Origin of the sequence: Bacillus sp. JJ783, from assembly GCF_036963225.1 — a bacterium.
In the GTDB taxonomy this organism is placed as follows: domain Bacteria; phylum Bacillota; class Bacilli; order Bacillales; family Bacillaceae_G; genus Bacillus_A; species Bacillus_A cereus_U.
Window position 1 is genome coordinate 1 of record NZ_JBALMG010000017.1, and the last position, 45,852, is coordinate 45,852.

Below are 45,852 nucleotides of genomic sequence, written 5' to 3' on the forward strand. Positions count from 1 at the left end.
AGGGGATAATATCATAAAATAGACCCTATTAAATAAATAACACTCATTATTTTTAATATCTTTATAGAAAGATACGAAGTTTGTTCTTTCTCCACTTGTGATAATTCGGTTTCCCCGCTCGCAATTCCTTTTTGAAGACAATCTTCACACAAAAATTCTTCATTTATTTTTTTGCCACCATGTATTGTACCCGTTATTTCTTTACACCTTGAACATTTTCGATTTATCATTTTGATATCACTCCAATCAACTATGATTATCTTAATATAATTCGGAATTTACCTTATTATCCCTTTTATGTATTTTATAGAGAAAGGTCGTGTTTTATGATTTCGAAACTCACATTCGGTTCTAAAATAACTACTGTTCAGTATGTATTGTGGCCGAGCTGTTATGCGGTTATTTTTGATCCAACTACTTCAAACATAGCTATCATTCAAAATGGAGAACGTTACTTTTTACCAGGTGGCGGTATGGAAGGTAATGAAACAAAAGAAGAATGTTTGCATCGTGAATTACTCGAGGAATTAGGATGGACAATTGAAATTAAGCAGTATATCGGTAATGCAGCGCGATATTTTTATGCGGAAAAGGAAGATACATATTATTTAAACGATGGATTCTTTTACATTGCGAACATGGTACATAAACAAACTGAAACCTCTGAAGAAGATCATGTTTTAAAGTGGTTACCTCCACTACTTGCTATAGAACATTTACTTCACGATCATCAAAAATGGGCTGTTGAACAAGCGCTTTTATCGCATAAACAAAAAGGATCTCCTTCTATTTGAAAGAGATCCTTTTCACTATTAACTTGCTTTTTTTAAATTGAAAGCTGGCTTCTTCACTCCGCCTTTTTTTACAACATATAATCCGATGAAGATAATAAACCCGCCAACTAATTGCATCATGTTGATTTGCTCTCCAATTGTTACAGCCGCAAAAATAACTGCGAAAAGTGGAACAAGATACATGTATACCATTACTTTCGTTGAGCCAATTTTGCTAATACCGACATACCACATCGCAAGTCCGAAGATTGTCGCAAAGACGATCGAATATGCTAGTGATCCCCAGCTTGGCATATCTACTGGCCATGTTAACGTATTTACATTGAATAAACAATATATAACGAGTGGTACAATTCCAATTAAAGTAGACCATGATGTGACTCTCATTGCGGAGTATTTTGTAATAAGAGGTTGCGCTAAAATTGGATACCATCCCCACGCAATTGCTGCGACTAATCCAATTAAATTTCCGAGCCACGCATACTCATAAGTTGCTCCTCCTGAATGCCCTGTTAATAAAACGAATGCTGCACCAACAAAGGCTACTATTGAACCAATTTGTACTTTCATCGAAAAACGTTCTTGTTTGTGCAATACTGCTAATATCCCTGTAAATATAGGTGACATCGCAATTAATAATGAGGCGTTCGTTGCTGAAGTATATTTCACAGATAGCATAAACATCGTTTGGTACATTGTCGTTCCAACGATACCGACTGCTAATAATCGTAACCAATCTTTTCTTTCAATACGTAATGAGCGTTCCATAATAAATGTAATAAGTAATAATACCGGTGATGCTACTAAAAAACGTAAACTATTAAATTGAATGGATGACATAAATGCCACGCCATACTTTCCAATTGTATAATTTGCTCCCCATACTAATGCAACTGATACTAGGAGCCACTCCATTTGCCATCGTTTCATCCGAATCTCCCCTTCCCTATTTAGCATAGTAAAATTGGCTGGATAAAACACCGTCCAATTGGCTGTTTTTTTACCCAGCCAATTTGCTATACTTGATGTAGTGAAAAGATACGGAGGCGTTTTTTATGGAATGGAAGCTAGATAATGACAGTAAAATCCCTATTTATCAGCAAGTTGTTGACTTTATTGAAAAACGTATTACATATGGAGAACTTCCTCCAGGAAGCTTCCTCCCTTCAGAACGGAAATTAGCTACGCAGTTAAATGTAAACAGAAGCACAGTAACGACTGCTTATAATGAACTTCGTGCTATGGGAATTGTAGAAAGTACGACTGGTAAAGGTACACGTGTAAGTACACATATGTGGGGCGTTTCTCCAACATTAACGCCGAACTGGAGAAATTTCGTAGAAGGTGGTACGTTTTTACCAAACTTACCGCTACTTCGCCATATTCGGGCAGAAGTGCAACAAAATGAAAATATTATAGATTTCGCAAATGGAGAGCTCGGTTGTAATCTTTATCCTCACGATCAACTACAAACGATTTTACGTGAACAACCGTTAACGCATTCATTAAGTTACGATCATCCACAAGGCTATCTCCCGCTAAGACAAGCGGTCGTAAACTATATGAAGGAATATTTAAAAGTTGAGGCGACTGAACAATCCATTATGATTACATCCGGCGCTCAACAAGCACTGCACCTTATCGTGCAATGTTTATTAAATCCCGGTGATGCCGTCGCTTTTGAAAGTCCATCGCACTGTTATTCCCTGCCATTATTCCAATCAGCAGGTATTCGTATTTTCCCATTACCTGTCGATGAACACGGCATTAATCCAGACGATGTACAAGAGCTATATAGAAAGCACCGCATTAAAATGATTTTTTTAAATCCAAATTTCCAAAACCCTACGGGAACAATGCTGCATCCAAACCGTAGAAAAAAACTGTTATCACTTTGCGCAGACTTACGAATCGCGATCGTTGAAGATGACCCGTCCAGTTTACTTACGTTAGAAAATAAACAACCTTGCCCTACTTTAAAATCGATTGATGAAAACGGAACAGTCATTTATGTTCATTCCTTATCAAAAATGATTGCGCCAGGGTTACGAGTTGGTTGGCTTGTCGCCCCGCAGTCTGTAGTCGAGCGATTATCAGACGCGCGTCACCAAATGGAATTAGGAATGAGTATATTCCCGCAGTGGCTTATGCAGCAATTTTTCGAAACTGTACCATTTCAGTCTCATATAGTTCCTTTACGAAAACAACTAGCAGAAAAAAGAGACATTATCGTCCGTGCCCTAAACGAACAACTTCACGATAAAATCTCTTTTTCCAATCCGACCGGTGGTATATACATATGGGGGAAATTAAACGAACCAATAAACGAGAAACAACTCATTATGCAAAGCTTAAAACAAGAAATCGCCTTTATGCCAGGTAGTATTTTCGGCGCGAAAGATGGTTATATACGTTTGTCTTATGGAAAAGTAAATATTGATCAAATTGAGGAAGGTATTTCTCGTTTGCGTGAGGCTATTTTGGTTTGTGAAAAATAACATGAGGTAAAGAGATCTCGTTTGACAAAAGATAAATCTACCATTATTATCAACACGAACCTATTTATAGGAGTGATAAAAATGAAAATTTACATTGATGCAGATGCTTGTCCTGTAAAAGATATTATTATCTTTGAAGCTACGAATGCAGAAATTCCTGTTACCCTCGTTACTAGCTTCTCTCATTATTCTAATGCCCAGCAGCCAAAAGGTGTGGAAACAATTTATGTTGATTCCGGAGCAGATGCTGCGGATTACCGGATTATGCAATTAGCAAAAAAAGAAGATTTAATCGTAACGCAAGATTACGGTCTTGCTTCGCTCGCTTTAGCAAAAGGCTGTATCGTTCTACACCATAAAGGCTATAAGTATACGAATGAAAACATTGACCAACTATTACAAACACGTTATTTAAGTGCAATGGTTCGAAAAAGCGGCAAGCGTACAAAGGGGCCAAAACCATTTACAGCAGAAGATAGAGAGAAATTTAGAGAGCTGTTTAAAAAAGAGATTTCACTCTAGAAATGAACATTCTATTTGTAGGGAAAACTTAGCAAAGAAAAGAAGAGAATATCCAAATGAACATTCTCTTCTTGAGGTTTACCCGTTTTAAAATGAAGGTAAATTATCTAAGTTATTCTCTTTCATACCATCAGGTTCACTACGTATAATATCCCTGCCATACTTATGAAATACATCCACATGAGCTAGCTTCCCTGATTTAGCTTCATCAAGAGCAGTAATATAATCTAATTCTCTGCCACTACTTGTTTTAAAAGCAATTAAATCACCTTCATCATTTTTACGAACTGCAACTATTTGTTCTGCTCCTGAATCGACTTTCTGGGCTACTTCCAATTGAGCTTGCTCTTCTCCTTGATGTAAGTAATCATTATAAACTTTTTGAAAGTCTTTTTCGTCCATAAAACTCACCTCCAACACATTTTTTAGTATGGTTGGGAGCTATTGGTTTTATGTACTTTTTTATTAACTTAAAAAGACTACACTACTCCAAATAAATAACCCAGATTATACTTTTTTGCCTAATACAAATTTATTTTACAATCCTTTACCTCTCAATTTAAGCTAAATTTAAGTGTTAATATTTTCCTAATAATATTATAATTTATTATATCGAAAAGAAATATGGAATGGAGAATGATAATGTTGAATATAGATGTTAATCGTTTAACTGATATTTGTTTAAATTATCAGCAATCTAGATTTTATGTTACTAGAATCCCCCAAGATTTCTTATCAATTGCCCAAAAACGTTTTTCTATACCTACAGATGATCAAATTATCGCTTTTTTAAGTTGTAATTTGTTTGGATCAGGAAAATATGGTGTTTACTTTACAAGTTCGGGTTTATACTGGAAAAATTGGCTGTTAGGTAAAGGAAATATAAAATGGGATCAATTAAATAAAGTGCAACAAATTGAAATTGATAAAGATAGCTTTTTATCTTTTAATGCACAAAAAAGCTTTAATATTAACGGAAGTGATTATCCTCCGCTGTTATTTAAAGAATTACTTATAACTCTTACAAATTCATTCCAAAATTCAAAGCAAAATGATATACATCCAGTTGTAAAAACTGATGAGATAAAATCAATCTGTAATTTGTTTGAGACATATGATGAATTATTAGAACCTGATAATGGGTTGTTTATAGACACTCATATTTCAGACAAAAAGTTAAAGGTCATTTTGTCACGATATATTATTTCAAAAGAAGAAGAAATCATTGCTTTTTTAGATACATCTGTCCTTGGTAATTTGAGTAAAGGATCCGATGGAGTATTAATTTGTCAATCAGGTATATATTTTAGAGAAACTTTTGTACACTTGTATTTTCCATGGCATGTCTTTAGGAATATCCCTATTACTTTGGTTTCAAACGAGTTAGAAATCGGAAAAGGAAACATATTTCACCTTCAACATGCTAGAATGCCTAGTCAAGAGATTCTATTATTCATCAAGAATTTAAAACAGCATGTTAATACTTTATATGAAGAAAATCCGCAACTACATATGTAATAAACTAGTTATTACATATAATTTTTTACATAGTTAAGTCTAAAATTCCAATTCAACTAAAAAACGATCATTTTTGTAGGGAACCCACAGCAATGATCGTTTTTTAAATCTTATTCTTTGCTAAAATACTCATTTATGATGGAATCGGGTGATGAACCCCACGCTCTAATTCGAAGACATTTTTTAATACCTACGCAATTTCTTCAAAGTCTCCAATATATCATCTGTAAAGGCCATACTACCCTCTGTCTCTAAAACTCTGAAATATAAACTTCTTAAGAAAGCTCTAATATTTTGTACTAAAATATCATGCTGGGGATGCGGAATGTCTTCAACAATTGCTATACTATGTAGCCAGTTGCTCCATTCTTCTTCAGTTAAAAGATTTTGGTTCCGTAACGACTTAATTGGCGTTACTAATCTCTCATCCTCAAAGTGTATGTATACGTAGTCATTTAAACGAACCTTCTGACGAACAGCAGCTAGTATTGCATATGAAAACTCACGATTTTGGATTGTACGCGCTAAAGCATCTAGTGCATCAGCCGCATGTGCCGTAGAATGTGCCCAGCCTTTTCCTTCTACGTAACCCCTTACATCTTCTTCTAAATATACATATTCCAGCACTTGTTCCGCCACACTGTACAGTTGTTCTTCAGATAACAATGTTTCTCTTTCATGAACAGATAAAATAAGTGGTGGAATTAATACGGAGAACGCACGTTTAAAAACAGAGTCTGTTCCCTTTTCACCAATTTTATAAAATAAATAATCAGGACTAATCGCTTGTAACATTAATCCTCGTAATTCTTTTTGTCGAAATACATCATTTGTAATCCACGTGTGAAGCGTACTATAAATCAGTTCATCACGTAATTCAGCATCAGGTGATCCGATATAATCTAGCATCCACTGTGCATATGGATATGCGTCTACATCTTCTGGTACAGCATAATTATTATTTTTAATTTGTTGTAGTTCTTGTTTTAATTCTTGTACTTCTGTCATTATATTTCCTATCCCCTTTTTACGTTTTTTAATTGCCTTATCCCCTGTTATTCACTTCATAAAATTACTCTCATTATACAAGAATTATAACAACAAATATAATGCTATACATATATTTCTGATTTTGTATTACTTTCTTTCCTGAAATACAACTTCCGGATTCTCAAAATCACTATTCTGAAATACAACATCCGCACACTCTTTCGGATTATGCTCGTCTATATACATCTTACAAGCTGCATGATACCTGTTCAAAAACATCTTCTCTGCTTCTTCATAACTCCCAAAAGCTTCTGTTTCTCGCTTCGCACCACATTTTCTCGCAATCTCAAAATCTGTATCTACAAAAATTTTATAGTCAAATAGATGTGCAATGTCTTTTTTCAATAAAAATGTTCCATCTACTATTAGCACCATATTTGGTGAGGTCACTAGCAGCTCATTATGTACAGAGACATCCGTTATTAAGTTATGAGAAATCGTTTCATACTGTAAATTCCCGCTAGGTCCTAAAGGCTTTAATAATCTTTCTTTGAAAGCTGTATAATCGTGTGCATCTTCGTAATACCCTCTTGCTGATTCTTTACCTTGTGTATAGCGAATTGCTCTCGGGTTATGAAAATCATCAATGCTTGCACGTGTTACTGGTACTCCGCACTGTTTCAATTCCTCCGCTAGTTCATTTGCAAATGTTGTCTTTCCTGAGGCTGTAATACCACTCACTCCAACTCTTATTGGATGAGTTAAGTTTAACGTTAAAATATGATCAGCAATTTCTTTCAGTTTTTTTTTACGATGCACGATAATCCCCCTTAATCACTCTAATAAAACACTATAATTTTATTATGTAAACAATAAATAGTTCATGTATCATTTAAAACAATTAGTTTCCACTATTTTATCTTACTTTAATTTTCAGAATAAACAAAATGAATATTGATTCTTCTCATTCAGTAAGTTATATTTAAATCGATAAAAAATAATTTATCGATAAAATTTAGTTTTTTATACTTATTATATAAAAGGAGGTTTTACAATGAAATATGAAATGATACTTGAATCAAGTGAACAAATTCATGCTCTTTCTCATCCTTTAAGACAACGCATTCTATCAATCTTATCATCTAGAGAATTAACGAATAAGCAGATTTCTGAAGCGTTAGGTGAAACAGCTCCGAAAGTACATTTTCATGTTAAGGAACTGCTTAATGCTGGGATTATCAAGCTAACAAAGGAAGAAATACATGGTTCAATTGTGGAAAAGAAATATGCAGCTTCAGCACGCTCTTTCCGTTTATCTTCATCACTAGAGTTATCTAAAGTAGATGAACATAAACTGTACGAATCCACATTTCATGAAACGTATCGAAATCTTATAGAAAGTATCGATTATTATGAAGGCGCTTTATCTAATTCACAAATTTTCCAACAACAAGTTTTGTTAACAAGCGAAGAAGTCAACTCTATTCATCACCATTTATCAGCAATTCATGAAATATTAAATAGATCACAAACAGAAAAGAAAAAAGCTGCCGAACATCCATCACCTTTTTCTCTTAGTTATTTCTTTCACCCTACCCCTCCGGTTAGTCAATCTAGTAATCTGAAGGATGAATCATGAAAAGTTCAGTTAAGCATTCTCTTTTTGCTAATAGAAACTTTTCTCTGTTTTTCTTTGGTCAATCGTTATCTACAATTGGTGATGGATTTCAACAAATCGCCATCATTTACTTAATATTTGATATGGGGGGAAGAGGCAGTGAAATGGCCTTTTCCCAATTATCATTGTTCCTTCCTCGTATTATCATTTTGCTATTGGCTGGCGTCGTTGTAGATCGTCTGAATGCAAAACAAATTATTTGGATTACAGATTTATTCCGTTTCGCTATCATATCCATTTTAGTACTATTGTTATCTTTCGATTCTTTAACTTTCCTTTTACTTTATATACTCCTTTCTTTATCAGGATTGGCTAGTGGATTCTTTTATCCTGCATTTAACTCCATTGTCCCTTCACTTGTAGAAGTAGCAGAATTAGAACGAGCAAATGCCTGGGTACAGTCTATTTCACAAACTGCTATTTTTATAGGTCCACCTTTAGCTGGAGTAGTAATTAGTAATTTTGGCGTTACAACTGGTTTTATTATTAACGGATTGTCTTATTTAATTGCTTGCTTAACAGGAATATTAATAAAGAATAAAGAAAATATAGTGGATAAAATGAAAGAATCGCATATTATAAAAGACTTTTTAGATGGTTTCCAACAAGTTTGGAACGCGAAATGGTTAAGAACTATATTGGTAGTTAATTTATTAGGTGGGCTAGCTGTAGTAGGTCCATTACAAATCATTTTACCCCTGTATTCGAAAGAAGTTTTGAAAATTGGTACTTCTCAAATGGGTATTGTTATGGCTGCTTTCGGAATAGGATCAGTACTAGGTATGATGATGATTTCAAAGTTAAAGACCAAATATAAAACACTTCGGATGTTTTATATTCTTGAAATCTTCCAAGGAATCATTCTTTGTTTTGTAGCTATCCCATCACTCATTATTGTCGTTTTTGCTATAGGCATAGTTGGCATATTAAATGGCATCGCTAGTATTATTATGATTTCAAAAATACAATCCAATGTCCCCTTAAATAACCTTGGCAGAACGATGAGCTTTGTTTCTTTAGCATCATTTGGAGCAGTACCTATTTCACAGTTGTTATCTGGCTGGCTATCCGGATTTATTCCTCTCAACGTTGTTTTTATTTTCTCATCTGGTTTATTGCTTATTAGTGGATTGTTTGGAGTAATTGTTTCTAAAAGAAATTCAACCGACAAAGCAAAGAGATTATATGATAATGAAACTATTGAAGGGTAAATTGCAGATTACATATAAAAACTAGAGAATGGCTATCCTCTAGTTTTTATATGTATGATATTCCTTACTTCCCCTTAAACCCTCGATATAAAGCAGTCCGTAACTCTTGCTTGTATTCCTCAATTTCTGGCATATCCAGCTCTTCTGCTAATCGAATTGCTAATTCAATATCATACGGTACACGTACGAGTTGAATGGAAAAGCTCGCTGCTTCTTTTTCATTGTAAATTCCTTCAAAAATTAAATAGGAAGCTTGTGTAATTTCAAGAGGGTTTCCTACACTACCAGCATTACATAACGTTTTCCCTCTGAAATTTTGAACGAACGCTTGGTGAACGTCACCGTAGCAAACGACATCTGGTTTTCTTTCCCCTTCTATATTCTCTGTCAACTCACTATTTTCGAACATACTAACACGCTCTTCTCTTGAAGCGTGTGGTTGAATTCTTTCATACAAACTTCTCGGTGAAGCGTGGAACATACGAATGAGTTTCCCGCTCATATAAAACTCGATGGAAAATGGTAAACTCCTTAAATATTCATTTTGTTCTTCTGACAGTTGTTTTTGATGCCATTTTAACGCTTCAAATTCAGTTGGCTTTGTAATGAAATCATCCCAGTTCCCCATTACAACTCCTTCACATTCTTTACGAATGATTTCAATCACTTCGCTAGAATGGGGACCTTTTCCTACTAAATCTCCAAGACAAATAATGCGTTCGATTCCTCTTAATTTAATATCTTGCAGTACTGATTCTAAAGCCGGAATATTACCATGAATATCTGAAATTATCGCTATTTTATCCAAATGAACCCCTCCGTTATTTATTGTTTATTATATCCATATGATATGATTGATACCATTTCGGAATATAGGATAAAAAATGATTATGGTCTTCTAAAATTCGGTTTAATCCCTCCTTCATATCATCTACTAAATGCGGTGCGCTTCGGTTCGTCCACACAATATCCGCCGGGAATGTCATCGCTGCATACAATGAGTACAGTTTCCAAAAATAGAGCGACGGTTCACCTTCGCAATAACCGTGAACTTGTCCAACCGCAAAGGGTTTGCTTATTCTTGTAGTAAAAATCGCTACATTATAAAAATCGTGTATTGGATCGCCAAAATCATATCCACCAAAATCGATAACGATAAATTCATTATTATGAATCATACTATTTGCTGGATGGAAGTCATCGTGTAAAAAGGTGATTGGACGATTTTTCAATAAATTCTTATGATTTTCTACAAAGGTTAATACGGGCTTCAAATCCAGAAAGTTCACCTCATAACCTGCTAATGCTTCTATATATCTTTCGTACTTATTCCATCTAATTGTTTCCCATTTATTACTTGCACTTTCTCTTTCAATTGAGTGAATCCTCTTTAGTACTTTTCCTGCTTTTCTTCCTGCATTATACTGTTCTTCCGCCGATAGCTTACTTAAGCCCTCTTCACCATTTACACCTCGGGTCCATTCAAATACTTGAACACATTTATTTAATTCCTCAAGTTTTATGAAATGAATTAACTTCGGCGTTGGAATATGTAATGACTCTAATTGTTTCATATACGTATATTCTTCTTGTTTTCGTTCAAAGTTAACAGCATCACATACTTTTATAAAATACGTTACTCTGTTTTCTAATTCCACTTTATATTTCTCTTCATGTGAAAACCCTTTTGAAATAACTGTACATTTTACAATTCGAGGCCACCCTAGTTTTCTCTCTATCTCTCTTAACATTTCTTCCACAAAACTCACCTCTATTAATATACGTACATACTACCTAACACTTCATACTCTCGTTTATTTTCCCCTTTAAATTCCACTGCAAATGGATTTTCACCATTCTTATTCAAATGTTCTAGCACTAGACCTCCCCCTACTGGTTCACAAAACTGCACACTAATACCACCAAACAATACACTTTGACACTCCGCATTCCATTCTTCATTTTTCATGACTGAGCTTGCAGTTAGCTCCATTACTTCTTCCCATTTCCGCACTGTTTCTCGAACATTTTTCACTGCGTAATGAATCGTTTCAATTTGTTGTACTTTGTTTTTATGTTCAGTGATTGTTCCTATGTTACGTAAATCGGTTCTTCTTTCTTCGTCCGTTTCATTCCATTGTATAAAGAAAGGTAATTTCGGTCCGTTCTCTTCTTGCTTTACAAATAACATTTTCCATTCTAAAAGACGGCCATCTTTCCTCATACGTTTTCCTTCAAATGGTCCTATCGTATGTAAGCCGTGCTTGTTAAGCTTAACTGCTAGTTCTTCAATTTCATCTGTTCGAATTGCGATTTGTAGCATCCCTTCTCCATTTTGCAATTTAACAACCGTTTCCTGTACTAATGGATTTTCTGCTTCTTTCGCTTTTTCTTCATGCTTAACTGCTAAAAATTCTATATATGATAAATCAAAGTAACATAAACTATTCCAAGTCCCCCAGTTTGTATGCTCACCGCCTAACGCAGTATGAAAACCTAGTGCCTGCATTTGTTTTGTCGCCTCCTCAGGCGTACAATGAACTGCGTGAACGAGATGATCAAATGTTAACATTTTCTTTCTCCCCTTTCTCTCCATCCTTTTATTGTATATTTTCTTTTTATTTCATTCAATTCAAAAAAATTTAAAACCTAGTTGATTTATACGATTAATATGTATTATAATAAAACAAATTTAAATATTGCTGATTGGAAAAACCAAAGGCACTTTTCTCATACGGGAAAAGTGCCTTTTTATTTATTATTACAGGGGGATTATTTATGCAGAAATTAATTATCTTTGCTATTATCGGATTTTTTGCTCAATTGATTGATGGAGCACTTGGAATGGCGTACGGGGTAACGTCTTCCTCTTTATTATTAATGTTTGGTATCGCACCGGCTGTTGCATCTGCATCGGTTCATTTAGCTGAAGTCGTTACAACTGCGGCTTCTGGTGCATCTCACATCCGATTTGGAAACGTTGATAAATATACAGTTTCCAGGCTTACATTACCTGGAGCAATTGGTGCATTTGTTGGAGCATGTTTTTTAAGTAATTTACCTGGCGATGTAATTAAACCGTACATTTCCTTATTTTTATTTACTTTAGGAGTTTATATTTTATTACGATTCATCATTCAAAAACAAATTGTTTCTTCAAATAAGCGTATGTCTGCTAAACAACTTGTGCCGCTCGGTCTGTTCGCAGGATTCGTTGATTCAACTGGCGGTGGTGGCTGGGGACCTATTACGACACCTGTTCTTCTTGCAAAAGGAAATGATGCTAGAAAAGTTATTGGATCTGTAGATACGAGCGAATTTCCTGTTTCACTCGCTGCAACAATCGGCTTTTTCATCTCACTTGGTTGGGAACAAATAAGCTGGGTTTGGGTATTCGCCCTAATGCTCGGTGGTATTGTTGCCGCACCAATCGCCGCATGGTTAGTACGCATCGTTCCTTCGCATTTACTTGGCGTACTCGTTGGCGGACTTATTATCTTTACGAATATACGTACATTACTTACATCATTTAAAGTTGATCCAACTATTATTACACTTTCTTATGTTGCAGTTGGTCTTATCATTATTATCTCTATTTTCATTTCTGTCCGTAACCATTCGAAACATTCAACAATTGGATACCCGGCAAATCAAAAACAAATGCTACCATGATTAAGTAAAATACCGCCCGATTTACTTCGAGCGGTATTCTTTATTTTTCAATCTTCCAATTTATCATTGTTTCAGTACTATTTACTCTTTTCATATGTAATTTCTCTAATACACGAATAGAGCTATCGTTATCAAGGTGTGTCTCTGCTATAATTGTTTCTACTTCTCCTGTCTGAAAAGCCCACTTTATTAATTCATCTACAGATTCTGTAGCATAACCTTTATTCCAATATTTCTCAATAAATCCGTAACCAATTTCTACTGTATGATTCTCGTTCGGTCTCCCTTTAAATCCTATATCACCTAGAACAACATCATCTTCTTTCCGAATAACATACCACGCGCCCCACGGTAATAAAGCCGCATCTTGTTTCACATTTTCTATATGCCCTAAAATATGCGGACCACTATTGTATCCTTGATTATTCGCAATTTGAACCCATTCTTCCGTACACGGGATAATATGTAATCTTTCCGTTTCTAATTTCATAACGACGTCCCCTTTTCAATTAAACAATACTTCAATTTTACTATAAATATATAGAATATTCATTCTTTTTCGTATACACATATATTTATTCTTTGAAACAAAATAAAAAACTAATCCCCTTTAATAGTTATGTCGAATTATATTTTCTGAATTTTCTTTTAACTTTAAAGGATTTTTCATTATTTTTTGCGAAACTTTTGTATAACAACTTTTTATTTGTTAATTGTTACATAACAGTAGGTTCGGGTGGAGTTTTGCAAGCGTTTCCTATACAATAACCGATATTTTTTGACTTTTCCCAACAAAATCCCTTGCAATATATTCAGAAAGTCATTACAATTGCCATATATTAAAAATCTTAGCAATATATAAATCCTCATCAATCCGATGAGGTAGAGGTTGCAACTTTTAAGAGTAGAACGGCCGAGACACAGAGAATGTCACCGACTCCGTTTGAAAGGAAATGTTGCCGAAGTTTATATTTCATCTCTGGAAATATGAGCTGGGGCTGTCTCCGAAAGGAACAGAACTGTCACGTTTACAAAATTACCGTGTAGACGTGGGGTGCTATCTTAACGGAAGGGTATGATGGGGTGGTTATTTGTGAAACGTTCCGCCTAATTCTTTTGGCGGTTTTTTGTATTTTTCTCCCCCGCTCCTTCCTATCTTACAAGAAAAGGAGTGTTGAACATGAATAGCGCAACGAATCAAGCTACCTCTAAAACGCAAACTACACAAGGACAAGGTGAATTAAAACGTGGATTAAAATCTCGTCACCTTACGATGATTTCTCTCGGTGGTACAATCGGTACCGGACTATTTCTTGCTAGCGGTGGTGTTATCCATTCCGCTGGACCTGGCGGTGCATTAATCGCATACGCTGCAATTGGAATTATGGTTTATTTCTTAATGACAAGCTTAGCAGAACTCGCGGCTTACATGCCTGTTACTGGATCTTTTAGTACTTATGCAACAAAATTTGTTGATCCATCACTTGGTTTTGCACTTGGATGGAACTATTGGTATAACTGGGCGATTACGATTGCAGCTGAACTAGCGGCCGTAACATTAATTATGAAATTTTGGTTCCCAGATACCCCTTCTCTTATTTGGAGTGGACTTTGTTTAGCTATTATTTTTCTCTTAAACTATTTATCTGTTAAAGGTTTTGGTGAATCTGAATATTGGTTCGCACTTATTAAAGTAGTTACTATTATTATCTTTTTAATTGTCGGTTTTATGATGATTTTTGGAATTATGGGCGGCGAATCTGTCGGCTTTAAAAACTTCACTGTTGCAGATGCACCATTTAATGGCGGCATCATGGCAATTATCGGTGTATTTATGGCTGCTGGTTTCTCATTCCAAGGAACTGAATTATTAGGAGTAGCTGCTGGTGAAACTGCTGATCCAGAACGCAATATTCCAAAAGCAATTCGTTCTATCTTTTGGCGTATTTTATTATTCTACATTTTAGCAATTCTCGTTATCGGTTTATTAATTCCTTATACGACTGAAAGCCTTGCAGCGAGTGATGTTACAGTAAGTCCATTTACACTTGTATTTGAAAAAGCGGGCGTTGCCTTCGCTGCTTCTGTTATGAACGCTGTTATTTTAACTGCAGTTCTATCTGCTGGTAACTCTGGAATGTATGCATCAACTCGTATGCTTTGGGATTTAGCTCGCCAAGGAAAAGCACCAAAGTTCTTAGGCAAATTAGATAGCCGCGGTGTACCTGTTAACGCATTAATCGCAACATCAGTAGTTGGTAGCGTCGCTTTCATCGCTTCTTTATTCGGTGACGGTGTTGTATACATTTGGTTATTAAATGCTTCTGGGATGTCAGGATTTATTGCTTGGGTAGGGATTGCTATTAGTCATTACCGTTTCCGTAAAGCTTATATTGCACAAGGGAAAGATTTAAAAGATTTACCATATCAAGCGAAATGGTTCCCGTTCGGTCCAATCTTTGCATTTACACTTTGTGTTATCGTTATTTTAGGTCAAAACTACGGAGCATTTACGGGGGCAGCTATCGACTGGAACGGTGTACTTGTTTCTTACATCGGTTTACCACTCTTCTTAGTACTATGGTTAGGTTATAAATTTATTAAGAAAACGAAAGTCATTCCACTTGATAAATGTGAACTGAAATAGAATAAAATATAGTAAAACGAGCAAACAAATTTGTTTGCTCGTTTTTTCATTACAATTCATCTCCCTTCCCTATTGCCACTGTTTTTGCAATAATAGAGGAAATATAAATAAAGGTTGGGATTACATGAACATTCGTATTACTGATGAAGCAATAGCAGCTATACATAGACTAGAACGTGAAGACAAAAAGATTATTCGCATTAGAGGTACAATGACAAACTCTTGTAGTATTTTTGTTGATGTTGATTTAACTTGGGATACATATAATACGGATGATGTTGTATATGAAGATGAACAGCTTATTGTACAAATGGACTCATTCACGAAAGACTACACTGGTGATACATTAAAACTTGATTATAAAACGACTGGTTTTAGTATTACGACTCCTAGTGAGACGTTGGTGTATGGATTGTCGATTAAAAAATAAAAATTGTTTTTATCTGACCAATGAGGTGAAAAAATGGGTAAATACGTTCCATTAAAATTTTTATTCAATAAAGAATTAGCAGAAAAAATGGCTGATTCTATTTGTAAACACGAGCCTAATTTCTCTAAAAAAAACTTTGTAGATTCTGTAACATGTAAAGTTGAAAATTTAGAGTTAAAGCAACGTGTCGAAGTAATAGCAGATGAATTACACAATGCATTACAAAAAGATTTTAATGAAGCAATACATATATTACTGAAAACATTAGGACCAGAAAATACAACAGAAGTAGGCACATTTACAAAGGGTTATATGTATATGCCTATCGCAAAATACGTTGAAAAATATGGACTTAACGATTTTGACTCCTCATTCAATGCAATGTATGAAATAACAAAAAGAAATACTGCTGAATATGCCATTCGTCCTTATCTTGAAAAATACCATGAAGAAACCTTGGACATATTGCAACAGTGGTTACGTGACGAAAACAGCCACATTAGGAGATTAGTTTCAGAAGGTACTAGACCAAGACTTCCTTGGGCAAAAAAAATAGGAGCTCTGAAAGGTGACTTCAGAAATAATTTAAAGCTTCTTGAGCCATTAATGAATGACCCTTCTAAGTATGTTCAAAAATCTGTAGCCAATCACATTAATGATATTGCGAAAGAAAATAACGAACTCGTTCTTCAATGGTTGCAACAATTACTCGATAAACAGCATCCTGTTAACCCTTGGATTATGAAACATGGATTAAGAACGATGATAAAAAATGGCACTTTACCAAAAGATTTTTGTTTTTAAGTATTTTAAACAAAAACGCTTATGCTTCAAAAATGAAGTATAAGCGTTTTTTCTCTTTAAAACATTATCCCTGCCTTAAAATATTTTGAAACATTTCTGGCTTACGTTGTTCAAAGCTCTCTATTAATTCTTTTCCAAATATCGTTATACTCTCCTCCCACGGATGCCCTAAATAGCCCCACTTAAAGTCCTTCTGAATAAAGAAATAATAATCTCCATTTGGAAAAATCGGGATTGTCCACTCATCAAATTCATTTCTATCGAACTTTAAATGTGGATTCACCCAATAACACTCATGTTGCCAATCAAGTGCCATTATATATTCATTCGATACCGTATTCTCTTTAAAAACTAGTAATGCTTTTTCTTCCAGATCGTCATATACATTTAAATCTACCGATTCTCCAAAGTAATGAGAAATATCATATGTCACAAAAGGACTTGGCACCTTAAATGATGGGAATATAGAAATACTTGGTGAAAACTCAAAATCACTATATACCCTATCCCATATTTGATCGCTCTCTTTGTCTGTAAACTTCATCCAATTTTTCATTAAACAACTGCCTTCCCTTATAATTTCAAAGGATTTCCTCTTGGTTATCTCGAATATATAAATAACCATTCTCGCAAGGAGCGAATTTGTATGAATCTATTTGAACATGAAACGTAAAACCGCTTCATTTTAATAAGAGGTCCTCCCTTTTTTCTCATCATATCACTCATTTTTAAAAATAGGAGGACATAATTATGAAACGTGATCCATTATTTTTAACTTTTTTAGAAAGTGCTAATACAAATTTTAGTGGCTGGGATTTTTCTTTCATTTCAGAAACTGGCCGAATGAAGAGCGAGCCTTTATCATGGTCATATGGCAGTACTGCTTTCCAGCTTATGCAACGTGCAAAATCTATGCTAGATATGGGTACTGGCGGCGGAGAGTTTTTATCTATGTTACAACCGTTCCCGTCAACTATTTATGCGACTGAGGGCTATGCTCCGAATGTCCCAATTGCACGAAAGAAATTAGAACCTTTAGGAGTTATAGTCGTAGAAGTGACTGATGATACTGCTTTACCATTTCAAGATGGTCAGTTTGATTTAATTGTGAATCAACATGAATCCTATTCTGCTTCTGAAGTGAAAAGAAGTCTTTCCATCAATGGAACATTTCTTACACAACAAGTCGGTGGTCTTGATTGTGCGGAACTTAATGAGCAGTTTGGCACACCGCTGAATAGCGAATTTTCAAGTTGGTCACTCAAAACGGCATGTAGTGAATTAGAACAAAATGGATTTACTATTTTAGAAGCGAAAGAAGAATTCCCTCTTCAGCGTTTTTATGATGTCGGTGCTGTTGTCTATTACTTACAAGCAATTCCGTGGCAAATTCCTGATTTCACAGTAGAAAGCTATAATGAGGAATTGTATCGCATACATGAAATCATCTTGCAAAAAGGATATTTTGATGTGAAGCAACATCGTTTTATTATAAAAGCGAATTATGTAGAGTAAAACTTGAATTAGAATTCCTTGCAAAAAAGCCAAATTCTTTATTGGAATTTGGCTTTTTCTTAGTATTTTAACGCATCTTATCCTATTGAGAAATGAGATGTTTTTCATATCGTTTTTTCGTATCATCTTCTGCCAAAACAGCAGTTGTGTACTCAATAATATTCCGATTATCATACGTAAATATATGATCTAAATTGTTGTCCTCTTTTAATAATATCGGTAAATATCTTTGCAAATTGCTAACTACACCTCTATTATCACCATCTAATATCCAATCAATTGACTTCCATTCTAATATACCTTCATCAGTGCTTACTGGCGTATCAATATGTATTTCATCTCGTAAATCAGCAAGGAATACATACATTCCCTCACTATCCTGAGACTCGTCTTTATCTTTAAAGATAACATTCCCTTTATAAGTTGCACTTTGCAGCTCTATACCCGTTTCCTCAAACGTTTCTCTAATTACTCCTTCGTATGGAGTTTCATTATCCTCGATTTTCCCTCCAACGCCATTCCACATTCCCATTGTTGGCTTTTTGTTTCTATTTAAAAGGAGTATGTTATCCCCTTTTCTAATGAAGCATATTGTGTACTTATACATATCATCATACCCCTTTCTATTTCCTAACCGTTAACTTACTATAAAAGCGCTAATTATCATCCTCTTTATAGGAGCACCTGCGGATTAAAAGTTACTTCTAATTCATTGATTGTTTTTGAGGAAAATAAATAAAAATACTAAACTAGTCTAGTATTTTCATTTTTGAAAAAGGATAATATATAAATTCCACCTTGCCAATAACGTTATCTTCTTCAATATAACCTAAACCATTTCGACTATCCTTACTATGTTCACGGTTGTCTCCCATTACAAATAACTTATTTGGCGGAATCTTTGTCTTTTGAAAGTTGTAAAACACTTGTGTATTGTTATATAAATCTTTATTTATATAAGGTTCCTCTTGCTTTTTGTCATTTACGTATACCGTTCCATTCGTTATGTTAATTACGTCACCAGGAAGTCCTATTACGCGTTTCACATAATATTTCGACTCATCCTCTTCCTTAATAATGACGATTTCTCCGTGCTGTAAGCTAGAAAAATGTACAGCGGCTTTATTTACAAATACGTAGTCTTCTTCCTGTAAAGTTGGCTGCATTGATTTTCCTTCCACTTTACATAAAGTGAAAGACTGGTACGTTACTACTAGGACAAATATAAATAGTATGTACTTTCCCCAACCTCTCTTAATCTTCTCTTTCATATCCATTCCCACCTTATCAAAACACTTTTCAACTCAAAAATATATCACTGCACCTGTTCATTTGCGCAGTGATATACTACAATTTGAATTTTTTACTGTGCCTTATTCGGCTGTTGTGCTACTGGGACTGGACTTACACCCGATCTCTGCGTTTTCAAATCAAAATATGCATCCAAAATTTCTTTACCAATTGCAGAATTAATACCTGATTTATCATTATTCACCCATGGCACAACAACAGAAAAAGCGACTTCCGGATCAGCATCATATGGCGCATACCCGGCGAGAGTTAAATTATAACATTTTTTTCGATAGTTGTTTTCATCTCTGCCAATATCACTTTCTCCACCGTACACTGTTTCTGCTGTTCCTGTTTTTCCAGCCGGTTTATAAGGTAATCCTTTAAAAGTTCCAGTACCTGTCCCATCAGTCTCCTGGAAAACTCTTCTAAATCCTTCTTTCACATGATTTATATATGACAGATCCATATCCACTCGGTTTAACACGACTGGTTCCATCGAGTGAATAACTTTTCCGACTTCCTCTGGTCTATTTGGTTGCTCTCTAATTTCTTGTACAATTTGTGGTTTCATTCGGTAACCACCATTTGCAATCGTTGACATATATTGAGCAAGCTGCAGCGGCGTATATGTGTCATATTGTCCAATCGCATAATCAAGTAAAAAACCAGGTATATTATCAGTTCTACCCATTTGACCAATCGATTCATTTGGCAGGTCAATACCAGTTGGCACACCTAAACCAAATTGTCTAAAGTAATAGCGCATTTTATTAAACGCTTCTTGTTTAATATCTAGCGGATTGTTTGGTACATAATCAATCCCCGCAATCTTTAACGCCGTATTAAACATGTAGACATTGGATGAAACTTGCAATGCTCTTAAATCATCAATATCTCCAAAGTCTTTCCAAGATTTCTTCGGCTTCAAACTTCCTTTAAAGTACATTGGTGCATCAAAGAAATGCGTATATGGCTTAATCGCTCCTGTTTGATATCCCGCTAACAACGTAGCTCCTTTCACCGTCGATCCTAACTCATAAGAGCTTATCATCGTTCCTAATGCATAGTCTTCTATTTGCATTCCGCCGTCTTTATTTACAATTTTTTTTCCTGCTAATGATAGAATTTGACCATTTTTCGGATTCATCATAACCACGAATGCACGATCCATCATCGGTTCAGAAGAATGAAATGCCCTTAAATTCCTTTCAAGACTTTCCTCCACTTTCTTCTGTAAATCCATATCAACTGTTAACATTAAATTATTTCCACTTTTTCCTTTTGTCACTTTTTCAGTTCGAATAATATTTCCAGCTTTATCAGTAATATTTTTAGACTGTTCTTTCGTTCCATGTAACATATCTTCGTATTGTTTTTCGATGTAACTCTTACCAATACGATCATTTCTGTTATAATCTCGTACTAAATAATAGTCTAATTGCTCCCTTGGTAATCCCTCATTCTCAGTAGAAACACTACCAAGTACAGAACGTAGTATTTTATCATTTGGATATTCTCGCTCCCAATCCACAGTCGTATCTACGCCTGGCAAGATTGATAATCTTTCACTCACTACTGCATATTCATTTTGACTTACATCTTTTTTGACGATTTGTGGCGTCATTTTATATCCCGCATTCATTTTGCTTTTAATTGCTAGTACTTCTATATCCTCTTTCGAAAGCTCGTTTAATTCTTCTTGTGTAATTCTTTCTCGTCTCAACTCTTCTACTTTCTTATCTAAGTCTTTCCCTTCTATTTCCTGCTTCCTAAATTTACTCTCATCTTCTTTCGTTACTTTTGTTGCTGCGCGTTTTTCATTTAACTGCATCCAAAAGTCTTTTTTATCTGTCTCTGTTAACTTGTCCATATCTTCTTGCGGCATTTCAATTAGCTTCGCTAAATTTCTTGCCACTATTAAAACCTCTTTTGAGTCCACTCCTTTCATCTTCGTATATGTAACAGTTCGTAACGGTTTATTATTTACAATAACTTTCCCTTCCCGATCAAACATCTTCCCTCTCGGAACTGGAGTACTCACCGTTACATCTTCCTTTTTATTCACTTCATTTCGATACGTTTCTCCGTCAATGATTTGTACTTTACCTAATTGAATAATAATAGCTGAAAATAAAAGAAACACGATAAAAAATAGTACATTTAACCGAAACGGAATATGAGTCTTTTTCTTTTTCGACTGTTTCTGCTTCTCCTTTTTCTGTCTCATTTTGCTCCCTCGCTTCATTCTATTAACATTTCTCTACATAAAACATACGTTCACTACAGTGCAATCAAATACATCATTATGTATCAAATTTAATTTTATGATATATATAGAATTTTATATTAATTACAAAAGAAATAAAAGATTTAATTTTCAGTTTTTGTATTTTATATCCTATTTATTACCATTCCCCTTAATACGCAATAACATGAATGATATTCAAAAAGAAAGAGATTATAAAACTGGTTTTTCATACCATTCGTTTACATTTCTTTGTATACTAAAGAAATGAATCAATAAAAGACATTACGAAGGAGCAAATGAAAATGCCTGATTCGTTTACAATACATACTAATACGTCACATTGTTTAAACTTTATGATTTATATTCAAAATATTTATCTCAATCAAAAAGAGAACAAAGGGAATGTACGGTTTCCTTACATAGCAAGAAAATTAAATTTCTCTAATGATTTTGAAGCAAATTTCACAGAATTATGGCATACACTTCGCAAACAAATTGCTAATGGGAGCTATGATTTACAGATTTCCCATGAGGAGAATCATATATTTTATGAGAAGCTTTTTGACATCCATTTATGTAATGAAGAATCATTCAAAGAATTGATATGTAGTTTTAAAGTATGGTGGACTAGCATAGCAGGTCAGCTTTCACTAGAACATTCTGTAAGTGAGTATAGTGAGCAACTTTATAATGACTTAGTTTTATATCTTAAGCAAAATCAAATAGAACCTTTACACCAGCTACATATTAGCTTACTTTATGATGATTGTGTATTCGTTAAAGAAAATATTACTTCTTACTCTGCCATTTTACCTACCAAACACTTTTTTATAAATTATAGAGATGTGGTTACTACATTATCGACATGTTTTCAGGTGACTTAAAACAGCGATTCCTCAAATAAAAAACTGAGGTGGTCTCAATACACCTCAGTTTTTTTACGAAAAGATCAATTTATTTAATTGAAGATAATCCTTCAACAAATTCACCAATCTTTTCTTGAAACACATAATCAAAGTTATATTCCTGTCCTGTTAATTCTTCATTTACTAAAATCGTTGTTGCTGCTATTTCCCTCTTTGCGATTTCTGGGAATGACGCGACAGGCTGTACTTTGAGTGATGTTCCCATTACGAGAAGTACATCTGTTTCATATAAACGTTTGATCGCATTTTGATATTGCGGCAGTGTATCTCCGTATAAAACAACATCTGGATTTAAAATAAAATTACATTTTTCACAACGCGGCACTTCATGATCAATCATATATTGTAAATCATATCCCGTTTTACACTTCGGACAATGCGCTGTTTGAAGCGTTCCATGTAAATCAATTACATGTTTACTACCACCTACTTGATGTAAACCATCAATATTTTGCGTTAAAATCGTTATGTCTTTCCCTTGTTCTTCTAGTTCCGCTAAAAAGCGATGCCCACGATTTGGTTTATATTGATGAAACGTATTAATTTGAAAGATTTCTTTATAATGCTTCCAAAACTCTTTCGGATTTCTATTATAATAGCCTCTCGATAAATACATCTCTACATTCGCATCAGCATATAATCCATTTGCTGAACGAAAATCAGGGATTCCACTTTCCGTACTTGCACCAGCACCTGTCAACACTGTAATTTTCTTCGCCTTTTCTAATATTGAACGTACTTCTTCAAATTGCTGCACAAAAATCACCTCTATGTATTTTCCTATACTTATTATACCAGTTGTTTACAGTAGGTGTTGTACAATTCGGTTTACTTACTACGTTGCATTATCTAAACCCAAACCAATTTAATGGTGTAAGAAAGTTATCTTGGGATCAACCATCCTACACTATCACTTCTCATATTGCAAAGGATGGTAGAGAGTTTATTCATCCGCAAAAAAATAGAAGGTTAACCGTTCGAGAATGCTTAAGATTAATGAGTGTTCCAGATACATACGTTATTCCGCCTCATATACCATTAAATCAACAATATACACTTATTTTAGTAATGGCGTAGCATTCTTAGTAGCTAAAGCACTCTCACAATCAATTCTGGATTGTTTAGAGGTAGATTCAGTGAAAGGTGTGTCTAATGAGCAAATGACGATTTTTCAATTCATTTAGAAAGCAGCCCGAAGGCTGCTTTTCTTCATCGATGTGCTTAGATAGTTATGGACTACTGGGAGCCTCTTAAGTTATACTTGTATAATATAAAAAATTAATAAGGGGTAATATTAACATTATGAAAGAAAAAAACGAACTTGTTCAAAATATTCCTCAAACAGGATTTTTTGGGCATCCAAAAGGATTATTCTCTTTATTCTTCACTGAGTTTTGGGAAAGGTTTTCTCATTATGGAATGAGAGCTATTTTACTGTATTATATGTACTATTCGGTCGCAAAAGGTGGATTAGGAATTGATCAATCTACCGCAACCTCGATAATGGCAATTTACGGTTCCTTACTGTTCATGTCTAGTATTATCGGTGGATGGATATCGGATCGTTTATTTGGTCCAAGTAAAACCGTATTCTTTGGTGGCGTTTTAATTATGATTGGCCATCTTATTTTAGCTTTACCGGGTAGTAAAAGTGCGTTATTTATCTCTATGGTCTTCTTAGTTCTAGGAACAGGGTTGTTAAAGCCTAACATATCGAACATCGTAGGAAGTTTATACAGTGAAACAGATGCGCGTCGTGACTCAGGGTTCAGTATATTCTACATGGGTATTAACTTAGGTGCCTTACTTGCACCTTTAGTTGTCGGAACATTAGGTCAGCAATATAATTTCCACCTTGGTTTTGGAGTTGCGGCAATTGGTATGGCAATTGGGTTAGGGGTATTTGTTGGAACAAAACAGAAAAACCTTGGTCTAGTCGGTACACAAGTACCTAATCCATTATCAGATTCGGAAAGAAAAAAGACTATCAAGTATTTCAGTGTCGGTCTGGTTGTATTAACATTGCTAGGTGTGGTTACAATTCCAACTGGGTTGTTAACTATAAATCGTTTTACATTCTTGATTAGTATCTTAGGGATTGTTATTCCAGCCTATTATTTCATTTATATGTATCGTAGTCCTAAAACAACAAAAGTAGAGCAATCTCGTCTTCTTGCGTATATACCACTCTTTATTGCAGCTACAATATTTTGGTCTATACAAGAACAAGGTGCTATTATCTTAGCGACATACGCGGATCAACGAACTCAATTACAGTTCAATGGAATTACATTGCATTCCGCTTGGTTCCAATCATTAAGTCCAATCTTTATCGTAACGCTTGCCCCGATTTTTGCATGGGTTTGGATAAAGTTAGGCAAGAAGCAGCCTTCAACGGCAAAAAAATTCGCTATTGGATTGCTATTTGCAGGTTTCTCATTCTTAGTTATGATTATTCCGGCTTTAATCAACGGTACTCACTCTTTAGTGAATCCTATGTGGTTAGTCCTTAGCTTCTTTTTAATTGTAATTGGAGAAGTTTGTTTATCTCCTTCAGGGTTATCAATAACGACGAAGCTGGCTCCAGCTGCTTTCTCTTCGCAAACCATGAGCTTATGGTTCTTATCAACTGCGTCTGCGCAAGCAATAAATGCCCAAGTTGTTAAACTGTATAATCCTGCAACAGAAGCAATTTACTTTGGTGTTATTGGTGCTATCTCCATTTTAGTTAGCATCCTGCTGTTTGCATTATCATCAAAAATCCAAAATTTCATGAAGGGACTTCAATAACGGTCTCTTATTGAAATGAACAAATACAAGTTTCTATGTGAAGAGTAGCCAAACGGGTTACTCTTTTTTGTATAACCATAGCAATCTCCACACAAACGCAATATAATGTATGCTGGAGCAATGATATTTCTAGGAAAACAAAACATACCTAATAGACTAATGCAACTTTGTAAGAGAGCTGACTATTTATCTAAAGAGGAGCTTCTTAAACATAAAGACTGCGTCATCGATTTACTCGATGAACGGGAAATTTGCGAATAAAAGACCAAAAACTCCAACTCATTCATGGTTTAAAATACTGATGAGCTGGAGTTTTCTCATTGCTATATATACAAATAAAATAAAGATTACTAAAGGGATATATGTGAAAAAACTATTTCTTTTGGAGGATTTCAATAAAAGAAATAGTTTTTTGGTTGTTGCAGTAAATGAAGTCATGTAGAGGGCTACTAAAATACTATATATCCAAATTATTATAATAATTTCATCTGAGTTGGAATCCCTTTACTTTGTATGTCTTTGAGTTTATCAGAACTTAACTTTTTATCCATTCATATAGACGAAAATTCTACATCATTAAGAAACTATTTAAAAAGTTTCCTTTTATTTGGAACAATTCCATATTTGTTAGAATACTCCCATTGCAACCTTTTCCTTTATATTCTATGCTGCATCTTCAATTACAAAATACAAACACACAAAGAGGGCTGCATCAGCCCTCTTTAATTAACATGCTTTTTACTTAATGCGTCGCACCGCCGCACGCTACAATATCTACTTCCACTTCCGTCGTTACCTCAATTGCCAATTCAATCCCTTTACTAATAGTAGAAAGTGACATACTCGGTTGACCTGGATAGTTACTAGCTTGTTCTGGTAAAAACGGAATATGAACAAATCCGCCTTTTATTTTTTGATCATGCTTCCGCAGTTCATGCATGAGACCATAGAATAAGTGATTACAAACGAATGTACCTGCCGTTTGTGAAACGGAAGCTGGTATGCCTTCCTCGCGAAGTTTTTTTACAATTGCTTTCATCGGTAATGTCGACCAATATGCAATCGGTCCTTCTTCTACAACCGGTACATCCACTGGCTGATTTCCTTCATTATCAGCAATTCTTGCATCATCAACATTAATTGCTATTCGCTCTATCGTAACATCTGGTCTGCCCCCAGCTTGTCCAATACATATAATAATGTCAGGCGACAACTCTTCTATATACTCTTTTAATACGCTTATCGATTTATGAAATACTGTTGGAACTTGTTTACTTATAATCTTGTATTCTCCAATTGTTTTTTCATGTAAACTTTTTGCGACTTCCCAAGCTGGGTTGATGCTTTCTCCTCCAAACGGATCAAATCCTGTTAATAATACTGTTTTCATAGTTTCACTCTCCTAATTAGAAACGATATACAAGGCCGTACATGATAAACATATTGATAATGAAAATGGAAAGAGCAATTGGTACTTGCGCCTTAATAACAGCATTCTTATCTTTCAATTCTAAAAGCATCGCTGGAACAATATTAAAGTTTGCCGCCATTGGCGTAATAAGCGTTCCGCAATATCCAGCAAACATACCGAGTGCTGCCATAATTGCTGGGTTCCCGCCGTGCATTTGAACAATTAAAGGCAAGCCAATTCCGCCAGTAATAACCGCAAACGCAGCGAAAGCATTTCCCATTACAACTGTGAATAGCATCATTCCTAAACAGTACGCCATAACAGCAACGAATGGATACTCTGTTGGTAACACTTGTCCGACTAAATCAGAAACGACCTGGCCAACGCCAGATTTTGCGAAAATACCGCCAAGCGCTGCTAACATTTGTGGTAAAATAACAGCCCAGCCGACAGCCTGTAGTAGTCTGCTTCCTTCTTGAACAGGCGTTGTTATTTTCGCTTTTGTAATACGCATCGCTGCAACGAATGCGAGTAGTGCTCCTAATGCTAATGCAACTAACGTTACTTTATCAGGATCAACAAGAGAGACATTTCCCCATTTGATTTTCCCTAATGTCAGTGTACCGATAATTGTAAAAATAGGTATTAACAGTGCAGGCATAAAAATTTTATTCTTTAATTTCTCAGCATGTTTCACACGTTCTTGCACTGGTACTTCTTTCTCCTCGGATTTTGTTACTTTATTTAATGAAGCTAACACGACCATAGCGAGTACGATACAGCCAACGTAAAACGAAGGTATTACATTTCCAAATAAAAATGTAACTGCAAACAATGCCCAAAATAAGCTAGAACCGAATCGGTTTGGATGTTCACGATCAAATGCAATACGAACAGCGATAAATGCAACGATTATTCCTAATATATAATAAATTGTATCCATTGTTATGATGTTCATCTTATATAGCCTCCTTCTCTTGTTTTTCTTCTGCCTTCATTGTTTTCTCTATATACTTATCAAACCTTCTAAACCTAATCCAGCTCACAATAAGGGCAGATATCGCAGTTGGAATACCCCAAAGCGCCATATCCCATACACCGACATGCATACCTACTGAATCGAAGAACCCTTTCATTAATAAAATGGCACCAGTTGCGATGAAAATATCCTCTCCGAAAAACCAAGCTGTATTTTCCGCAGCTGCTGCGTTTGCTTTAATCTTTTCTCTCAATTTTTCAGGGAGTTTACCGTACCTTCCTTGCGCAGCTCCTTCTGCCATTGGCGCAACTAGCGGTCTCACTGTTTGCGCATGACCACCGATATTAAGTCCAAGTGCTGCTGATGATTCTCTTATCGTAAAATATGACATTAATACTCTTCCAGTTGTTGCTCCTTTTGATTTCGTTATAAGTGCTTCTGCTCTTTCTTTTAAACCGTAACGCTCTAAAATTCCGATTACCGGTAAAGTTAATATGATTGGCATAGACATATATCTGTTTTCTATGAAAAATTTACCGAACATGCTAATCACATCATAAAAGCTTAAGCCTGAAACCATACCAGTAACAATACCCGCAACCATTACTACTAACAGTGTATTTAATCTAAATAAAAACCCAACTGCAACAAGTAGTATCCCAATTAATTTAATCATTTCCAGCACTTCCCCTCATTTATTATTTCGGTGCACTTATAGAAACACCGTTAAGTTCGAATGTTCTGTATATTTTTTTCGCAAATTGTACTGCTTTCTCTCCGTCCCCGTGTAAACATATCGTTTGCGCCTGAACTGCTACTTTCTCTCCATTAACCGATTCTACATACCCTTCCTTCACCATTTGAAGTACTTGTTTTATTGCTTCCTCTTCATTTTTTATAAGAGCATTTTCTTCTGTACGGCTCGTTAAAGTTCCATCCTGCTTATACGTGCGATCAGCAAAAGCTTCTTGTACGAGAGTTATATTATATTTTTCTGTTGCCCTTATAAACGCCTCACTATTCGCTAATCCGTAAAGTAATAATCCAGGGTTAATATGATAAATTGCTTTTGCGATTGCATCCGCAATTTCCGAATCAGTTGCCGCCATATTATATAACGCACCGTGCGGTTTTACATGTTGCATCTTCCCACCGGCAGCTTTAACAAATCCTTCTAATGCGCCAATTTGATATAAAACATAATCGTATACTTCACTTGCTGAAACGTGCATGTTCCTTCTCCCAAATCCAATTAAATCAGGAAATCCAGGGTGTGCTCCTATTGCTACGTTATGCTGCAGAGCTTTTTCAACCGTTTGCCTCATAACAGCCGGATCACCCGCATGAAAACCACAAGCAACATTTATAGAGGAAACGAACGGAAGAATTTCATCATCATTCCCCATTTTATAAGCTCCAAAACTTTCTCCTAAATCACAGTTTAAATCAATTGTAGTCACGATGTTTTCCTCCTAATCTCAGCTTCGTAAAGCGATGAATTTCTTTAATAGACTCATACTTATTTCCTGATCTATATATAAGTGTGCAGCTTCTTCCATAGTTATTTTTTCAAAAGTTACATAGTCTCCTGGTTTCAGCTGCGCTAGAAGAGGTAAATCTACTGAAACTACATTTCCAATTCTCGGATAACCACCTGTCGTTTGTCTATCCGCCATTAATATAATAGGCTGTCCACCATTCGGTACTTGAATTGTTCCGAATGTAACTGGGCTCGATAAAATTTCTATCTCTTCAACTCTATTTAAAACATCTCCGTCAAGCCTATATCCCATGCGATCCGCATAATTGGATACTTTATACTCTTTCGAAAAAAACGACTTTATACTTTCTTCTGTAAATTGATCATATTCAAAGTCTGTTATGACGCGAAGAATAGGCTGCTTCTTATATTTTGGTAAAGTATTGTTACAAATTGCCCACTTCGTTTTTATACGCTCTTCTTCTTGTAAATTCCGAATGAAACGACTCCCAACTTCTGCCCCTGTACCAATTTGAAAATAATCTCCTTTTTTCAGCATTCTCCCTTCAATACCGCCAAGAGCAGCACGTATGTAAGTACTTTTACTTCCCATCGTACGATCAATATTTATACCACCCGCAAAAGTCACATACGCCCTGCAACCGCTTTTCGCTTTTCCGAGACAAAGCATGCTTCCTTCTTCAGCTAATATGGGACGCCATAATGGAATGCGTTCTCCATTTAACAACGGTTCCATATCTGCTCCACCAATCGCGAGCAAAGTCGTTTTCTTGATTAACAATTTAGGTCCCATTATTGTAATTTCGAGTCCAGCCTCATTCTCCTCATTACCTACTAACATATTAATCATCCTGAGCGCATTTTTATCCATAGCCCCGCCAACAGGTACACCGTATTGTTGATAATGAGATCGTCCTAAATCTTGGACTGTTGTAAACATTCCTGCATGCAAAACCTCTACATCCATTCTTTAGCCCCCTCAAGCGATACGTACTCTTCCTTTGTTATTGGTATAAATCGTAAATACATACCACTTTGAATATATGTTGGTGTTTCTTCTTTTGGATTAAATAGAGAAATAGGTGTTCGACCGATAATATTCCAGCCTCCTGGTGTTTCAAGCGGATAAATACCTGTTTGATTTCCGCCAATACCTACTGAACCAGGAGCAATTTGTAACCGCGGCGTTTCTTTTCTAGGTGTTTCTAGTTCTTTCGGTAATCCGCCTAAATACGGGAACCCAGGTGTAAAACCTAACATATACACGAAATATGTTGTTTCACTATGTATTCGAATAACATCCTCTACTTGTAATCCTTGATAATATGCAACCTCTTCTAAATCAGGTCCATATTCTCCCCCGTAACACACCGGTATAGAAATATGTTTCACATCTCGGTTCACTTCTTCTTTATAAGAATCACACAGCTCCTGTATATACTGGCAAACGTGATCATATGGCCTTTCACTTCTCTCGTTTTGCTTCCATACTTCGTACAAATTGTAGTACACCGCTAATGAAGTAAACGATGGAACGCATTCAACCATTCCTGCAAACGGATGCCGCCTCAGCGCTTGAAATAATCGTTGTACTTTTTCGTATATATCCATCCCAATTTCTTCACCAAATGTAACAATAATTGCTTGATCCCCTAACGCAGAAAATTTCATCCCACTCCCTCTTTCTATACCCAAAAGCCGAGTTCTTTCGAAATGCGGTATGCTGTTTCTTTCACTTTCGCAGTAAAATATGAAATGTTACTTTCGCTATACTCAATTGCTAATCCCGAAATACTAATGCCAGCTACAACCGTTCCATCACTTGCAAAAATTGGTGCAGCTATAGCTGCTGTATGATTTTCTAATTCAGAGTAGCTAATTGTGTACCCTTCTTTTTTCGCCATATGTAATACTTCTAACAAATGCTCCTTATTCACGATTGTTCCATCCGCAAACTGCTTTAAATCTGTTTCCTCTACGTACTTTCTTTTCTCTTCCTCAGAAAAATACGATAGTAAAATTCTCGGACATGCACCCGCATACAGTGGAGCCCTTCTTCCAACCGCCGTATAAACACGTACCGGCTGAGCTCCTTCCATCTTCTCAACATAAATTGCGTCATTACCATCTTGAATAATCAAATTTACTGCTTGTCCTAAACTATCTCTAAGCTCTTTCATATAAGGTATTGCAATATTTCTTACGGATAACCTTTGTGAAACAAGTTGACCAAATCGTAAAAAAACGACTCCGAGACGATACTTTCCCTTTTCTGTTTTTTGTAAAAAGTCCATTTCTTCTAACGAGCCAATTAAACGATAAACAGATGTTTTCGGCATATTCGTAAGCTGAACCATCTCTGTTAAACTTAGCTCCTCATGCTCATAAAACAACTCTAAAATATCCATTGTCTTAACTGCCGTTTTATTTATACTCATCCTATCTCCTTCTCGTTCCGAATTTCGGAACTTAAATTCCGTTTTTCGAAACAAACCTATAATTTAAAATTATAAAATATTCTTTCAATTCTATCAATATATTTTTCACAAACAAAAAAGTATGGAAGAATATTTCTCCCATACTTTTGCTTTACTTTATAACGCTCTCACTTGTTTCAATGGCCAGAAAACAGCTTGTCCTTTTCCGACAATTTCATCTTCTGAAATAAACCCAAACATACGACCGTCTTTAGATACTTCACGATTATCTCCTAAAACAAACACTTGGCCTTCTGGCACTTTCGTTTTCCCTGTGATTTGTTCTAACGTAAAATCAGGAGTTAATACACGACCAGACGCCTTTTCTTTAAATTCTTTTAAATACGGTTCTTCCATCGCTTTTCCGTTTACATATAAAACATCATCTTTATACTCAACTGTATCACCTGGTAAACCAATTACTCGTTTTACTAAATCGTACCCTTCTTTTCCGTGGAAGACGATAACGTCAAAACGATCTAACCCGCTTATACTATAACCAATCTTATTAACGAGAACTCGCTCATTATTTTCTAAAGTTGGCATCATCGACTCACCTTGTACTAATGACGGCGTAAATAGCACCCCTCGAACGATAAAGGCAATCGTAAGTGTAATACCTATCGTTTTAATCCATGAGATCAATTCTTTCATCGTATTTGTCTTCATCGTTTCTCCTCTTTCTTAAATACTTACTTTATTATTTCAACTAACTCTTGTACTAACTTTAGGTCAATTTCAGAAAAACATGACTTACCTTCTCTAACCGCTGTACCTACATGCGCCTGCTTAATTCCAGTTTCATCTAGTAATTGTTTTACATTCTCTTTCGTTACTCCGCTTCCGACAACAAGCTGTATATTCCCTTCACTTTCCTTTTGCATCTCTCTGAGCGCCGGAATATTATCTACTACATTTCCTTGTCCACCTGAAGTTAACACGTGAGTAACTTTATTGAATTTCTTCAAAGCTTTCATCGCTTCTACTGGATTTTCTGTATCATCTATCGCACGGTGATACGTGACATTTATTCCATCTACAACAGATAATAAATCTGCTAATTTCTCTTCATCAACTTCATTTTGTTCATTTAACACACCTAATACAACACCAGCAGCTCCAAGATTTTGAGCAACTACAATATCTTCTTTCATCATTTCAATTTCTTCTTCCGTATATGTAAAAGACTTCGCATGCGGACGAATCATAACATGAACTGGTATTTGCACTGCTTCTACTGCTTTTTTTATAAAAGCATAACTCGGTGTTAAACCACCTTCTGTATACGATGAAATGAGTTCAATTCGATTTCCACCAGCATTTTCAATTCGCTTCACATCTTCTAAACAAGTTGCAATAACCTCTAGCATGAGATAACCTCTTTTCGTACTTTTTTCTTATTATACAGTAGGTGAAATAAGAAAAATAGCATTCCACTATAAAACTATAAAAAGAAGAATGAAAAGAAAGATTTTTTAATTGATAAATCGAGAATTCCCTCTTCTTGAACAATGACATAATACATGGAATTATATCAACGATTTTTTAAATATATCTATCACAACTCTAAATATGTCAACGATTCACCGACAACGAAAAGTCTGTTCCAGAACGGAACAGACTTTATATTTCTTTATTACGACCGAAACGCCGCATCCGCGAGCATAGACAGTGTTGCATCATCCATCGGCGGATTGTGTAATCCTGCTCTGACGTTTAAATAATAGTGGTGAAGCGGATTTTTTTCTGATAAACTTTTTGCTCCTACGATACGCATTGCTTTATCTACAATAGATATCGCCGCATTTGTTACTGCGTATTTCACTGCCGCTAGTTCTGCTTGCAATGATAGTTTATCTTCTGCTTCATCGTACTTTTTCGCAATTTGATATAAAAAGACGCGAGCTTGCATAAGCTCAAGTTCTAATTCTCCAACTAATCTTCTAACATTCGGTAATAAACTAATAGAATGATTTAAACTATTTGGCTTGTATGATTCCGCAAACTGAACCGCATAATTTCTTGCTGATTGTGCAATTCCTAAATAACATGCTGGTATATGTAGCAACCAGCCAATACCCTTAGCTTTAACCTTTGAACCCTTTATATCAGTGAAAAAGCGATCTGGTATCTCTACATTTTGTAAAACGAGATCGTGGCTTGCAGTTCCTCGCATAGCAATACTATCCCACGTCTCTTCAATTGATACGCCTAACGTATTCTTTGGAATGACAAACTCACCGATTTCTTCCCGGCCTTCAATACTTGCTGAAATAATGAAATAATCTAGCACTGGTGCCATAGTCGTAAAAGTTTTTCTTCCATTTATAATCCACTTATCACCTTTTTTGACAGCTAACGTCTCTGGTTTCCCGCCGCGCGTAGGACTACCTGTATTCCGCTCTGTCGCTGCTCGATTAAAGAGTGCGCCATTACGCACTTCTTCACAAAACCAAGTGAACATTTCCTCATTCCAAGAGCGATTTTCAGCTAATTCCTTTACAATGCCCAGGTGCCATCCAATTGATAATGCGGTAGCACCGCAACCTTCTGCTATTTTCTCTTGAAATAAAACGAAGTCATATAAAGAAATCGCATTGCCTCCCAATTCTTTTGGCAACGTTAATTTCGTATATCCGATATCTTTCAAATTATTAATATTTTCATACGGAAATGATCCTAATTCACTTAGTTGATGCTCCCTTTCCATGAACTTCGGAATCAATTTATTTATTTTCTCAATAACTAAAGATTGTTCTTCTGTTTCAACAAATGAGAGTGCCATACATAATCTCCTTTATGTTCGATTCATAAACCGTTCATTTTGTCATTATGATTATATGAAGTTACTTCTCTATTGTTTCACTATTCCGATAAAAATACAATGCTTTTGAACAATAAGAAAAGTTCCTATAAAAGGATAGGTTCTTTTCTTACATTAATCCCCTTTCAATGCCTTTAAAGGCAAAGAGGTTACATATCCAATATACGAGCATAATTCTTTAAAAAAGAATGGGATCTCTGTATCTAACGTTTTATACGCTGACGTTGGAGTTGGTGATGCATACGCTTCAATTTTAATGTGTTTTGCAATTTTCATTGCACGTTTCATATGAAGTGGATCACTCACGATCGTATATGTGTGTATTCCGTTCTCTATTCCAACTTGCTTTGCATTCTTTAAATTCTCTTCTGTGAAAAGAGATTTTGTTTCAATTAAAATATCCTCATCTTTTACACCATGTTTCAGTGCATACACTCTAGCAGTACGTGCTTCCTCAAGCTCTGCCTCAAACTTTGTACCACCTGTGAAAATAATCTTTTTAATATTACCGTTCTTATATAAAGAAATTGCATGATTAATTCTTTCTTTAAATACAGGAGATGGTTTTCCGTTCCATGAAGCTGCTCCCAGCACGATACCAGCATCTGTCTTCACATCATCATCTGTTTTAAAGCGATAACTCCAAATATCGTAAGCTGCATAACTTACATATAAAATAATAGAACAAATCATAAGCAAGAATACTTGCAAGATTCTTCTTTTCTTACTTTTCTTATTTTCTTTCATTTATAACTGCCTCCGTACATCATCCATACTTCTATATAAAAACGTATATATCAAATCATTTTGTTTGAATTTGTTTAAAAGAAGGAATTTTTCTTGTTATATATATGTATTAAAGGGTTTTCATTTAAAATTGAGGATTATCAATTCATTTTTCGTTTGCGGTTTTCATTACATTTGTGTAATTCATAAGTTTATTACCATACAACTACATTGTAACGAATTTTTTATCATAATGGAATGATGAAACAAAAGTAAATAAAAGAAGTAACCGTTTTGTAAGAAAAAAGGTATATTTTTCATCTTGACGATTAATACACCTTTCTTAATATGAATTATCGTTTTTCTTTATAAGACTCTAATTTTTCTAATAACCGTTCTTTTACAGCTGGCCATTCACTTGCAATAACACTGTATACAACTGCATCTCTAACATGTCCACTCGGCAATTTTCTTTCGTTTCTAAGTACACCCTCTTTTACTGCGCCGAGTCTTTCAATTGCTCTTTGTGCTTTTTCATTTCGGGCATCCGTCTTAATTTGTACTCTCCGCATATACAATTTTCCAAAATCATATTGTAATAGTAGGATTATCAAGACCTAAATCAAAAAAACACTTGAAATATCACGCTTCTAACATATTATATATGACTAATATGTTAGGAGCGTTTATTTTTGGTAATGAGTTTTGAAACTGAATTTGAATAGTATTTTTCTCTATCCGGATAGAAATAAGTAAAATACCATAAACGGTCGTTTTTGTTACGGTGGTTAACTTAGTGCAAATAGGGTCAACATATTTGCTCAATAATGAGTTAATCTTATGCTATGATACACCCTTGTTCATAGTTTCTCTCTTCTCTTTTTGTAAAACTAGCACTTGAGGTATAAAAACTCCAATCAAAATACCCAAAACCCCAAACCATTGTAAAAGCGATACTTTTTCATGTACAAGTGTTATAGAAGCAATGATAGCTACTGGTAGTTCGGCTGCCCCTAAAATTGTTCCAAGACCTGTACCGACTTTTGGTACACCCAGCGAGAAACAAATAACCGGTATAACTACCCCAAATAAACCTAGGAAAAAAGTATATTTCCATAAACCTGCTTGTAATGTACCATCTATTAAAAAATTAGGATGATATATGAAACAAACAAGGAGTGTAGCACCTGTTGTCATGAGAAAACTTTTAGAATAGGTTGGTACAGTTGTAGCTACACGTCCGCTTGCAAATATATATAAGGCAAAAACTATAGCTGCTAGTAATCCATAAATAATTCCTTTTACAGATAAATGTTGTCCTAAGCCTTCAAGCATACCACTAGCAAACAAAGTTCCTATAAACAGAACTAGAATCGATAATAGTTTTTCACGGCTTGGGAAAGTTTTACTAACAACAGCTTCAATAAGCACACCAATCCATGTGGATTGAAATAATAAGATAACAGCGATTGATGCTGGTAATTCTTTTACTGAATACCCATAAAAAATACTCGTTACGCTCATAGTTGTCCCAACAACTAACAATAGAAATATATTTTTTCTTGATACTTTATGACGGGAAAATAAGAGAACAAGTACTAGTAGTCCCAACCATCCAAATACATATTGTCCACCTAATAATTCATCAAAAGAAAATCCATTTAAAAATCCAACTTTTAGAATAGATGAAAGGACACCATAGCTACAGGCACCTAATAACACTAATAATGAAAACTTTAGTTTTTCCAAAAAATTCCTCCTCTGAAAATAAAAAACGCCCGTTGTCTATACATAGACAACGGGCGAATGAAACAGAGTTAAACTCTACAAAATTCCGCCGCTCACATACATGTGTGTGAGTTTGCGAATAAAATTCTAATTAAGATTCTATACATAAAACTTAAAATAGTCAACGACTAATATATATAAGAGTCGTCTTTTATGTTCATCAGAATAAATAGACGAGAATTACTAGGTACAAAAAAGTTATAACTGATCATAAATAACCCATTAGACGGTAAAAAAGACCAACCAATGGTAAAATCCCGATTTGAGCACAGTTATAACCAAATGGGTAAAAAAGCTTTAAGTATCTATTACCTCTCATAATCATCCACAATCACTTGAATCACACGATAAGATTCTTCGGCTACTTTCTCATTACTATCCCTATTCGCATCATATGTAATTAACGCCTTCCAAAGCGCCCATCCTCTCGCTCTATTCCACGTTTCTTCATCCATACGTAGTACTTTTTTAAATATCTTTCTACTATTCTTATCAAAAAATGTCCATGCCATCGCTGCATCACAAGCAGGATCTCCTACTCCTAAAATACCAAAATCAATTACGGCACAAAGCTTTCCATCTTTAACAAGTAAGTTACCCGGCGCTACATCTCCATGAACCCAAACTGGTTTGCGGTTCCATGTTGACCGAAGTGCTAAATCCCAAAGGTGCTTTAATAATGTCTCATCAAAAACATCCTTATTATTTACAATGGCCACTCTCGCTTCTTCATCGTATACAGATATAAGCCCGCCACGGTAAAAATTATGCGCTCCAGCTACTGGTCCGTTACTCGTATCAATTGATTGTAACTCTATTAAAAATGAGCCTAAGTCCGCCGCAAATTCATCTAAGTCACGAACATTTTCTTTCGTAACTGTTTCTCCCTCTATCCACTTATTAATAGACCAGGACCACGGATACTCTTCAGACGGATTTCCTTTTGCAATTGGTGCAGAAATTGGTAAAGAAAGTTCCTTACTTAATATAGGAAGCCAACTGTTTTCTTTCTCTACTTGCGGTGCATATGCTACATCACTTGGTAATCTGACACTCATCTAATCTCCTAAATGAAACGTTCTATTATCGTGTCCGCTAAGCTTTACAGGTTTCACTTCTAAATGTGCCCATTTAGGAAATTGCTCTTGTATTAACTTTTTAACTAAATCAGCAGTAATATGATTCATTTACTTCCCCCTTTATATACCTATCACACGGATAAACGAGTTCTTCCATCATTTTCATCTGTAACATATTCAACATAAAACCCTTGATCAATTGCGTTTTCATACATCAATTTAATTGCTTTTTGATCTTTCGCGTAAATTGTGACGTATGTACAATCCGCAACTAGTAAAACTAATTCACACTTACTCTCTTTAAATTCTTCATATGTTTCAATATCTACTACTTCTTCTCCTTTTGGATACGCTTTTAAATCTGCAAAAATAACATAATATATGTTGCCTTTAAATAATCTTTTCAAATCTGATCCTTCCACTATAGTTGGTTCTTCTGGAAATAATGCTTCATCCAATCCACCATGTGCTACTAAGTATGACTCCTCACTCCCCACCCACCAATCAAATGAAGAAATATCAATCGGCTTTAACACTTTCCAAAGTAGATTATCATATTCATTTGGAATATCTACTATAATTCCTCTTTTCATTTGTTTGCTCCTTTCTTGTGTATTGTCGTTTTTGTTTTATACATTATATAACAGAATTAACTACTACATCTTAAATATCTCTTCTATGTTACCTAGCTTATATCTCAACATGAAAAAATCGCTCCACTACTAGTGAAACGGTTTTTCCTCTACTATTTTTTAAGCATTTACTTCCGTTTTATGTTCCTTTCCTACACTACGCTTTAAAGCTGTTCCAAGTACGATAACCATACTTACTACACCAATCCAAACGAGCACAGTAAGTAGCGTATTCCAAGCTAATCCTTTTCCTAAGAAGAATATTTCTCTTAGACTTTCTATCATGAATCGCATCGGTAACCAAGAGTAAATCCAGTCTTGATAAAATGGCGACATCATTTCAGGCGCTAGCGCCAATAGCGGTGCACCAAAGAAAAGTAACAGTGCAAATATACCTATTCCCTTTAATCCCATTAATGAAAGAACAGCCGAAATCATTAAGAAGAAACTAAATGATGTAATGGATAAAAATAAAGCTGTATCCATGAAATTTGGGATATTTAATCCTACCATTCCGTCTGCGATCCACGTCAGTCCAAATCCAATTACAAGCGCCGCGATAGCTCCTGTTACTATTTGTTTTATTTTTAATATGAAATTTTCTTTTCGTGTACTAATCGGCATTTTACTTATCGCAATAAAGACGATTGCTGACCTTGAATCAAATCCTTCTCCGACAACACCGTTTGTACTTATCACTTCTATCCTTGAATTTTTAAACGAAAATAGTGATTTTATGAAAGCTGTACTAAGCCCAAAAGGAGATTTATCTTTCCAAACAAAATTGAAAGACTTCATGTGGAAAACACTATTTGAAGATACGAATGGCGCTCTCATTAATAAGGAAAATTTACTTGTTCCAAGTCAATACTTAGCTTCTTATATGGCATCTGCTCATATAGGTGTCATTCAGCAATGGTTAAATAATGGACAAAAAGAAACACCTGAGGAAATTGCTCGTATTTTATCAACAATCGCAGTTCATGGACCTTTTTATGCAGCCGGCTTAAAAAAATAAGCTTGCCTGCATAGAAACATGCTTTAATCAATCTGAACATCAACAAACTTCTAAATGAAATATATGGCTGAGTAGTTACTATTATTATTAATAACTTGAAATTTATGTTCCTATGAAAAAAGCTGTTGAAAGGAATCCTCTTCAACAGCTTCTCCATTATTAACGATATAAACGAACTGCACCTGCAGTATTATCATCTGCTTGTCCAACTACTTCAAATTTCAATCCAAGCTTCGGTAATTTACGTCCTGCATCTGGGATTAAATCGTTCATATACAATTTAGAATCATCAAACTTCGTTACACCTGGTAACCCTTTGTAATCATATGTTCCGCGTGTTGGAGATACAACTTTCCATGCTGGCGTTTGGTTAAAGGAGAACGCAGCATCTGCGATTTGGTATCGTGTACTATTTTTAACAGTTGGTTTGCCGTTTAGCGTTCCAACAATTGCCTCTGGGTGAGAGTCAACAACCCCTAAGAAACCTTCGCCTGGATGCATACCAACCCAATTATCTGTAAAGCTAGAGTCTGCATACCATACAACAAGACCTGTATTATACGGTACACCACCGCTATATTTTAACGCTTGATCAGCACCAGCGTAGTTTCTCCACTCTAAATAATAGTTATGTTTCTTCTTATCAAAACCGTTTGCTGTAACGAAACCATTTAATTTTAATTTCGCTTCGCCTTCTGCATCATCAGAGAACACAACATTTCCATCTACAGTTAATGTAGCGTTATCAAGAGTAAAACCGTTCGGTGCTAAACCACCATCTGTAATGTATTCGAATACTAGTTTTACTTTTTGACCTTTAAATTGGCTTAAGTCATATGACTTATCTACCCACTTACCATCCGTTGTGTCTAGACCATTTTTCACATTCTTTTCGCCAATTCGATCCACTAACGTTTTCTTATTATCTTCTGTCACTGCATGTACTTCAAGGAAGTCATAACCTGTTTCAATTTCATACAATGATTTGTAATCAAACTTCGCCAGTGTTGCATTTGTTAAATCAAACACTGGTGTTTCTATTGTTGTATGAATATCATCGCCTTTTGTACTATAGTAATATTTCTTACCGAATGCAGGCTGAATACCTTTTACATCTTTATCTGGTAAGTTAACGCGAATCAGACCAGGACGAGCTGACTTCGTTACACTTTGATCTAAGTACGTCGCAAGACCGATACCGCGATTTAATTTATCATAGTCAACCTCTACAATATTTGCCCAGTTTCCACCCATGTTCTTTTGAAAGAACTCTTTGTTTTGTGGAGAGAAACTTGGTGGCGTTGAACCTGCAATTTTACCAGCCCAGCTGCCGCCACTCATAACAGACCAAGAATTAATTGGCTCACCTGATCCTGAATACTTCGTATCATACTCATCTGGAAGACCTAGATCATGGCCAAATTCATGTGCGAATACACCAACTGCTCCGTCTTCTGGCTCAATTGTGTAATCGTATGCTGCCATTTTGCCGCCCCAGTTATCAACTTTTGCTTTTGTTCCTTCAATTGGATATGGTGTTCCAAGGTTCCAGCGATGTGACCAAATTGCATCATCACCTAGTCTACCGCCGCCTCCATCTTGCCCAACTCCAGCGTGAATAACCATTAAGTGATCGATAAGACCATCTGATTCGTTTTTATTGCCATCACCATTATTGTCATATTGATCGTATTGGTCAAATTCTGATAAATCAATACCACTTTCTACAGCTGCATTTAATGCCTCTTTTACAAAATCACGAGGTCCTTTTGGTCCTTTATTATCATGACCGCCATCTCCTGCATCTGCACCATAATCCGCTGCTGTACCTGGAACTGTCAACCACTTTGTTACTGTCCCATCGACTGTATAACTACCACCAGATTGCTCTTCATAATATTGTTTAAATGTTGGGACTTTTGAACCATCAAAGAGTGTAAACGGCTCATTACCAAATAACATTTTTTGATAATGTTCTGGATTAAAATCATTTGAATACATATAACCTGGTACTTGATCAATATTGTTATGCTTAAAGTCAGCAAACTCTACTAGCAATACAAGAACTTTATCTTTACGAACATCACCGTTATATTGTTTTTGCTTCGCTGAAGTAGTTGGTACTTTGCCGTTTAATCCCCCTTTAACCGGCTCTTGTCCAGCTACCGGGCCACTAGCAGGTTGATCAGCTTTTGCTTTCGTATCTGCTTTTGCATCTTTAACTTTTTTCAAAAAGTCAGAAGCTTCTCTCGTAACACTGTCCCCCGCTGCTGGTTCTTTTCCAGCATTTTCGCCTTTTTTCTTCTCTACGTATTTTTCAACAGCTTTTAATGTGTCTGCTTTCGACGTAGATTCACTAATTACACCGCGTTTCTTGAGCGCATCTGCTAAACGCTCCTCTGGAATTAAATTTTCATCAATTGGACTTAAAGCTCCTACATTAGACGGCGTTGCCGCATAAACAGATTGACTACCAAATCCAAATGTGCAACTAAGCACAGCTGTCGCCGCAAGCGTAGACAGCACTTTAAAAGGCTTTTTCTTCATCCCTATTCCTCCCCAATATTAAATACGTTACAATGTTTATATAATAAAGAATATTCTAATAATTTGCAATATACTGTCTTAATTTGTAATATTTTTGAAAATATTCTTTGTTTTGGATTGGTATACATTCTGATTCATCGATATTTATGGTTGCTTCTTGCATGTGAATTAGAATCGTGGCATGTATGTTTTCTTCTACGACAAGGACATCCAAAGAAATCCAATCCATATCCTCATTTTTATTTTGATCTTCAGTTTCAGGTGATAGCAGTTGGCTTAAAAAAATAAAAGATCATCCACTACATATAGTGAATGATCTTTTTAACTACAGTATTTCGATATACCCTTCCGTTCCATGTACCCGAATTCGTTGCCCGTCTTTTATTAGTTTTGTAGCATTCTCTACTCCGACGACTGCTGGTAATCCATATTCACGTGCAATAACTGCTCCATGTGTCATCAGTCCGCCAACTTCGGTGACTAACCCTTTTATAGATACAAACAATGGTGTCCAGCCAGGATCAGTAAATGCTGTAACTAATATATCTCCATCTTCTAAATTCGCATCTTCCATATTTAAAATAACGCGAGCTCTCCCCTCTATAACTCCTGAAGAAACAGGTAGACCTACAATTGCTTCGGCCGGAAGGTTTTCTCGTTTATACTTCCCTGTAATGATTTCTCCATCAGACGTAATAACACGTGGAGGTGTTAGTTTTTCATATAATTTGAACTCATTTTTTCGATTATTGATGACTTTGTAATCTAGTTTATTTGTACAAACAACTTCGTGAAGCTCTTCAAAAGTTAGATAGTATATATCTTCTATTTCATGAATAACACTATTTTGCACGAGTTGCTCGGCTTCTTTTAATATTGCCTGCTTATATATGAAATAGCGATTAATCATGCCGTACTTTGGATATTCACGATAACCGATAAAATTCCGGATGTTACTAATCATTCGCTTCGTCTCTTCTATTTTTTGTTTACCATCCGGCAAGTGCTGCAATCGCTCTAATAACTCTTCTTCTTTTTTCAAAGCTTCCTGCAGCCCCGCTTCAAATTTCCGTTTACTAGCACCAGTTTCAAAATCTCTTATGTTATTTAAAATCATCGGGATAATTGTAGTTGGCTTTTCACTCCAGCGCGTTTTTGTGATATCGATTTCTCCGCTACATCTCATTCCGTATTTATTCAGAAAAGCATAGATTGCATCTTGTGCTTTATCCCCGCCTTCAAACTTAACTAGCTCATCTAAAAAACTGTCATCTTCTATAGGCTGTAAATACGCAATGACTTCTGGATATGGCCGAATCACATCTGCAACATCGAGTAATGCTAGACCCATTTCCGACGTAATATTGTTTTGTACAGATTGTGAAAGTGTGTCTGCTACGTTTTTTTCACCTAGCCATTGCTCCATCTTTTCATTGATCCATGATGAAGCATTCATACCTGCCATAAGGACAGCCATACTTTGCGGGTGAAATAATATTTTCTTTAATTGCTGGATATCTTCTAAAATAAAATCAAGTACATCCAGCCCTGATTTCGTTTGAATGTTTTGTTTTAACTCTTCGATCGATGCTTGACTATTCTTTATTAAATCCATAACGATTGCCGGATCGCTTTCGATTTGTGGTTGTGAACTTGCAGGTGGCATACTTTTACCAAGACTCTTTTCTTTTTCATCATCCGGTAACAATTTGATAAAATTATCTCGCTCTATTACAGTCGTTAATGCATCTTTAATAAGCGGCTCCGAGTTCCCTATTGTATTTAATAAAAGTTCTCTACTAGCAGGCGAAGCCAATCTTTGTGCAACATCAACAAACAGCCTTCCTCCCGCTTGAAACCTCGGTCCAAAGGATGTTAACTGGAATAAAGACATTCCTAACGGCTTCAAAGGATCGGTCATCATTTGTTGGTGACCAACCGATACATACACATGATTTTCCTGATCATTTGCTTCTGGAATTGGATATAAAGTCGTTATCGGCCTGCTTTGAACAATATAAAATGTGTCATTAACTAAACACCATTCAATATCTTGTGGGCAGCCAAAATAAGCTTCGATCTGTCTTCCAATCTGTGCTAGTTGTAATATTTGTTGTTCCGTAAGCGTTTGAATCTTTTGCTGAGCGAGATTGATTTGTTTCGTCTCTGTTCCGCCCTCTTTTAAGGCATAGATAGCCAATTTTTTAGTTGCGATCATCTTCTCGGCGATTTCGCCTTCTTTTACTTTATAATTATCGGCAGAGACCAGTCCTGATACTAATGCCTCGCCAAGTCCAAAACTGGCATCGATCGATAACACCTTTCGGTTACAAGTAATCGGGTCAGCAGTAAATAAAATTCCCGAAGCCTGCGGGAAAACCATTCTTTGAACGACAACACATATAGAAACTTGGCTATGTTCAAAACCATTTTGCATGCGGTAAATGACTGCTCGATCTGTAAATAAAGAAGCCCAGCACTTTCTTACATGCTGCAAGATCGCTTCTTTTCCGATGATATTTAAATACGTATCTTGTTGACCAGCAAATGAGGCATATGGTAAATCTTCAGCAGTAGCGCTAGAACGCACTGCATAAGCATGTTCATTTCCAAAACGAGAGAGATAATGAGCCACCGCTTCCACTACATCAGAAGGGATTTCTACTTCCATAATGGTTTCTCTAATCTTCTTACTGATTTCAGCAATTTGAGCCCGGTCTTCAATTTTTAACATTGCTAATTGACTCAACAAAGCTTGAAACGCTTCATTTTGTTCGATGGCTTTTTCATACCCTATCGTTGTAACACAAAACCCTTCTGGCACTTGTATCCCTTGAATATTTGATAATTCCCCTAAATTCAATCCTTTTCCGCCAACGAGCGAAAGCTGCACCTTTTCTATTTCCTGAAAATCGAGAACGAAAGAACTCATTCGGCACCTCTCCTTACTGTTCATGTGCTATTGATTGTAGCAGTAGTAAATGAGAATAAACAGTCTATTTTGAACGTGATTTACATGATATAATTAAGTTAGGAAGAGATAATTATTTTTATTCCCCCTCTAATTCACTTCAATTACATCACCAAACTTAAACATTCTCTTATTACGAAAAACATCAGTACATATAATCGTCTTATTTAATGGATGAATATCAACTACTGTTATTTGAGACTCCCACGACTAAAGTCGCAAGCCCAAATCCTTACGGATTTACGGGTAGGATTCTTGAATGACTAAGCGTTCGCAGTCCATTTCTGTTTTGAACAGCCTTCAAGATAAGGGCATCTCATTGCCCCTCCTAAACCAGACCATATAGGTGCTTAGGCTGATTGA

42 protein-coding genes, 5 pseudogenes and 1 riboswitch are annotated in these 45,852 nt (G+C 35.6%); of the genes and pseudogenes, 15 read left to right on the top strand and 32 right to left on the bottom strand.

Annotated features, from left to right (window positions below):
* Positions 1-14: 14 nt before the first annotated feature.
* Positions 15-230: pseudogene (locus tag V7038_RS04395) on the bottom strand (DUF3980 domain-containing protein); the annotation flags it as partial.
* 96 nt (positions 231-326) lie between these two features.
* Between V7038_RS04395 and V7038_RS04400 the strand changes: the two are divergent.
* The gene (locus tag V7038_RS04400) at positions 327-794 is read left to right on the top strand and encodes an NUDIX hydrolase (protein ID WP_070139596.1); all 468 of its coding nucleotides are present in this window, start codon (positions 327-329) and stop codon (positions 792-794) included.
* A gap of 18 nt (positions 795-812) precedes the next feature.
* On the opposite strand, the gene V7038_RS04405 is transcribed toward V7038_RS04400, so the two are convergent.
* Positions 813-1,724 carry a DMT family transporter gene (locus tag V7038_RS04405; protein ID WP_002110592.1) on the bottom strand — a complete coding sequence of 304 codons (912 nt, stop codon included), beginning with the start codon at positions 1,722-1,724 and terminating at the stop codon, positions 813-815.
* 125 nt (positions 1,725-1,849) lie between these two features.
* Between V7038_RS04405 and V7038_RS04410 the strand changes: the two genes are divergently transcribed.
* Entirely contained in the window at positions 1,850-3,292 is a 1,443-nt protein-coding gene (locus tag V7038_RS04410; protein ID WP_335469292.1) for a PLP-dependent aminotransferase family protein, read from the top strand.
* Positions 3,293-3,373: 81 nt separating this feature from the next.
* Positions 3,374-3,814: a YaiI/YqxD family protein gene (locus tag V7038_RS04415; RefSeq protein ID WP_002110594.1), complete on the top strand. Its 441-nt coding sequence runs from the start codon at positions 3,374-3,376 to the stop codon at positions 3,812-3,814.
* Between the two features lie 87 nt (positions 3,815-3,901).
* Here V7038_RS04415 and V7038_RS04420 read toward each other — a convergent pair whose 3' ends face one another.
* Positions 3,902-4,216, bottom strand: coding sequence for a DUF3892 domain-containing protein (locus tag V7038_RS04420; protein WP_335469294.1), 315 nt, complete (start codon positions 4,214-4,216; stop codon positions 3,902-3,904).
* 240 nt (positions 4,217-4,456) lie between these two features.
* Between V7038_RS04420 and V7038_RS04425 the strand changes: the two genes are divergently transcribed.
* Positions 4,457-5,332 (top strand): hypothetical protein, encoded by an 876-nt coding sequence (locus V7038_RS04425; RefSeq protein ID WP_335469296.1) that lies wholly within the window; start codon positions 4,457-4,459, stop codon positions 5,330-5,332.
* Between the two features lie 183 nt (positions 5,333-5,515).
* Here V7038_RS04425 and V7038_RS04430 read toward each other — a convergent pair whose 3' ends face one another.
* Both V7038_RS04430 and V7038_RS04435 read right to left on the bottom strand, forming a co-directional pair.
* Positions 5,516-6,340 (bottom strand): DUF2785 domain-containing protein, encoded by an 825-nt coding sequence (locus tag V7038_RS04430; RefSeq protein WP_335469298.1) that lies wholly within the window; start codon positions 6,338-6,340, stop codon positions 5,516-5,518.
* Positions 6,341-6,469: 129 nt separating this feature from the next.
* Positions 6,470-7,141: a hypothetical protein gene (locus V7038_RS04435; protein ID WP_335469300.1), complete on the bottom strand. Its 672-nt coding sequence runs from the start codon at positions 7,139-7,141 to the stop codon at positions 6,470-6,472.
* Between the two features lie 235 nt (positions 7,142-7,376).
* Between V7038_RS04435 and V7038_RS04440 the strand changes: the two genes are divergently transcribed.
* Together V7038_RS04440 and V7038_RS04445 are read left to right on the top strand one after the other, a co-directional pair.
* A complete protein-coding gene (locus V7038_RS04440) occupies positions 7,377-7,961 on the top strand; it encodes an ArsR/SmtB family transcription factor (RefSeq protein WP_070146684.1) in 585 nt (194 codons plus the stop codon).
* The gene (locus tag V7038_RS04445) at positions 7,958-9,211 is read left to right on the top strand and encodes an MFS transporter (RefSeq protein WP_335469302.1); all 1,254 of its coding nucleotides are present in this window, start codon (positions 7,958-7,960) and stop codon (positions 9,209-9,211) included. Before V7038_RS04440 ends, V7038_RS04445 begins: the two co-directional genes overlap by 4 nt.
* A gap of 64 nt (positions 9,212-9,275) precedes the next feature.
* Here the strand turns inward: V7038_RS04445 and V7038_RS04450 are convergent, their stop codons facing one another.
* Genes V7038_RS04450 through V7038_RS04460 form a run of 3 tightly spaced genes read right to left on the bottom strand, consistent with a single transcriptional unit; the run spans position 9,276 to position 11,783 of the window.
* Positions 9,276-10,019 carry a metallophosphoesterase family protein gene (locus V7038_RS04450; RefSeq protein WP_070146686.1) on the bottom strand — a complete coding sequence of 248 codons (744 nt, stop codon included), beginning with the start codon at positions 10,017-10,019 and terminating at the stop codon, positions 9,276-9,278.
* A gap of 13 nt (positions 10,020-10,032) precedes the next feature.
* A complete protein-coding gene (locus tag V7038_RS04455) occupies positions 10,033-10,971 on the bottom strand; it encodes an aminoglycoside phosphotransferase family protein (RefSeq protein ID WP_070146687.1) in 939 nt (312 codons plus the stop codon).
* Positions 10,972-10,985: 14 nt separating this feature from the next.
* Positions 10,986-11,783 (bottom strand): VOC family protein, encoded by a 798-nt coding sequence (locus tag V7038_RS04460; RefSeq protein WP_070146688.1) that lies wholly within the window; start codon positions 11,781-11,783, stop codon positions 10,986-10,988.
* 206 nt (positions 11,784-11,989) lie between these two features.
* On the opposite strand from V7038_RS04460, the gene V7038_RS04465 reads away from it, so the two are divergent.
* A complete protein-coding gene (locus V7038_RS04465; RefSeq protein WP_070170352.1) occupies positions 11,990-12,883 on the top strand; it encodes a sulfite exporter TauE/SafE family protein in 894 nt (297 codons plus the stop codon).
* 40 nt (positions 12,884-12,923) lie between these two features.
* Here V7038_RS04465 and V7038_RS04470 read toward each other — a convergent pair whose 3' ends face one another.
* Positions 12,924-13,373 carry a GNAT family N-acetyltransferase gene (locus V7038_RS04470; RefSeq protein WP_199693032.1) on the bottom strand — a complete coding sequence of 150 codons (450 nt, stop codon included), beginning with the start codon at positions 13,371-13,373 and terminating at the stop codon, positions 12,924-12,926.
* 385 nt (positions 13,374-13,758) lie between these two features.
* Positions 13,759-13,951, top strand: a riboswitch (Lysine riboswitch).
* A gap of 112 nt (positions 13,952-14,063) precedes the next feature.
* On the opposite strand from V7038_RS04470, the gene V7038_RS04475 reads away from it, so the two are divergent.
* The 3 genes from V7038_RS04475 (at position 14,064) to V7038_RS04485 (ending at position 16,764) form a co-directional block, all read left to right on the top strand.
* The gene (locus V7038_RS04475; RefSeq protein WP_002110605.1) at positions 14,064-15,530 is read left to right on the top strand and encodes an amino acid permease; all 1,467 of its coding nucleotides are present in this window, start codon (positions 14,064-14,066) and stop codon (positions 15,528-15,530) included.
* Positions 15,531-15,654: 124 nt separating this feature from the next.
* Positions 15,655-15,960 carry an iron-sulfur cluster biosynthesis family protein gene (locus V7038_RS04480; RefSeq protein ID WP_002110606.1) on the top strand — a complete coding sequence of 102 codons (306 nt, stop codon included), beginning with the start codon at positions 15,655-15,657 and terminating at the stop codon, positions 15,958-15,960.
* A gap of 33 nt (positions 15,961-15,993) precedes the next feature.
* Positions 15,994-16,764: a DNA alkylation repair protein gene (locus V7038_RS04485; RefSeq protein ID WP_002110608.1), complete on the top strand. Its 771-nt coding sequence runs from the start codon at positions 15,994-15,996 to the stop codon at positions 16,762-16,764.
* A gap of 64 nt (positions 16,765-16,828) precedes the next feature.
* On the opposite strand, the gene V7038_RS04490 is transcribed toward V7038_RS04485, so the two are convergent.
* On the bottom strand, positions 16,829-17,320 hold the full coding sequence (locus V7038_RS04490) for a DUF2716 domain-containing protein (RefSeq protein WP_002110609.1): 492 nt from the start codon (positions 17,318-17,320) through the stop codon (positions 16,829-16,831).
* 194 nt (positions 17,321-17,514) lie between these two features.
* Between V7038_RS04490 and V7038_RS04495 the strand changes: the two genes are divergently transcribed.
* The gene (locus V7038_RS04495; RefSeq protein ID WP_335469309.1) at positions 17,515-18,279 is read left to right on the top strand and encodes a class I SAM-dependent methyltransferase; all 765 of its coding nucleotides are present in this window, start codon (positions 17,515-17,517) and stop codon (positions 18,277-18,279) included.
* Between the two features lie 82 nt (positions 18,280-18,361).
* Here the strand turns inward: V7038_RS04495 and V7038_RS04500 are convergent, their stop codons facing one another.
* The 3 genes from V7038_RS04500 to V7038_RS04510 form a co-directional block, all read right to left on the bottom strand.
* Positions 18,362-18,886, bottom strand: a complete 525-nt coding sequence (locus V7038_RS04500; protein ID WP_215578965.1) for an NUDIX hydrolase — start codon at positions 18,884-18,886, stop codon at positions 18,362-18,364.
* Between the two features lie 142 nt (positions 18,887-19,028).
* On the bottom strand, positions 19,029-19,550 hold the full coding sequence (gene lepB / locus V7038_RS04505) for a signal peptidase I (RefSeq protein WP_002110612.1): 522 nt from the start codon (positions 19,548-19,550) through the stop codon (positions 19,029-19,031).
* A 92-nt stretch (positions 19,551-19,642) separates the two neighbouring features.
* Positions 19,643-21,817: a peptidoglycan D,D-transpeptidase FtsI family protein gene (locus tag V7038_RS04510; RefSeq protein WP_171902563.1), complete on the bottom strand. Its 2,175-nt coding sequence runs from the start codon at positions 21,815-21,817 to the stop codon at positions 19,643-19,645.
* A gap of 305 nt (positions 21,818-22,122) precedes the next feature.
* Here V7038_RS04510 and V7038_RS04515 point away from each other — a divergent pair, with 305 nt between their 5' ends.
* On the top strand, positions 22,123-22,704 hold the full coding sequence (locus V7038_RS04515) for a hypothetical protein (RefSeq protein ID WP_002110614.1): 582 nt from the start codon (positions 22,123-22,125) through the stop codon (positions 22,702-22,704).
* 70 nt (positions 22,705-22,774) lie between these two features.
* Here V7038_RS04515 and V7038_RS04520 read toward each other — a convergent pair whose 3' ends face one another.
* A complete protein-coding gene (locus V7038_RS04520; RefSeq protein WP_002110615.1) occupies positions 22,775-23,503 on the bottom strand; it encodes an NAD-dependent protein deacylase in 729 nt (242 codons plus the stop codon).
* 83 nt (positions 23,504-23,586) lie between these two features.
* Here V7038_RS04520 and V7038_RS04525 point away from each other — a divergent pair, with 83 nt between their 5' ends.
* Positions 23,587-23,823, top strand: coding sequence for a DNA cytosine methyltransferase (locus tag V7038_RS04525; protein WP_223260378.1), 237 nt, complete (start codon positions 23,587-23,589; stop codon positions 23,821-23,823).
* A 225-nt stretch (positions 23,824-24,048) separates the two neighbouring features.
* Positions 24,049-25,536 (top strand): peptide MFS transporter, encoded by a 1,488-nt coding sequence (locus V7038_RS04530; protein ID WP_335469313.1) that lies wholly within the window; start codon positions 24,049-24,051, stop codon positions 25,534-25,536.
* Positions 25,537-26,278: 742 nt separating this feature from the next.
* On the opposite strand, the gene pcp is transcribed toward V7038_RS04530, so the two are convergent.
* The 16 genes and pseudogenes from pcp to V7038_RS04610 all read right to left on the bottom strand — a co-directional run.
* The gene (gene pcp, locus V7038_RS04535) at positions 26,279-26,926 is read right to left on the bottom strand and encodes a pyroglutamyl-peptidase I (RefSeq protein ID WP_335469315.1); all 648 of its coding nucleotides are present in this window, start codon (positions 26,924-26,926) and stop codon (positions 26,279-26,281) included.
* 16 nt (positions 26,927-26,942) lie between these two features.
* On the bottom strand, positions 26,943-27,905 hold the full coding sequence (locus tag V7038_RS04540; RefSeq protein ID WP_335469317.1) for a DUF979 domain-containing protein: 963 nt from the start codon (positions 27,903-27,905) through the stop codon (positions 26,943-26,945).
* 1 nt (position 27,906) lies between these two features.
* The gene (locus V7038_RS04545; RefSeq protein ID WP_002110619.1) at positions 27,907-28,602 is read right to left on the bottom strand and encodes a DUF969 domain-containing protein; all 696 of its coding nucleotides are present in this window, start codon (positions 28,600-28,602) and stop codon (positions 27,907-27,909) included.
* 22 nt (positions 28,603-28,624) lie between these two features.
* Complete coding sequence (pxpA, locus tag V7038_RS04550) at positions 28,625-29,386, bottom strand: 5-oxoprolinase subunit PxpA (protein ID WP_002110621.1); 762 nt, start codon at positions 29,384-29,386, stop codon at positions 28,625-28,627.
* Between the two features lie 18 nt (positions 29,387-29,404).
* Entirely contained in the window at positions 29,405-30,394 is a 990-nt protein-coding gene (locus V7038_RS04555; RefSeq protein WP_002110622.1) for a biotin-dependent carboxyltransferase family protein, read from the bottom strand.
* Complete coding sequence (gene pxpB / locus V7038_RS04560) at positions 30,385-31,098, bottom strand: 5-oxoprolinase subunit PxpB (RefSeq protein ID WP_002127997.1); 714 nt, start codon at positions 31,096-31,098, stop codon at positions 30,385-30,387. The genes V7038_RS04555 and pxpB overlap by 10 nt, the downstream gene beginning before the upstream one ends.
* Positions 31,099-31,112: 14 nt before the next feature.
* Positions 31,113-31,865 carry an IclR family transcriptional regulator gene (locus V7038_RS04565; RefSeq protein ID WP_002165511.1) on the bottom strand — a complete coding sequence of 251 codons (753 nt, stop codon included), beginning with the start codon at positions 31,863-31,865 and terminating at the stop codon, positions 31,113-31,115.
* Positions 31,866-32,021: 156 nt separating this feature from the next.
* Positions 32,022-32,573, bottom strand: coding sequence for a signal peptidase I (gene lepB / locus V7038_RS04570; RefSeq protein WP_335469320.1), 552 nt, complete (start codon positions 32,571-32,573; stop codon positions 32,022-32,024).
* 23 nt (positions 32,574-32,596) lie between these two features.
* Positions 32,597-33,274 carry a copper homeostasis protein CutC gene (locus tag V7038_RS04575; protein WP_335469322.1) on the bottom strand — a complete coding sequence of 226 codons (678 nt, stop codon included), beginning with the start codon at positions 33,272-33,274 and terminating at the stop codon, positions 32,597-32,599.
* A gap of 266 nt (positions 33,275-33,540) precedes the next feature.
* Complete coding sequence (locus tag V7038_RS04580) at positions 33,541-34,689, bottom strand: acyl-CoA dehydrogenase family protein (protein WP_002110629.1); 1,149 nt, start codon at positions 34,687-34,689, stop codon at positions 33,541-33,543.
* 153 nt (positions 34,690-34,842) lie between these two features.
* Complete coding sequence (locus V7038_RS04585) at positions 34,843-35,475, bottom strand: YdcF family protein (RefSeq protein ID WP_335469325.1); 633 nt, start codon at positions 35,473-35,475, stop codon at positions 34,843-34,845.
* A 332-nt stretch (positions 35,476-35,807) separates the two neighbouring features.
* Positions 35,808-36,059: pseudogene (locus tag V7038_RS04590) on the bottom strand (GNAT family N-acetyltransferase); the annotation flags it as partial.
* A 238-nt stretch (positions 36,060-36,297) separates the two neighbouring features.
* Positions 36,298-37,203: an EamA family transporter gene (locus tag V7038_RS04595; protein ID WP_335469327.1), complete on the bottom strand. Its 906-nt coding sequence runs from the start codon at positions 37,201-37,203 to the stop codon at positions 36,298-36,300.
* Between the two features lie 347 nt (positions 37,204-37,550).
* Positions 37,551-38,429 (bottom strand): annotated as a pseudogene (locus tag V7038_RS04600) (aminoglycoside phosphotransferase family protein).
* A gap of 23 nt (positions 38,430-38,452) precedes the next feature.
* Positions 38,453-38,914 (bottom strand): DUF2691 family protein, encoded by a 462-nt coding sequence (locus V7038_RS04605; protein WP_335469329.1) that lies wholly within the window; start codon positions 38,912-38,914, stop codon positions 38,453-38,455.
* A 159-nt stretch (positions 38,915-39,073) separates the two neighbouring features.
* Positions 39,074-39,607 (bottom strand): annotated as a pseudogene (locus V7038_RS04610) (phage infection protein); the annotation flags it as partial.
* Between V7038_RS04610 and V7038_RS04615 the strand changes: the two are divergent.
* Positions 39,594-39,971, top strand: a pseudogene (locus V7038_RS04615) (TetR-like C-terminal domain-containing protein); the annotation flags it as partial. The pseudogenes V7038_RS04610 and V7038_RS04615 sit on opposite strands and share 14 nt — an antisense overlap.
* 159 nt (positions 39,972-40,130) lie before the next feature.
* On the opposite strand, the gene V7038_RS04620 reads toward V7038_RS04615, so the two are convergent.
* Positions 40,131-42,518, bottom strand: coding sequence for an immune inhibitor A domain-containing protein (locus tag V7038_RS04620; protein WP_335469330.1), 2,388 nt, complete (start codon positions 42,516-42,518; stop codon positions 40,131-40,133).
* 325 nt (positions 42,519-42,843) lie between these two features.
* Positions 42,844-45,450, bottom strand: a complete 2,607-nt coding sequence (gene ppsA, locus V7038_RS04625; protein ID WP_335469332.1) for a phosphoenolpyruvate synthase — start codon at positions 45,448-45,450, stop codon at positions 42,844-42,846.
* Between the last annotated feature and the right edge of the window lie 402 nt (positions 45,451-45,852).

Excerpts from the sequence above, each read along its gene's own strand:
- V7038_RS04400 (WP_070139596.1), top strand. The coding sequence starts at position 327 with ATGATTTCGAAACTCACATTCGGTTCTAAAATAACTACTGTTCAGTAT.
- V7038_RS04405 (WP_002110592.1), bottom strand. The coding sequence starts at position 1,724 with ATGAAACGATGGCAAATGGAGTGGCTCCTAGTATCAGTTGCATTAGTA.
- V7038_RS04410 (WP_335469292.1), top strand. The coding sequence starts at position 1,850 with ATGGAATGGAAGCTAGATAATGACAGTAAAATCCCTATTTATCAGCAA.
- V7038_RS04415 (WP_002110594.1), top strand. The coding sequence starts at position 3,374 with ATGAAAATTTACATTGATGCAGATGCTTGTCCTGTAAAAGATATTATT.
- V7038_RS04420 (WP_335469294.1), bottom strand. The coding sequence starts at position 4,216 with ATGGACGAAAAAGACTTTCAAAAAGTTTATAATGATTACTTACATCAA.
- V7038_RS04425 (WP_335469296.1), top strand. The coding sequence starts at position 4,457 with ATGTTGAATATAGATGTTAATCGTTTAACTGATATTTGTTTAAATTAT.
- V7038_RS04430 (WP_335469298.1), bottom strand. The coding sequence starts at position 6,340 with ATGACAGAAGTACAAGAATTAAAACAAGAACTACAACAAATTAAAAAT.
- V7038_RS04440 (WP_070146684.1), top strand. The coding sequence starts at position 7,377 with ATGAAATATGAAATGATACTTGAATCAAGTGAACAAATTCATGCTCTT.
- V7038_RS04445 (WP_335469302.1), top strand. The coding sequence starts at position 7,958 with ATGAAAAGTTCAGTTAAGCATTCTCTTTTTGCTAATAGAAACTTTTCT.
- V7038_RS04460 (WP_070146688.1), bottom strand. The coding sequence starts at position 11,783 with ATGTTAACATTTGATCATCTCGTTCACGCAGTTCATTGTACGCCTGAG.
- V7038_RS04465 (WP_070170352.1), top strand. The coding sequence starts at position 11,990 with ATGCAGAAATTAATTATCTTTGCTATTATCGGATTTTTTGCTCAATTG.
- V7038_RS04470 (WP_199693032.1), bottom strand. The coding sequence starts at position 13,373 with ATGAAATTAGAAACGGAAAGATTACATATTATCCCGTGTACGGAAGAA.
- V7038_RS04475 (WP_002110605.1), top strand. The coding sequence starts at position 14,064 with ATGAATAGCGCAACGAATCAAGCTACCTCTAAAACGCAAACTACACAA.
- V7038_RS04480 (WP_002110606.1), top strand. The coding sequence starts at position 15,655 with ATGAACATTCGTATTACTGATGAAGCAATAGCAGCTATACATAGACTA.
- V7038_RS04485 (WP_002110608.1), top strand. The coding sequence starts at position 15,994 with ATGGGTAAATACGTTCCATTAAAATTTTTATTCAATAAAGAATTAGCA.
- V7038_RS04490 (WP_002110609.1), bottom strand. The coding sequence starts at position 17,320 with ATGAAAAATTGGATGAAGTTTACAGACAAAGAGAGCGATCAAATATGG.
- V7038_RS04495 (WP_335469309.1), top strand. The coding sequence starts at position 17,515 with ATGAAACGTGATCCATTATTTTTAACTTTTTTAGAAAGTGCTAATACA.
- V7038_RS04500 (WP_215578965.1), bottom strand. The coding sequence starts at position 18,886 with ATGTATAAGTACACAATATGCTTCATTAGAAAAGGGGATAACATACTC.
- lepB (WP_002110612.1), bottom strand. The coding sequence starts at position 19,550 with ATGAAAGAGAAGATTAAGAGAGGTTGGGGAAAGTACATACTATTTATA.
- V7038_RS04510 (WP_171902563.1), bottom strand. The coding sequence starts at position 21,817 with ATGAAGCGAGGGAGCAAAATGAGACAGAAAAAGGAGAAGCAGAAACAG.
- V7038_RS04515 (WP_002110614.1), top strand. The coding sequence starts at position 22,123 with ATGCCTGATTCGTTTACAATACATACTAATACGTCACATTGTTTAAAC.
- V7038_RS04530 (WP_335469313.1), top strand. The coding sequence starts at position 24,049 with ATGAAAGAAAAAAACGAACTTGTTCAAAATATTCCTCAAACAGGATTT.
- pcp (WP_335469315.1), bottom strand. The coding sequence starts at position 26,926 with ATGAAAACAGTATTATTAACAGGATTTGATCCGTTTGGAGGAGAAAGC.
- V7038_RS04540 (WP_335469317.1), bottom strand. The coding sequence starts at position 27,905 with ATGAACATCATAACAATGGATACAATTTATTATATATTAGGAATAATC.
- V7038_RS04545 (WP_002110619.1), bottom strand. The coding sequence starts at position 28,602 with ATGATTAAATTAATTGGGATACTACTTGTTGCAGTTGGGTTTTTATTT.
- V7038_RS04555 (WP_002110622.1), bottom strand. The coding sequence starts at position 30,394 with ATGGATGTAGAGGTTTTGCATGCAGGAATGTTTACAACAGTCCAAGAT.
- pxpB (WP_002127997.1), bottom strand. The coding sequence starts at position 31,098 with ATGAAATTTTCTGCGTTAGGGGATCAAGCAATTATTGTTACATTTGGT.
- V7038_RS04565 (WP_002165511.1), bottom strand. The coding sequence starts at position 31,865 with ATGAGTATAAATAAAACGGCAGTTAAGACAATGGATATTTTAGAGTTG.
- lepB (WP_335469320.1), bottom strand. The coding sequence starts at position 32,573 with ATGAAGACAAATACGATGAAAGAATTGATCTCATGGATTAAAACGATA.
- V7038_RS04575 (WP_335469322.1), bottom strand. The coding sequence starts at position 33,274 with ATGCTAGAGGTTATTGCAACTTGTTTAGAAGATGTGAAGCGAATTGAA.
- V7038_RS04580 (WP_002110629.1), bottom strand. The coding sequence starts at position 34,689 with ATGGCACTCTCATTTGTTGAAACAGAAGAACAATCTTTAGTTATTGAG.
- V7038_RS04585 (WP_335469325.1), bottom strand. The coding sequence starts at position 35,475 with ATGAAAGAAAATAAGAAAAGTAAGAAAAGAAGAATCTTGCAAGTATTC.
- V7038_RS04605 (WP_335469329.1), bottom strand. The coding sequence starts at position 38,914 with ATGAAAAGAGGAATTATAGTAGATATTCCAAATGAATATGATAATCTA.
- V7038_RS04620 (WP_335469330.1), bottom strand. The coding sequence starts at position 42,518 with ATGAAGAAAAAGCCTTTTAAAGTGCTGTCTACGCTTGCGGCGACAGCT.
- ppsA (WP_335469332.1), bottom strand. The coding sequence starts at position 45,450 with ATGAGTTCTTTCGTTCTCGATTTTCAGGAAATAGAAAAGGTGCAGCTT.